This window comes from Pseudomonas sp. TH34, from assembly GCF_016650865.1.
Taxonomy (GTDB): domain Bacteria; phylum Pseudomonadota; class Gammaproteobacteria; order Pseudomonadales; family Pseudomonadaceae; genus Aquipseudomonas; species Aquipseudomonas yamanorum.
The window spans coordinates 230686-277932 of record NZ_JAEKFB010000032.1; the positions used below are offsets into that span (position 1 = coordinate 230686).

The following is a 47247-nucleotide window of genomic DNA, read 5'->3' on the forward strand; positions in this document are numbered from 1 at the left end:
AAATCCAGGCCGACCTGCCCCTGGGTGTGAACTTTGCCAAGGTCTCCGACCAAGCGAAAAACATCAGCCTGGCGGTCAACGAGTTCATGCTGAAGTTCTTCGTCGCCCTCGCCGTGGTGATGGTCATCAGCCTGCTGGCCCTGGGGTTCCGGGTTGGGCTGGTGGTGGCAGCTGCGGTGCCGCTGACCTTGTCGATCGTGTTTGTGATCATGCTGATGACCGGCCGCGAGTTCGACCGAGTGACCCTGGGCGCGCTGATCATTTCCCTCGGCCTGCTGGTGGACGACGCGATCATTGCGATTGAGATGATGGTGGTCAAACTCGAAGAGGGTTTTGACCGGATCCACGCGGCTACGTTTGCCTGGAGCTCCACCGCCGCGCCGATGCTCACGGGCACGCTGGTAACGATTATCGGCTTCCTGCCGGTGGGTTTCGCCCGCTCGGGCGCCGGGGAATATGCCGGGAATATTTTCTGGATCGTCGGCTTTGCGCTGATCGCTTCGTGGCTGGTGGCGGTGGTGTTCACGCCGTACCTGGGGGTCAAGCTGTTGCCGCACATCCAGCCGGTTGCCGGCGGCCACGATGCAATTTACGCCGGACGTTATTACCAGAAACTGCGCCGCCTGGTGGACGCTTGCGTGCGCAGACGCTGGCTGGTGACCGGGCTGGTGGTGGCGGCCTTTGTGCTGTGTGGCCTGGGCATGAGCGTGGTGAAGAAGCAGTTCTTCCCCAACTCTGACCGTTCCGAGCTGATTCTTGAGGTGTACATGCCGCCGGGCAGCGCCTTCAAAAGCACCGAAGCAGTGGCGGCGCAGGTGGAAAAGGCATTGATGGAGGAGCCGCAAACCGTGATGGTCGACACTTATGTCGGCGGCGGTGCACCACGGTTTTTCCTGTCGCTGAACCCCGAGTTGCCAGACCCGGCCTTTGCCAAGCTGATCGTACAGACCGCCGACGCCCACGCCCGGGACGCCCTGAAAAAACGCATGGCTGAACGCATCGCGGCAGGCGAATTTCCATCGGCGCGGGTGCGGGTCACCCAGTTGGTGTTCGGCCCGCCGGTACCGTTCCCGGTGGTGTTTCGCGTGTCCGGCCCCGACCTGAATGTACTGCGCAGCCTGGCTGAAGACGTACGCCAAGTGGTGGCTGCCAACACCCTCACCCGCGACAGCTTCCTCGACTGGGGCGAGCGCGCCAGCAGCTATCGCCTGGTGCTGGACCAGGACCGCCTGCGCCTGCTGGGCTTTACCCCCGACGGGGTGAAATCCCAACTCAATGCGTTGCTCAGCGGCAACCCGATCACCGAGGTACGCGAAGGCAATCGCACCGTCTCAGTGGTCGCCCGCTCCCAGGGCAGCCAGCGCGAAGACCTCGGCAACCTGGACAACATGACCCTGACCAACAGCGCCGGCGTGTCGGTGCCATTGGCCCAGGTCGGGCATTTCCGGGCGGTGATGGAAGAACCGATCCTCAAGCGCCGCAACCGTGCGCTGACCGTGGAAGTGCGCGCCGACATCGTCGACGGCACCCAGCCACCGGATGTGGAAATGGCGGTGTACAAGGACCTGCAACCCCTGATCGCCAAGCTGCCGGCCGGGTATCAGATCGTCATCGGCGGCCCGGTGGAAGAAAGCGCCAAGGCCAACGTCGCCCTGGCGGCGTTATTCCCGATCATGATCCTGCTGACGTTGACCGTGATCATGTTCCAGGTGCGTTCGTTCGGGGTGATGTTCATGGTGTTCGCCACCGCGCCGCTGGGGCTGATCGGTGCAGTGCCGACGTTGCTGCTGTTCAACCAGCCGTTCGGGTTCAACGCGATATTGGGGCTGATCGGGATTGGCGGGATCTTGATGCGCAACACGCTGATCTTCACCGACCAGATTCGGCAGAACCAGGACCAGGGCATGGTGATTCGTGAGGCGATCATCGAGGCCACGGTGCGCCGGGCACGGCCGGTGATCCTGACCGCGCTGGCGGCGGCGTTGGCGTTTATCCCGCTGACGTTGTCGGTGTTCTGGTCGTCGCTGGCGTATGTGCTGATTGGCGGGGTGCTGGTGGGAACGGTGTTGACGTTGCTGTTCCTGCCGGCGTTGTGCAGTTTGGTGTTGGGCCGGGAGAAGACCCGGGAAGTGGTGCCTGCAACCTGATCCAACACCACAAAACCCATGGGGGAGCGGGCTTGTGTGGGAGCGGGCTTGCTCGCGAAAGCGGTGTACCAGATAAGCAGATGTCGACTGATAGACCGCATTCGCGAGCAAGCCCGCTCCCACATTTAGAGGTGTGGCGTTTTTAAGTCAGCGCTTGGACAGCTCCATAATCATCCGGCTCAGCAGATAAATCCGCGGCGCCACACTCTCCACCTCGGCATATTCCTCCGGCGTGTGAATATTGCCCCCGACAATCCCGAACCCATCCAGAGTCGGCGTACCCACGCCAGCGGACAAGCTGGCATCCGCCGCCCCGCCGCTGCCTTCAATGGTCAACTTGCGTCCCAGCTCGCCATAAATCCCTTGGGCAATCGCCACCAGTTTGTCCGACTCCGGCGTCTGCGGCATTGGCGGCAGGCCACGGTGCAAGCTGGTGGTCACTTCAGTCTCAGGGATCAGCTTGTTGGCCGAAACCCGCGCCAGGTCCTTCTCGATCCGGTCAAACTCTTCCGGCAACGCCGCCCGCACGTCTGCCTTGGCGGTGGCCTGGTCCGGGATCACGTTGACCCGGTCGCCGGCGTTGATCACGGTGAAGTTGATGGTGGTCTTCTTCTCGGCATCCCCCAGCTTGCCCAGTTGCAAGATCTGGTGCGCCGCTTCCATCGCCGCATTGCGCCCCAGTTCCGGAGCCACGCCGGCGTGGGCGGCCTTGCCCTTGACCTCGACCACGGCGGTGGCGCTGCCTTTGCGCCACACCACCAGGCCATCCGCAGGGCGACCCGGTTCCAGATTGAGGGTCACGTCGTGGCCCTTGGCGGTGTTGCGGATCAGCTCGGACGCGCCGTCGGTGCCGGTTTCTTCGCTGGCGTCCAGCAGGAAGGTGATTTGCGCGTAGTCCTTGAAGCCCTGGTTTTTCAGGACTTTCAAGGCGTAGATGCCGGCGACGATGCCGCCCTTGTCATCCATCACGCCCGGGCCATAGGCGCGGCCGTCCTTGATGTGGAACGGTCGGGCAGCCGCCGAGCCTTCCTTGAACACGGTGTCCATGTGGGCCATCAGCAGGATCTTGGCCTTGCCGGTGCCTTTGAGGGTGGCGATGACATGGCTGTTATGGGCCGCGGCATCCGGCACCAGTTGGATGCTGAACCCCAGTTGCTTGAGCTCGTCGACGGCGATGTCACGCACTTGGGTCAGGCCCGGCTCGTAGCCGGAGCCCGAATCGATATTCACCAGGCGCTCCAGCAGTTTCAAGGCATCGGCCTTGTACTGCTCGGAATCGGCCCGGATCTGTTTGTGAGGTTCGGCACTGAAGGCCGGCATGGTGAACGACAGCGCCAGGGTGGCTGCCAGCAAGGTACGCGGGAAGTTGAAGAGCATGAACCGATCCTTGTTTTTGTTGGGAAGTAGCGCTCCACCCTACCTGACAAAAAACAATTTGTTGATCCTCAGATCGACCTCAGCCAACTTCCCTGCACCGAACTGACCCGGTTGCGCCCGCCGCTCTTGGCTTCGTACAGCGCCTGGTCGGCGTCGTTCAGCCAACTGGTGGCGTCGCCGTGGGCTGGTCGATACGGCGCCAGGCCGATACTCAGGCTGGCGCGCAAGGTCGGGTCTTGGGCGTAGGCCAGGGAGTTGAAGCGGTCACGCAGGGCATCCATCACTTCGGTCGCGCGGTTCAGGGGCATGTCCGGCAGGATCACGCAGAATTCATCGCCACCATAACGCCCGGCCAGGTCGGTGGCCCGCAGGTTCTGGCGCAGCACTTTGCTCAACTGGCGCAGCACGATATCGCCGGTGACATGGCCGTAGGTGTCGTTGATGGTCTTGAAGTGGTCGATGTCGATCAGTGCGATGGCGGCGCCCTGCTGGTCGCGGCGGCAGCGCTGGAACTCGATTTCCAGGTGGTCTTTCCAGGCGCCGTGGTTGAGCAGGCCGGAAAGGCTGTCGGTGCGGCTCAGGGCCAGCAGCTCGCGTTTGTGCCGGGCCAAGGTGATCGCTTGCCGGTAGCAGATCCAGCCCAGGGCCAAAGGATAGAGCATCAGGATCGGCAGGCACGCGTAAAGCTGCACTTCACTGGTCAGGACCGTCACTGCCGGGGTAAACACCAGCATCGAAGCACCGATCCCCAACGCCTGGGCCACCCAGCCGGCGAGCATGAAGCGCGGGCCGCCGATGGCGACGTTGTTCATGGTCATCATCGACAAGGTGGTCACGCTGGGCAGCGGGTTGAACTGCATGGCACCGACCCAGAACCCGCCGCAGAACGAGTCGAACAGCAGGTTGCGGTGTTCCGAACGCAGGGAGTTTTTCGAGTGCCGTGACCATTGATACGCCACATGTGGCCAGATAAAGGCATTGGCGATCATCACCACCCAGACCCAGGCGGGTTTATCCAGTGGGTAGATGGCGGCGGCCACGCAGATGAACCCGAGGGTTAATCCCAGGGCGCGCGACTTGTACAGGCGTGAAGCGAGCGAAAGTCCCTTTCCTCCTGCGGCTGGCATGATCTGGCTTGATCCTGGATGAATGCCCGAAGTCTATCAGGGCAACGGCAGATCGCCACTACCACTCATAAGCTGGCCTTCAGTTGGAAAAGCCCCGGGCTAGCATCAACGCGACTCCCAGCAACAGTACCGCCGTGGCCCGTTGCAACAGCACTCGGCGCTTGGGGTTCTCCAGGACGTGTTTGATTCGCTGGCCGAAGTAGCAATACAGGCAGCCGCTGGCGAATTGCAGCAACAGGAAAGTCAGGCCGAGGATGGCGATGTCAGCGGCAGCACTGCCCTGGCCGATGGCGGCGAACTGCGGGAATACCGCGCTGAACAGGATGATCGCCTTGGGATTCGACAGCCCGGTCAGTAGGCCTTTGCCGAACAGGCTACGGGCATTTTCCGGGGTTGCATCGGTGGTTTTGATCGTCACTCCGCTGCTGGTCCATTGCTTGTAGGCCAGGTAGAGAATGTAGGCCACGCCCACCACCTGGATGATCCGGGTGATCAGCGGGTAGTCCTTGATCAGTTCGGAAAAGCCCACGGCAAAGATCAGGATCGAGATCAGGTAGGACACACTCGCCCCGAACTGCGCCGGCAGGGAGCGGCGCAGGCCATCTTTCAAACCGAGGCTGAGCAACAACAAGGTCATGGGGCCGGGGCTGAACGCCAGGGTGGTGCACAACAGCAGGAAATACAAAAACGAAGACAGCGTCAGCGCGGTGGCCATGGCGTGGAATTTCACAGCAGGAAGTAAGGTTCGCAGTCTAGGGCGCACGTGGCGTCGGAGGCAGGTAAACTCTGCGGAAATAGGCGCAGACTTTACCGGTAAAGTTGGCGGCAAACTTAAGGACAGTGTGATGCCCATTCCTGCGATTCACTTTCATGACCGAGCGCCGAAGGTGCAGCAGATCGTCGATGCCCTGGCCCATGCAATTGAGCAAGGCGAGTTGGCAGCCGGCAGCAAACTGCCGTCGGTGCGGGAGTTGGGGGCCTTGTTGGGCGTCGGAAAATTCACCGTGAATGAAGCGCTGGATCGTCTGCGCGGGCGCCACCTGCTGACCTCCAGCCAGGGCCGCGGGCACTTTGTCGCCAGCAGCCTGGCGCAGCCGTCGTCCAGCACCTGGGTCGACTTGCTGCCCCAGGACCTGCTCAGCGTACTGCGCCGCCCCCTGGCCATGGCCCAGGGCGACCTGCGCCCCGGCGGCGGCCACCTGCCGGAAGACTGGCTGGATTCCGACGTGTTGCGCCAGGCCATGCGCAGCGCCGTGCGTGCCCCCACGTTGCGCATCGCCGGGCTGGGCACCCCGGCGGGCCTGCTGCCGTTGCGCCAGGCGTTGCAGCAGAAGCTCCATGGTGAAGGGTTGTCGGTGCCGGTAGAGCAGATCATTACCACACCCAACACCGTGCAAGGCCTGGACATGCTCATGCGCCTGCTGACGCGTACTGGGGACACGGTGCTGCTGGATTCGCCGTGTTATTTCAACTTCCACGCGAACCTGGCGTTGCATGGGGTCAAGGTGGTGACGATTGCGCGCCGGCCTGACGGGTTTGATTTTGTCGCGCTGGAGCAGTTGCTGGCGGAGCATCGTCCCAGTCTGTATCTGACCACCAGTGTGTTGCATAACCCGACCGGGCATTCGTTTAGTCCGAGCCAGGCGTTTCGGTTGTTGCAGCTGGCCCGGGAGTATCGCTGCCATATCGTCGAGGATGATCTTTACGGGGATTTGCACCCCAACCCGCCGCCGCGTTTGGCGACGTTGGCGGGGTTGGAGCAGGTGACGTATCTGTCGGGGTTTTCGAAGGTGCTGACGGCGAATGCGCGGGTCAGTTATGTGGTGGCGGCGCCGCAGTTGGCGGCGAATTTGACCAATATGAAGTTGATGAGCGGCGGGATTACGTCGGAGTTGTTTGAGCAGATTGTGTATCGGCTGTTGAGTGAGGGCGGGTATGCCAGGCATCGCAAGCGCATGGTTCAGCGGCTGCTGGAGGCCGGGGGGCGGGTTGAACAGTGGCTGCGGCGTTGTGGGTGTGAGTTGCCGATGGGGTTTGAGGGGGGATGTTTATCTGGGCGCGGTTGCCGGCGGGGGTTAATGGTGAGCGCTTGGCGGAAGCCGGGTTGAAACGCGGGATGGTATTGGCGCCGGGGGCGTTGTTTGGGTATGAGCCGGGGTTGCGGGATTTTATGCGGTTTAATGTGGCGCATTGTGATCAGGCGCGGGTTCAGGTTGAGTTTGAGGGGTTGTTGCTGTCGCAGGTGTAGGCTGGGTTGGGGTGTATATCCGTTATTTGGGTAACGGCGCCTAGGGTTCCGCTCTTACAGCGGCCAGCGTGGTTTAACAGGGCGCCTAAGATCAAAATCAAGATCAAAAGCGGGCACGGTCAAATGTGGGAGCAGGCTTGCCTGCGATAGCATCAACTGGGTGTACCTGATGCACCGAGGTGTCTGCATCGCAGGCAAGCCAGCTCCCACAGAAAAGCAGAGCCACCCCGCCCGTAGCAGCTGTCGAGCGCCAGCGAGGCTGCGTGCCTTTGATCTTGATCTGCGGGCCCCATCAACCACGATGGCCAGAGTGCGGGCATGCCGAGCCTAGGCGAGGCACCGAGTGGTGGGGCAAAGACCTTTTGGTTACTTTTGGCTGGGCCGGCATTCCGGGCGTTTGCCAAAAGTGACCCGCTGTAAGAGCGGAACCATAAGCGGCCGTTACCGAAGAAAACGGATATGTACACAGGAATCACAGTAATCCCCCCGCGAAGCCAAGCAATCCCCCCAATCCCAACTAAGCTCACCCCCCAACAAAAACAACACCGAGCGCCCCCCAATGACCCACCCCACCGAGGCCTTCCGCGCCGCCTACCGCACAAGCATCACCCCCCACTACAACCCATGGCTCCACGCCGGTTTCGTCCTCGGCTACGGCCTCCTCTGCATCACCCTGTTCTGGTCAACCACCCAACAAATCCAACCCCTGGAATGGCTGACCATCCCCTTCACCCTGATCGTCTTCAACCTGTGCATCTACCTCGTCCACCGCCACCTGGGCCACCACAAACACCCCTTCGCCCGCCTGTTCTACGCCCGCCACACCGGCGACCACCACAGCTTCTTCACCCCAGGCCACATGACCTACGACAGCCCGCAAGACTGGCGCGTCATCCTGTTCCCCGCCTGGCTCATCCTGCTCCACAGCCTGGCCGTTACCCTCCCCGCCTGGTGGCTGCTCAAACACCTCAACCCCAACGTCGCCGGCCTGTTCGCCGGCTGCATGATCCTCGGCTACCTGCTCTATGAATTCTTCCACGCCTGCGAACACCTGCCCCCCAACCACCCCGTGGCCCGCCTGCCGTGGATCCGCCAGATGCACCACCTGCACGCCCTGCATCACCGCCGCGAACTCATGCAGGGACGCAATTTCAATATCGTCCTGCCGCTGATGGACTACCTGTTCGGCACCCTGCATTGGGAACCACAAGCGCCCGAACCAAAAAAAGGCCAATAAAAAACGCCCCACCTAGGTGGGGCGTTTACATTTCAGAGGGCTCTTATACGCCGGTTATCGGCCAATGATGTCCTGGCTGCAGATATGCCCCAGGCTCACATAGGGAACGTTATCGCCACCGACGCCGACATTCGGCAGTTCCTTGAGGTCGATGCGCCAGCCGCCAACGTTGTACCAGGTGTCCCAGAGGTACTTCACGCCCGTGCTGCTGTCGTAGTACTGGGCACGATAATCACCCACACAACCGCCCAACTCCGCGCTTCCGGATGTTTTGCCGGCACTGTCGGTGACGTCCGAGAATACCGTCCAGTTAAAGTCCGGACCCGGAACAAACCGCTTGTCGACCTTGAGCTGTGAAGTGACCCCCACCAACGGTGCACCCGTGCTGTCTTTCCATTCGGTTCTCCAGGTCATGAGACGACCGGCCTGGGTCGCCAGAGGTGCGATGCCCACCGGGATTCGGGTCACCGTTCCGCCCCTCGCATCGGAGTCCGCCAGGCGCGGACTCGAACCGAACGTCAGCTTGTACTCGGACTTGGCATCCCACGCCTCAGCGGGGTTGGCCCGCACGCGCGCCTTATAGACAAAGCCTGGCGCCCGGCTTGGAAAGGTCGCCGTCGAGCCACCCGGAATGTTGACCCAGGCGCTGCCGTTGAAGTACTCGAAGATCCACTGATTGCGCACGCCCTTATCGTCATCACCGAGGAACAGGCTGACACCCTGTCCGCGTACGGCGGCGAAGTCGAAGTAGTCAACGTCATCCGGGCTGTCGAGGTTGCCCGTCAGGTAGTTCAAGCGGTCCGGCAAGGCGAACGCCGTTTCCGGTGTGTCGTTGGGCTCGTAGGCGTCAATCGCTGTGTTGACGATCGCGCCGAAGTCGAAGGCCGAACCGTCGGCAACCTTGGCCTCCAGGAACCAGTAGTAGTCCCCGGCTTCAAGCATGCCGCTGATGACTTCATCGCTGTTGCCCGGGTTATCAGAAGTGATCAGTGCCGTCAGGTTGTTCTGCCCGTCGTCCTGGAACAGCGTCAGGGCCATTTCGGTCCCCGGCTGCTGACCTGCGAGGTAGATCTGCACCTTGGCCTTGGCGGGCACATTAAAGTGGAAGCACTTTGATTCACCGCTCTGCAAGCCTTCATAGCTGTAACCAACGTTAATATCGAGGCTGTCGCACAGCGGTACAAACGCGGCCTGGGCAGCAGGCGCCTTGGCCGGTTTTACCAGCCGGCTCACCGGCGAAATCTGCACACTTTCAGAAGGCTTCGCGACGCTGGCAGCCTTCTTTTGCACACCGACGGTCTTGGTTTTTTGTGCAGCCTTGAGCTTGTCCAGCACCTGCGCCGAAGACGCGGAGGCCTGCACCTTGCCACCGGATTTCAGGGCACTCTTGACCGCTGCACTCAAGCTTTTTTCGCTCAGATGCACACTGCTCTGCGACGGGTATTGCTCGGCCAGGGCAAAGGCCGAAACGAAGCTGGCAGCCATCATGGCCGCGCCCAATACAAAGGCTTTTTTAGATTTCATTTTTTATCCATCCATAGTTAAAAAATTGAAGCTCAGGTAACCGGTGACATCCGGTCACCTGGGATGGAATCTAATTAATTACTGTATACATGTCCAGTATTTTGTAAGCCGATTCTTACAATTAATACCCCGTCATCTCCAGGTACCCCACCCCACCCTGAAATTTCACCGGCCCTTCCCAGTAAGGAATGCTCAGGTTCATCCAGGCTTTCGGGTTGACCGCTTCCGTGGTGATATCCAGATGTTTGCCCGGGATCTTCAATGACCACTGGGTGGGAATGCTGCGCCCATCAATGGCAGTCGTGCCCAGCGGCGTCAGTTGAATATCCTGGTTGTGCAGGGTCTGTGTGTGGCCCTCTTTGTCGATCCAGGTGCCGGTCAGGTAGGACGGTCCGTCTGTCTGCCGCACCCGAAACAGCATCAGCTGCTCGCCGCTGTCCAGGTGCAGGGAGAACCAGTCCCAGCCAGTCTGGCTGGCGGTCAGGGGCTGGCTGCTCCATTCGCGGTCGAGCCAGGCGGTGCCGGTGACTTGATAAGGTTTGCCGTCGATGGTCACGCGGCCATCCGCCTGAAAAAACGGCTGGCTGTAGTAGTACGATGCCTGGCCCTGGTCGGACTTGCGGCTGTAGCCGTTATCGCCCTGGAGCACCAATGGACGGCTGGAGGTCAGGTGCAGGTCGTAATTGAAATGCTCGCCGGCGGCCTTCAACTGCATGTCCGCCAAGGGGCTGGTTGCACCAGGGCGGGTGGCGAAATTCCAGTCATCGATCCAGGCATTGAACGGCACCGCCTGGGCCCCCGCCTGCCCCACGCCGCCACGGGCATAGCGTTCGGCAGCGTAGTGGTGAGTGGCCGAAGTGACGGCGGCGTGGCCGAGCCAGACCGTCGAGTCGTGCCAGCCCGGTTGCGTCGGCCCGGCCTTGAGGGCGTTGCGAAACAGCGTCCATTGCACGCCGTAGGCATTGCCCTCGGCGTCCTTGAGGTTAGCGGTGAGGTACCACCATTCAATGCGATAGCCGTCATGGGGGCCGTGGTCCTCGGGAAAGCTGAAGACTTTGCCGGGCACCACCTGGGCAAAGTCCGCCGCCTGGCTGCCCAGCCCGGCGAAGCTTTCTTCAGACGCTGGCGGTTTGTCGCAGGCGCCGAGCAGCAGGAAGGTTGCCCATAGCAGGTACTTAATCTTCATTGGCAAAGGTCCTCAGCAAATCCGCCGGGCGACTGCGGTACAACTGCCACAGCGGCCACGCCGAAGCCAGCAAGGTGGCCAACATCGCCAGGCCCAGCAGTTGCGCCAGTTGCCACGGGAATACCTGCAACGGCAGGCGCCAGCCAAAGGCCTGGACGTTGATCACCACATCCAGGCACCACGCCAGCAACAACCCCAAGGGCAACGCCAGCACCAGGGTCAGCACCGCCAGCAGCCAGGTTTGGCCGAGGTTGAGCAGCATCAATTGGCGGCGTGTGACGCCCAGCGCCCACAACGGCGCCAACTGGCCAAGCCGGCTTTGGCTCTGGGTCAGCAGGCTGATGAACAGCGCCACGCCGGCCACCCCCAGGGTCAGGCTGTTGAGGCCGGCGGTGGCGGCAAAAGTCCGTTCGAAGACCTGGCTCGACCAGCCCTTGAGCTGCTGCTGGTCGACGATGCGGCTGTCTTCCAGGGCGAACCGGTTCTGCACTTCACGCACCAGTGGCGGTACATTGCCAGGCAGTACTCGCAGGTTGAAACGTGCCGGTGATAATCCTGGCCAGTGCTGCAACAGGTGCCGCGCGTTCACCAGCAGATGGCCCTTGGGGTTGCCGTAATCGGCGTAAATCCCCACCACCTTGGGCGACCATGGACCTTGAGGGGTGGGAATGTTGATGACATCACCCAGCCGCACCTTGAGCCTGCGTGCCATTTGCTCGCTGAGCATCAGGGCGTCGTCCTGCAGCAACTGGCCCCATGGGTCCGTTGCCGCCTCCAGCAACGGCCAATGCTGGCGATAAGTCGGGTCGTCGACCACGCCGAACAGGTCCGCCGGCCAACCTTGCAGTTGCACCGCAACCTGCCAGGTGGGCAGTACCGCCTGCACCAGTGGCTGCTGCACCAGCCAGGTTTGCAGCGCGTCAGCCTGGGCCGGGTTTTGCGGGTTGAGGTACAGCTCGGCGGTCAGGCGCTGTTCCAGCCAGTTGTTGAAGGTCTGGCGAAAGCCCGAGGTCATCGAGCCCGCGCCGATATTGGCGGCCAACGCCAGCAGCAAGGCCATCAGCGCCAGGCTCAGGGCTGGCAACTGCTGGCGGCAATCGGCGAGAAACCATTGCCCCAACACCGAACGGCTGCGCCCCAGCACCGCTTTGAGCACGCCATTGAGCACCACCGGCAAGCCCAGCGCAGCGCCCAGCAACAAGGCCGCCATCAAGACAAAACCGCTGGCCAGGCTATCGCCAAACACCAGGGCCAGGATTGCGATCAGCAAGGCAGCACCCGCCACCCAGCCTTGGCTTCGCAGCCAGCGCCCATGGGCCTGATGCCAGGCCTGGGCATTGGCCAACGCCAACAATGGCAAACGCGATGCTCGCCACAAACTGCTGGCCCCGGCGAGCAACGCGCCAAGCAAACCCAGGCCCAATCCACTCAGCCACCACAGCGGGCTAAGGCTCAGTTGGCCAGGCACTTCGGCGCCGTACAAGCCGCGCAAACTGGCGGCCACGTCCGGCAGCAACAGGCTGGCCAACAAGTACCCGCTGGCCACGCCCACCAGCCCGCCAAGCACGGCCATGCCACCCAGTTCAACCGCCAGGCTGAGGATCAGCATTCGCGCGCTCACCCCGCACGCACGCAAGGTTCGCAGCAGGCCGCGCCGTTGTTCCAGGGCCAGGCCGATCGCGGCGTGCACGATAAACAGACCCACCACGAAGGACAAAAAGCCCAGCGCATCGAGGTTCAGGTGGAAGCTTTCAGTGAGGCGCGCGAGGTTGTTTTCCTCGGCCTGCTTGAGTTGCAGTTGCGCGCCCAGTGCCAGCGGCAAAGCGGGATGCGCGGCGGCAAAGGCCTTGTCCAGCAGCAACCGCGACAGGCGCTGGGGCATGTCCAGCAGCGGTTGGGCGAAGCCGATATCGGTCAGCAATACGCCGGGGGCCATGTCCGGTTGTACATGCAGCGGCGGCAGGGCCAGCCCGGCGGCCGTCAGCGGCTGGTCGCCCTCTTTCAGGCCCAGCGCCTGCAAGGTCTGCGGAGCGATCCAGGTGCGTCCCGGCGGGTTGAAGAAGGCGACCATCTGCGCCCGGTCCAGGGTCTGGCCGGCCACCGCACCACCGCCGGGCAACGACACCGGGTCGATGCCCATCACTTGCAAGCGCTGGTCTTCATGCCCCTTGAGCGTCACGCGGCCCTGCACCATCGGCGACACCGGCCAACCCGCGCGACGCAGCTCGGCAAACAGCGCCTGGGGGAAACTGGCACCGTCCGGCGCACTGAGGCTGGCCTGGGGTTCACCGCCGATCAGTTGGCTGGCCCGGGCATAGCTGTCCCGCGCCTGGCTATTGAGAGCTTGCACACCGGTCAACAGCGCAGTGGCCAGCCACAGGCCGGTGAGTACGCTGAAGAACTGCACGGGGTGGCGACGCCAATGGCTGAGCAGCGCGCGCAGTGTCCAATAGAAGACACGCATTTCAGCGGGCGTCCGCTGCGAGTACCTGGCCGCGGTGCAATACCACCTGCTGGTCCAGGCGCGCCGCGATGCGCGGACTGTGAGTCACCATCAACAAACTGGTGGGGCTGTCCCGCAGCAGGTCCAGCAGCAATTGCAGTACTTCATCGCTGGTGGCTTCATCGAGGTTGCCGGTGGGTTCGTCCGCCAGCAACAAGCCAGGCCGCGACGCCAGGGCTCGCCCCACCGCCACCCGTTGCTGCTGGCCGCCGGACAGTTGTTCGGGGTAACGCTTGAGCAAATCCCCGAGGCCCAGGCGTTCCACCAGCTGTGCTTGCCATGCCGGATCGAGGCGCCCGGCCAGGCGTGCCTGGAATGCCAGGTTGTCTTCGACTCGCAGGCTGCCGATCAGGTTGAACTGCTGGAACACCAGGCCGATCTCGGTACGCCGCCAGTGGGCCAACTGCGCTTCGCTCATCTGGTCCAGGCGCTGATCGCCGACCTGGATGCGGCCACGGTCGACCTGATCGAGCCCGGCCACCAGGTGGAGCAAGGTACTTTTTCCGCTCCCGGACTCGCCCATCAGCGCAAGACTGCTACGCTCTCCGAGGTACAGGTCGACACCCGCCAGCACGGCCAACGGCCCCTGCGGCGTGCCATAGCTTTTAAACACCCCTTGTACCTGCAGCATCACCCTTCCCCACCTGCCTCTGGACTGAGGCCGAGAATAACGGTTGTCACATTTTTATGTCACAACCGTGGGCAAAAGGAGCGCCCCATGACCGCCGCAAATTTTTCACATTGATTTCACTCGGCTGCCACCTGCCGCACTTTAAATTGCCGCCCATGAGCAGATAACAGGCCTGTTATTTTCAAACGCCCGTTAGTGCAAGTGAACAAATTTTTATATCGGTATGTTCAGCAAAAAGACAGCGCCCCTGTGACACGCTTTTGCACATTCCTGCATCAGCGCTACTCACTTGGCGCTTGCCTAACTTGCCGCTGCCAGTTACCGGATTACGCCTGGAAGTTACCAATGGTGAATAGTGTGGTTGACCTGTCTCTGAGTAAGCCCCGCTCACGCTGGGCATCTGTAAAACAGTTGAACAAACTATGGTTGGGTCTGGCCTGCGCTGTAGTGGTCAGCCTGGCAGTGGTCGCATTTATCTGGTGGCCACGATCGCCCTTGGACCTGGGCGTGGGCCATCGCCTGCTCACCTCTGGAACCGTAGAAGCCTGGCGCAACGGTGACCTGGTGGTGCTGGTGCGTCATGAAGAACGCTGCGACCGCTCCAACAACCCCTGCCTGGGCCCCGCTGACGGCTTGACCATCAGCGGTACGGTCACCGCCGCCGCCACCGGCAAGGCCTTTCAGACCCTGGGCATGGAAAACACCGACGTACTGAGCAGCCCCACCACGCGTACGGCGCAGACCTCGCTGTTCATGTTCGGAAAATCCGAATTGTCACCCGGCCCATTGGCTATCTGCGGCCCCGCCATCGCCGAGGAACTGCGTCCTCACAAGCTCGCAAATCGCAACTTGTTGCTGATCACCCACAGCGCCTGTATCAGCGACTTTGAAGAAGCGCTGGGCTTCGAACACGCCGCGCATGCCGAATACGGCAGTGCGTTGTTCGTCAAGCTTCTGCCCAATGGCAAGTTTAAGGCGCTGGGTATTATGAACACCAAAGACTGGGCCGCCGCTCTAAAGCAACTTTGAACACTTATTTACATTGAGCATTCAAGTTTGTTCAGCGAAAAGACAGCCAAGGCATGAGATCTTTCATGGTTTTAATTCGTATTTACTTGGGTGCTATTCATAGCTAACTAATCATTTAGACGTTAACTGCATGATCATGACTTTCGATGACTCATTGGACGACACACGTTTAACGAGCTTGACTGGGGCAGACGGACATTCAATTCCGCGCCCACTAACAGACTGTTTAAGGAATAACGTTCTGTGCCGCATTTTTACCCGACCAAGACCATCCTCCACCCCTCGCGCATGGCTGATCCAGCGCTCGCGCTGATCCACCGTCAATACTGCTTGAGAGTGTAATAGCCATGACCCGCCTTAAACCATTGCCCGTATTGCTACTGGCATTCGTGATGTTCTATCTGCTGCCACTGGGCCTGCATGGCCTATGGATTCCTGACGAAACCCGCTACGCCCAGATCAGCCAGGAAATGATCATGAGCGGCAACTGGGTGGCCCCGCACTTCATGGGCGTGCGCTATTTCGAAAAACCTGCCGCCGGCTACTGGCTGATCGCGCTGGGCCAGGCGATATTGGGTGAAAACCTGTTCGGTGTGCGCATCGCCTCCGCGCTGACCACGGGCCTGAGCGTCATGCTCGCCTACCTGATCGCCCGCCGGCTGTGGAACGACCCGCGCAAGAGTTTTGCCTGCGCACTGCTTTATATGAGCTTCGGCCTGGTGGCCGGGCAAGCCGGTTACTCCAACCTGGACCCGCAATTCACCTTCTGGGTCAACCTGAGCCTGGCAGCCCTGTGGTTCGCCCTCGACAGCGCCAACCCACGTGCCCGCCTCGCGAGCTGGGCATTGCTGGGTGTGGCCTGCGGCATGGGCTTCATGACCAAGGGTTTCCTGGCGTGGTTGCTGCCGGTGCTGATCGCCTTGCCGTACATGCTCTGGCAGCGTCGCTTGGGCGAACTGCTGCGCTACGGCCCGCTGGCGATTCTGGTGGCGGCAGTGGTATGCCTGCCGTGGGTACTGACGGTCCACCTGCAGGAGCCGGACTTCTGGCGCTTCTTTTTCTGGCACGAACACATCCGCCGGTTTGCCTCCGACAACGCCCAACATGCCCGGCCGTGGTGGTTCTACCTGCCGCTGATGGTGGTGTCATGCCTGCCGTGGGCGGCGCTGCTGCCAGCAACGCTGTGCAAGACCTGGAAGGACAAGGGCCAACCGGCCATCGTCTTCCTCGCGCTGTGGATACTGCTGCCCCTGGGCTTTTTCAGCCTGAGCAACGGCAAGTTGCCGACCTACATCATGCCGTGCCTGCTGCCGATGGCGCTGCTGATGGGCCATGCGTTGATCGACCTGCTGGCCAACGCCCGCACCCGCACGCTGCGCGTCAATGGCCTGCTCAACCTGGGCATCGGCCTCGCGGCAATGGTGACGCTGATCTACCTGCAAATCGACAGGCCGTTGTACGGCAACAGCCACAGCGAGATGTTCAACCTGTCCCTGACGTTCATCGTGCTGATGGGCTGGATGCTCGCCAACCTGCTGCAAGCGTTCCGCCCGCTGGCGCTGTGGGCGATGCCGGCCTTGGGCATTGGCCTGCTGGTGGCGCTGTTGCCCGCCGGCATGCCGGCGGTGGTCGAAGATAACCAGATGCCTGACCAGTTCGTGCTCCAGCACCTGGACGAGCTGCAACAGACCCATGCGCTGCTGAGCAACGAACTGGAGTCGGCGTCTGCCTTGGCATGGCGCCTGCGCCGGCCCGAAGTGACGCTCTACAACACCGAAGGCGAACTGCGCTACGGCCTGCAATACGCTGACTCGATGCACCGCAAGGTGGATCTGGACAGCGTTCAAGCCTGGCTCAAGCAGGCGCGCCAGCAAGGCCCGGTGGGCGTGATGATGCGGGTCAGGAGCACCAGCGAAATGCGCGAAGCCGGCCAGCTGCCGCTGGGGGGCAAGCGTTATTACAAGGGTGACCTGGAGATCATCATCTACCCGCCATTGCCGTAACACAGCCGCACTAATGTGGGGTGACCCATTAAACACTCATCCCACATCGGAACTGCTCCATGACCTTCTGGAAAACCGAACGCGGCGCCCTGTTGTTGCTCCTTGGCGTGTCCGCCGCGATCTTGCTGTTGGGCCTGGGCGCCCGCGACCTGTGGGGCCCGGAAACCCGCTGGGCGAACATCACCCTGCAGATGCTGCAAAGCGGCGACTACTTCGACCCGTACCTCAAAGGCACCCCCTACTACGACAAACCCCTGCCGTCGTACTGGCTGATCACCGGCTTTGCCAACCTGATGGGGGGGCTGGGGCCGTGGTCCTTGCGCCTGTCTTCGGTCATCTCAGCGTGGCTGAGCATCTGGCTGGTGTACCTGATCGGCGAGCGGCTATTTCGCAAAGGCACTGGCCTGATTGCCGGCTGGATGCTTGCGACCACCTTCTACTTCATCTTCTGGGCCCGGGTCGCCACGGCGGACGTGCTGACCGTGTGCGGCGTGCTGGCGGCGGTGTGGTGGTATTGGCGCGGGCCGGACGATACGCGTCTGGGGCGCTACACCGTGTTCTTCCTGTTGCTGGCCGCGACGTCGCTGTTCAAGGGGTTGATCGGCTTTGTACTGCCGGGCCTGGTGCTGTTGCCGCACTTGCTCAGCGAACAGCGCTACAAGCGTCATCTCAACCTGCGGCTGGTGTTGGCCGTGGTTATCGCCGGGGCGTTCTACTCGGTTCCGTTTGTACTGTCCCATCTCTACGGCGCACCGACCTACGGTGAAAGCGGCCTGGAACTGGTATTCCGGGAAAATGTGGTGCGCTTCTTCGACCCGTTTGACCATATGGGGCCGATCTACACCTACCTGATCTACCTCCCGGCCTACACCTTGCCCTGGGCCCCGTGCTGGATCCTCGGCCTGTGGCTCGCCGTGCGGCATTGGCGCGACACCCCGCCCAACACCCGCTGGCTGGTGTGGGGCTTGGGCCTGCTGTTTGTGTTCTTCACCGCCAGTGGCAGCCGACGCAGTTACTACGTGCTGCCGCTGGTGCCGTTCGCGCAGTTGCTGGCGGCGTGGTGGGTCAGTGAGCGTATCGCCGGCAAAGGCACGGTCGGCCGGGGTTGGTACCGTGGGTTCGGCATCGCCGCCGGCGTGATGCTGCTGGTCCTCGGGGTGGTGTATCCATGGACCAATGGCAACGGCGGCGTGACCCGTTTCGCCGATGACGTTCAAGCGCAGGCGGTGAAAAGCGCGCCATGGAACGAGTGGCAGATGGTGATGGTGGAAGTCGACAACAAGGTGCCAATGTACCTGCAAAACCACGGGACGCCGTTCTACTACGTCGCCGAAACCCAGGATTTTCCACGCCAGGGCGACAGTGCGGCGTTCATGGCCTGGCTGGAAAAAACCAGCGGCCGCACCTTTGATCCCAAGCGCACGATTATTGTCGCGCAGTACACCAAGGATGACCCGACGCCGCTGGCCTATCTGGGCAACGATCATCAGGTCATCACGACCCAACCGGACAATGGCGAACGGTTGTTCCACAAGCGTGACGGTGGCAGCGTGGCGTTTGTGCCCAACGCCACGCCCTAGCACTGGCGGCATGGGCCGGGCATTGCTAGTGTGGCGCGCTTAAGCCACCGCCCGAGCCCGGCCGCCCATGCCCTACTCTTTCCCCGCAGTTGCCGCCCTTAGCCTCCTGGTGCTCGCCGCGCCGGCAGCGGCAGACACGCCAATGCCAGCCAACATGGTTTACCTGCGAAGCCTCGATCCGAGCATCGCGCAGGACATTCGCTACGCCAGCCCCCATAACTTCACCGGTGCGCCACTGGACGGCTACAACGCTGCCGAATGCGTGCTGTCTGCCGACGCGGCAAAGGCCCTGGTGCGGGTCCAGGCCGAGTTGGCCAGGCAGGGTTACGGCTTGAAGGTATTCGACTGCTATCGCCCCAGCCGTGCCGTGGCGAACATGGGCCGCTTCGCCAGCCTGCCGGGCGACCCGGCCAAGGCCGAGTTCTATCCCCGAGTGAACAAGCAGGATTTCTGGCGCCTGGGCTATGTGGCCAAGGTTTCCAACCACTCCCGAGGCGCGGCAGTCGACGTGACCCTGACCGGCCCCGATGCACTGCCAGCCCAGGCCTGGAGCGCCGACACCGCGGCGGTGGATTGCACCGCCGGTTACGGTCGACGCCTGCCCGATGGAGGCCTGGACATGGGCACCGGTTTTGATTGCTTCGACGAAATGGCCCATACCGACAGCCCCCACATCAGCCAGGCGGCACGCCAGAATCGCCAACGGTTGAGCGCGGCAATGGCCAAGGAAGGCTTTATCGGTTACGCCGGCGAATGGTGGCACTTCACCTACAGCCGCAATCCGGTGCGGGCCGAGCCGATGGACTTCCCTATCGAGCCGCTGCGGTAACATCGCAACACAGCTTCAGCTTGATAAAGCCCGGGGCAAAAACTAGCGTTTGAGGTTTCCCTCTTTTCAAGGACTGAACGACGTTGAACACGCTCATCAAAACCTGCGCGGCGCTCCTGACGCTGCTTTCAAACGTGGCGCTCGCGCAAATCCCCGACGACAGCCGGCAACTGATCGTGGTCACCACCCCGGACTGGAACGCCCTCCAGGGCACCGCACAACGCTATGAGCGGCATGGGCAAGGCTTTCAGAAAGTCGGCGAACCCTTTGCCATCGTGGTCGGTAAAAACGGCATGGCGTGGGGTACCGGCCTTACGACGCCCACCCCCGACCAGCAGCCCCTCAAGCATGAAGGCGATGGCAAGGCCCCGGCCGGTATCTTCAAACTCGGCAGCGCCTTTGGCTACGCCCCCACCGCCGATACCCGGTTGCCCTATACCGCCAGTACAGCCACTCGCGAATGCGTAGATGACAGCCTGTCCAGCCACTACAACACCCTGGTGGACAGCTCGACGGTGAACAAGGACTGGACCAGCTCCGAGCAGATGCTGCGCAAGGATCAACTGTACCGTCAGGGGATTTTTGTCGAGCACAACACACCGGCTTCGGCCAATGGCGGTTCGTGTATTTTCCTGCATATCTGGCGCAGCGTCAGTGCGGGGACATTGGGCTGTACGGCGATGGAGCCGGTAAATATCCAAGCGTTGTTTGCCTGGCTGAACCCGCGAGAAAACCCGGTGCTGGTGCAACTGCCGGCGGCGCAGTACGACCTCTACCGGGAGCGCTGGAAACTACCCTTGCGTTGAGCCGGCGGCCCGGGCTTCTTCCAGCAAGGCCTGTATGACCTTCTCCTGATTGTCATAACGGCCTTCACCGAAATGGCTATAGCGGACTTTACCGGTGGCATCAAAGAAGTAATGGGCCGGCCAATACTGGTTATCGAAAGCACGCCAGATCCGGTAGTCGTTGTCGATGGCCACCGGGTAATGGATGTCCAGCTTCTTGACCTGGCTGCGCACGTTATCCAGGACTTTCTCGTAGGCGTTTTCCGGCGTGTGCACACCGATCACCACCAACCCGTCCCTGGCGTACTTCTTCGCCCACTGATTGACGTACGGCAGGCTGCGCTGGCAGTTGACGCAGTCGTAGGTCCAGAAATCCACCAGCACCACCTTGCCCTTCAGGCCCTCGGCCGTCAGCGGTGGCGAGTTGAGCCAGGCCACCGCGCCGTCGAGGGACGGCATGCGCTCATCGGACTGGCTGAAACTTTCGGCATCGACGTTATTGATCAGGTAGTTCACCGCCTTGGGCACGCCGACCAAGGCAACCACCAGTGCCAACAGCAGCAGGGTTTTTGAGCGGCGCAGGTATCGGATGAAGTTCATGGGTGTCACCTCGTGGCCGGGGGTGTTTCGTCGCGTTTGCGAGCCGCGCCGTTTTGCGCCAGCGGCGTATTCTGGAAGCAGGTTTCACTGCCGGTGAGTTTTTTCGCGGTGGCGGCATTCACATCCGCCGCCACACCCGCCATGGAAAACGCCAGGGCGCTGAGAAAGCTGTTGAGTGGGGTCATGGCCGGCCTCCTCAGCTGCCTTCAAGGCAATTGCTGGAAAATTTGCGGTAGTCGAGAACGTGGCGCTGGCCCTCGGAATCCAGGTAGGTCAGGTGCGAGTTGACGATGCCGCACAGGGCGCCACCGGACTCTTCGGAGATCGACACCACCTGGTGGATATCCGGCTGGCTGGCGGTGGTTTCGGCATGGGCGGCAACACTCAGGCCAGTGAGTAAGGCAAACAGGCAACTGGCATAGGTAGCTTTGATAGTCATGGGCGGTTCCTCGGGGTTTCAAGTGGGCCGAGGCGGATCACCTCGATGGGCTCATTTGAACCTTGCGAGGTATCCGGATTGTGTCGGCCAGGCCCGGTTTTTTGCGTCGATGTGTATCTCGTCACCGCCAGATACACTGCAATACAAAGGGCACAAGGCAAGCCCGCCGGCAGTGGCTAGACTGCGCATCAATGACTATTCAACGAGGAAGGCAGCATGGATCACGTCGATCACATTCTGATTGTCGATGACGATCGGGAGATCCGCGAACTGGTGGGCAACTACCTGAAAAAGAATGGCCTGCGCACCACCGTGGTGGCCGACGGTCGGCAGATGCGCAGCTTCCTCGACACCACGCCCGTGGACCTGATCGTGCTGGATATCATGATGCCGGGCGATGATGGTTTGCAGCTGTGCCGCGAACTGCGGGTGGGCAAACACAAGGCCACGCCGATCCTGATGCTCACCGCGCGCAACGATGAAACCGACCGCATCATCGGCCTGGAAATGGGCGCCGACGATTACCTGGTCAAGCCCTTCGCCGCCCGTGAACTGCTGGCCCGCATCAACGCCGTGCTGCGCCGCACCCGGATGCTGCCGCCGAACCTGGTGGTGACGGAAAGCGGCCGGCTGATCCGCTTTGGCCGCTGGCGCCTGGACACCACCGCCCGCCATCTGCTGGATGAAGACAACACCCTGGTGGCCCTGAGCGGCGCAGAATACCGCCTGTTACGCGTCTTCCTCGACCATCCGCAACGGGTGCTCAACCGTGACCAGTTGCTGAACCTGACCCAGGGCCGGGACGCGGACCTGTTCGACCGCTCCATCGACCTGCTGGTCAGCCGCCTGCGCCAGCGCCTTTTGGACGACGCCCGCGAACCGGCCTACATCAAGACCGTGCGCAGCGAAGGCTATGTGTTCTCCCTGGCCGTGGAAATCCTTGGGGACTCGGCATGACCCTCACGTTCCGCTGGCCGCGCACCCTGGCGGCGCAACTGTCGGTTATTTTCATCGTCAGTCTGCTGTGCGCCAACGCCCTGTCGTTCAGTGCGCAGTTCTATGAGCGCTACATGAGCGCCCGGAGCGTGATGCTGGGCAACCTGGAAAACGACGTGTCGACGTCGATCGCGATCCTCGACCGCCTGCCTGCCGCCGAGCGCGCCAGTTGGCTGCCGCGCCTCGACCGCAACGCCTACCGCTACCTGCTGAATGCCGGCGAACCCGGCGAGCCGATGGCCAGCGACGACGTGCCCATGGCCGCCACCTCGATTGCCGATGCCCTGGGCGAGCACTACCCGCTGACGTTTCGCAACATCCCCGGCCTGCAAAAACACTTCCAGGCGCACCTGACCCTGGCCGATGGCAGCCCGATCACCATTGATGTACACCCCAAGCCCATCCCGTTTGCGTTCTGGCTGCCGGTGGTGCTGGTGCTGCAGTTGCTGGTGTTGCTGGTGTGCACCTGGATCGCCGTGCGCATCGCCATCCGCCCGCTGACACGGCTGGCACGGGCGGTGGAAACCCTCGACCCGAATGCGCGCCCGACACCGCTGGACGAAACCGGCCCCACCGAGGTGGCGCATGCGGCGGCGGCGTTTAACGAAATGCAGAAACGGATTGCCGAGTACCTCAAGGAGCGCATGCAGATTCTGGCGGCGATTTCCCATGACTTGCAGACGCCGATTACCCGCATGAAATTGCGCGCCGAGTTTATGGAGGACTCGGTGGATCGGGAGAAGCTCTGGAGTGACCTGGGGGAAATGGAGCATCTGGTGCGCGAGGGTGTGGCGTATGCCCGCAGTGTGCATGGGTCCACCGAGGCCAGTTGCCGGATCGACCTGGATGCGTTTCTCGACAGCCTGGTGTTTGATTACCAGGACATGAACAAGCAAGTGAGTTTGACCGGTAAAAGCGCGGTGATTTTGGATACACGGCCCCATGCGTTGCGTCGGGTGCTGGTGAACCTGGTGGATAACGCGCTGAAGTTTGCCGGGGCGGCACAGTTGGAGGTGGGGTCGACGGCGGCGGGTGAGCTTTCGATCAAGGTGCTGGATCGGGGACCGGGGATTGCGGCGGATGAGTTGGTGCAGGTGATGCAGCCGTTTTATCGGGTGGAGAGTTCGCGTAATCGTGGCACTGGGGGGACTGGGTTGGGGTTGGCGATTGCCCAGCAGCTGGCGGTGGCGATTGGTGGGGAGTTGACCTTGAGCAATCGGGATGGTGGTGGGTTGTGTGCCGAGGTTCGGCTGGTGCTGTGACGGGCGGTGTGTATATCCATTATTTGGGTGATGGCTTATATCGGTTCCGCTCTTACAGCGGCTCACTTTTGAACAGCGCAAAAGTAAGCAAAACGCTCTTGCCCCACCACTCGGCACCTCGCCCAGGCTCGGTGTGCTCACTCCGGCTTTGGACCGTGGGCCGCCGCGATGGGCCATCCTTGGCCCAGCGCGGCTAACCCGGCGTCCTGCCGGGTTACCCACGCTCCAAAGCCTGCGTTCGGCCAGCGTGGTTTAACGGGGCGCCTAAGATCAAGATCAAAAGCAGATCAAGAGCACAGCGGCCTACCGGCCGGCTTGAGTGTTTAGAAGCCAAATCAAAAGCTAAAGCGGGCACGGTCAAATGTGGGAGCTGGCTTGCCTGCGATGGCATCACCTCGGTGTATCTGAAGAACCGAGGTGTCTGCATCGCAGGCAAGCCAGCTCCCACAGAAAAGCAGAGCTGCATCAGCTTCAGATTTGGCTTTCGCTCTGGATTTTGTCTTTGCTTTTAACACTCAAGCCGGCCGGGAGGCCGCTGTGCTCTTGCTTTTGATTTTGATCTGACTGCCCCAATAAGCCCGAGGCCGAACGCAGGTATTGCGGAGCGGGTAAACCGGCAGGACGCCGGTTTAGCCGCGCTGGGCCAAGGATGGCCCATCGCGGCGGCCCGCGGAGCAGTGCCGGAGTGAGGGAACGCCGAGCCCTAGCGAGGCGCCGACAGGCGGGGCAGAGCCCTTTGCTTACTTTGGGCTGGGCCGGCATTCCGGCTTTTCCAAAGTGAGTCGCTGTAAGAGCGAAACCATAAGCGGCCGTTACCTAAATAACGGATATGTACTCAACCAGATCACACCGACAAATACCGACTAATAGTCGCCTCATCCACCCGATCCCGAGTCTCCTCAATCACAAACCTCCCCTTCTCAATCACCAAAAACCGATCAGCAATCTCCAAGGTAAACGACAACACCTGCTCAGAAACAACAATCGTCAAATCCCGCAAATTACGAATCTCCTTAAGCGTACGAGCAATGTCCTTGATGATCGAAGGCTGAATCCCCTCAGTCGGCTCATCCAGCAACAGCACCTTGGGATTCGTCGCCAACGCCCGGGCAATCGCCAACTGCTGTTGCTGCCCCCCAGACAAATTCCCACCCTTGCGCGAACGCATGTCATACAACACCGGAAACAATGCATACAAATCCTCAGGCACCTTGCCCCGAGCTGACGCCGGCAACCCCGTCTGGATATTCTCCAACACACTCATGCTGGGAAAAATCATCCGCCCCTGCGGCACATAGGCAATCCCCCGCTCCACCCGCTCATGGGTTTCAAGCGCAGACACATCATGCCCATCCACACTCACCTGCCCCTGCCACTGCGGCAGAATCCCCATCAGGCTCTTGAACAGCGTGGTCTTACCCATCCCGTTGCGCCCCATCACCGCAACGATCTCACGCTTGGCCACGTTCAGCTCCAAGTCATGAAGAATCTGGCTCTGCCCGTACCCGCACGACAGTTTGTCGATCTTGAACATGCCCGACTCCTCAATGGCCCAAATACACTTCAATGACTTTCGGATTGCTCTGCACCGACTCCATGCTGCCCTCGGCCAGCACCTTGCCCTGATGCAAAACCGTGACCTTGTGAGCGATGCTCTTGACGAACTCCATGTCATGCTCGATCACCAACACCGAGCGCCCCTGGCTAATGCGCTTGAGCAACTCGGCCGTTTGCGCACGCTCGTTGACGCTCATCCCGGCCACCGGCTCATCGAGCATCAACAATTCAGGGTCTTGCATCAGCAGCATGCCAATCTCCAGCCACTGCTTCTGCCCGTGGGACAGCAGGTCCGCCTGCTGCTGCAATAAATCACCGAGGAAGATCTCCCGGGCCACTTCCTCGACCCGCGCAATCACCTGGGCATTGCGCTTGAAAAACAGCGCCCCCCACACCTTGCGTCCGGCCGGATACGACATCTCGAGATTTTCAAACACCGTGAGGTTTTCGTAGATCGACGGGTTCTGGAACTTGCGCCCTACCCCGGCGCGCACGATGTTGTATTCGCGCATTTTGGTCAGTTCCTGGCCGTCGAACTGAATGCTGCCGCTGGTGGCGCGGGTCTTGCCGCAGATCAGGTCCAGCACCGTGGTTTTGCCGGCGCCGTTGGGGCCGATCACCACCCGGACTTCGTTGCGGTCGATGTACAGGTTGAGGTTGTCGACAGCCTTGAAGCCATCGAACGACACGGTCAGCCCTTCAATGGCCAACACGGGCTTTTTCATTTCAAAACCGACGGCGGTCATGGCTGTGTCTCCAGGATCTTGGCTTCAGCCTTGGGCTTGATCTTCGCGGGCTCGGCCTTGACCACCGGCTTGCGCCGCAACAGTCGGGCCAGGGCCTGGCGACCATGGCTGTCCCACAACCCCGCCAGGCCGTTGGGGAAGTACATGACCACGGCGATAAACAGCCCGCCCATCAGGTACAGCCACAGCTCGGGGAAGGATTCGGAAAAGTAGGTCTTGCCGTAGTTCACCAGCAACGCGCCATACACCGCGCCCAGCAGTGACATGCGCCCGCCGACCGCGGCAAAGATCACCATCTCGATGGACGGCACGATGCCCACGAACGACGGCGACATAAAGCCCACCTGCAAGGCAAACATCGCCCCGCCAATCGCCGAGAACGCCGCTGCCACGCAGAACACGAAAATCTTGAAGCTGGCCACGTCATACCCGGAAAACCGTACCCGCTCTTCCTTGTCGCGCATGGCCATCAACAGCCGGCCCAGCTTCGAGGCGAGGATGAAACGGCCGATGAAGATGCAGCCAAACAGCAGCCCGGCGTTGATGAAATACAGGATCATCTTCGCGCCGTCACCGCGCAGGTCCCAGCCCAGCAGGGTCTTGAGGTCGGTGATGCCGTTGACGCCACCGGTCAGGCCTTGCTGGCCGACGATCAGCACCGTGAGGATCAGCGCAATCGCCTGGGTGACGATGGAGAAATACACATCGCCCACCCGCCGTTTGAACAGCGCCATGCCGATGATGAACGCCAGCAACACCGGCACCGCAATCACCGCGAACAGGGTGAAGGTGAAGCTGTGGAACGGCTGCCACAGCCACGGCAGTTCGGTGATCTGGTTCCAGTCCATGAAGTCCGGAATGCCCGGCGTCGACTGGATCTTGGTGCTCTCGGGATCGGACGCTTCCAGCTTCAGGAACATCGCCATGCAGTAGCCGCCGACGCCGAAAAACACGCCCTGCCCGAGGCTGAGAATCCCGCCATAGCCCCAGCACAGCACCAGGCCCACGGCGACGAACGCGTAGGTCAGGTACTTGCCAACCATGTTCAGGCGAAACGCATCCAGGGTCAGCGGGAACACCACGAGGATCAACAGCGCCAGCAGCACGATGCCGATAAGGTTTTGCTGGCCGCCCAGCAGTTTGTCTAGAGCCTTCATCGGTTCGCCTCTACTTGCGCACTTTGATGGAGAACAACCCTTGCGGGCGCAGCATCAGGATCAAGATCACCGACGACAGCGTCAGCACCTTGGCCATCGAGCCACTGAGGAAAAACTCCGACAGCGATTGGGTCTGGGCAATCACGAACGCCGAGGCAATGGTGCCGAACAGGCTTTGCGCGCCGCCGAATACGACGACCAGGAAGGTGTCGACGATGTACTGCGAACCGGCGGTCGGCCCGGTGGAGCCGATGGTGGTGAAGGCCGCACCGGCCACGCCCGCCACGCCGCAACCGAGGGCGAAGGTCATGCGGTCGACCTTGCGTGTATTGATGCCCACGGCGCGGCTCATCAAGCGGTTTTGCACAGTAGCCCGCACCTGCAGGCCCCAACGCGAACGGTAGAGCATGACAAAAATCGCCCCGGTCAGCAGCAGGGTCAGGCCCATCATGAACAGGCCGTTGCGCGGGATTTCGATGGCGTCGGTGAGGTTCACCGACCCCATCAGCCAGGCAGGCGGTTCGGCACTCACTTCACGGGCGCCGAACACCGAGCGGAAGGTTTGCTGCATCACCAGGGACAGCCCCCAGGTGGCGAGCAAGGTGTCCAGGGGCCGCTTGTACAAACGGCTGATCATTGCCCACTCCACCAGCCAGCCGACGGCGCCGGCGACGAGGAATGACAGGGCAATGGCAATGAAAAAGTAGTACGGCTGAAAGCTTGGCGCGAAATGCGCGGTGAGGCTGGAACAGACGTAGGTGGTGTAGGCGCCAATGGTCAGGAACTCACCGTGGGCCATGTTGATCACGCCCATCTGGCCGAAGATGATTGCCAGTCCCAATGCCATCAGCAACAGCACGCAGAACACGGACAAGCCGTTGAACCCCTGCATCGCCGCGATGGCTCCAAATTCCGATAGCCATTCCATGATGATGGTCTCCTGAGCGGGAGGTTGAAATGCAATCTGCTTCTGCTTTATGTGGGAGCGGGCTTGCCTGCGATGGAATCACCTCGGTGTCACTGAAAGACCGAGTCGCCTGCATCGCGGGCAAGCCCAGCTCCCACAGAAGCCGGGTTTACACGTCAAAGGTTATTGATAGCCTTTCGGAAACGGATTCGGCTCGATCAGATCCGACTCGTAGATCACCTTGAACTGCCCGTTTGGCTGCACTTCACCGATGCGCGACTTGCTCCACAGGTGATGGTTTTCGTGGATCTTCACGTAGCCTTCCGGCGCGTTTTTCAGCTCGATGCCAGGCGATGCGGCGACGACTTTATCCACGTCGAAACTGCCGGCTTTCTCCACCGCCGCTTTCCACAACCATGGGCCGAGGTAGGCCGCCTGGGTCACGTCACCGATCACTGCGTCCTTGCCGTACTTGGCCTTGAACGCTTCCACGAAGGCTTTGTTGTTCGGGTTGTCGAGGCTCTGGAAGTACTTCATCGAGGCATAGAAGCCGGCCATGTTTTCGCCGCCGATGCCCAGCAGTTCGTCTTCGGTCACCGACAGGGTCAGCAGGGTTTGCTTGGATGAATTCACACCCGCCGCGTTGAGTTGTTTGTAGAAGGCCACGTTGGAGCCGCCCACCACGGCGGCGAACACCACGTCAGGCTTTTTCAGCTTGACCTTGTTGATCAGCGAACCGAACTGGGTGTTGCCCAGCGGGTAGTAGTCTTCGCCGACCACGGTGCCGTGCAGGACGTTTTCAATGTGCTTGCGCGCGATCTTCATCGAGGTGCGCGGCCAGATGTAGTCCGAGCCCACCAGGTAGAAGGTTTTGGCGCCCTTGGTCTTGGCGATCCAGTCGAGGCTGGCGAGGATTTGCTGGGTCGCTTCCTGGCCGGTGTAGATCACGTTTTTCGACTGTTCCAGGCCTTCGTAGAAGGTCGGGTAGTAGAGCAGGCCGTTTTCTTTTTCGAAGATCGGCAATACGGCTTTGCGTGAGGCCGAGGTCCAGCAGCCGAACACTGCGGCCACCTTGTCGTTGACCAGCAGTTTCTTGGCCTTTTCGGCGAAGGTCGGCCAGTCGGACGCGCCGTCTTCCTGGATCACCTTGATCTGCCGCCCGAGGATCCCGCCCGAGGCATTGATCTGCTCGATGGCCAGGCGTTCGGCCTGGATCGAACCGGTTTCGGAAATCGCCATGGTGCCGGTAGCCGAGTGCAGCTGGCCGACGGTGACTTCCGTCGGCGTCACCGCCAGGCCTTCGTTGTCGGCCATGACGCCATGGCTGAACAGACTCGCCGCCAGCAGTGATAAGGCCAACAACGGTTTGGAGCGGATCAATCGTGATTCCATGGGGCGACTCCTCTGCAATGAGGGGTTCAGCATGGCGGCAGGTGGCCACGGCGGGTATACGCAGCCTGACGTAACGGCATACGTCATTTGACGTATGCCGTTGCGCACCATTTTCGAGCAGGATCCCGCCCGCCCAAACACCACCGATCAATGTGGGAGCTGGCTTGCCTGCGATAGCGGTGTGTCAGTCGAAGCCCCTGTGCCTGACCCAGCGCTATCGCAGGCAAGCCAGCTCCCACATTTTGAATCAGGGCATGGAACTTGCTCATCCTCCTAGCCCACTTCCCGGAGCCACCCACCGTGCAACCCCTCCCCGGCACCCAGCGCATCGTCAAGATTCGCCGCGACTACAACTCCTGGGTCGCCGACGAGACCATGGAAGACTACGCCCTGCGCTACACCCCAAAGTCCTTCCGCAAATGGTCGGAACTGCGCATCGCCAACACCGCCCTCGGCGCGGTTTCGTTTCTGGCGCTGGAGGCCATCGGCGGCGTATTGGCCTTGAGCTACGGCTTTACCAACACCTTCTGGGCGATCCTCGCCATCAGCCTGGTCATCTTCCTCACCGGCCTGCCCATCAGCTACTACGCCGCCCGCTACGGCGTGGACATGGACCTGCTGACCCGCGGCGCAGGCTTCGGTTACATCGGCTCCACCATCACCTCGCTGATCTACGCCAGCTTCACCTTCCTGTTCTTCGCCCTGGAAGCGGCGATCATGGCCCTGGCCCTGGAGTTGTATTTCCATATCCCGCTGGCCATCGCCTATGTCATTTGTTCAGTGTTGGTGATCCCACTGGTGGCCTACGGCGTAACGCTGATCAGCCGCCTGCAACTGTGGACGCAACCCCTGTGGCTGGTGCTGCTGGTGCTGCCCTATGGCTTCGTGTTGTGGAAAAACCCCGAGGCCTTCAGCGACTGGACCAGCTTCGTCGGCCGCAGCAGCGACGGTGGTGACTTCAACCTGCTGTCGTTCTGCGCCGCCTGCACCGTGGCGCTGTCGTTGGTCACGCAAATCGGCGAACAGGTGGACTACCTGCGCTTCCTTCCGGAAAAAACCAGCGCCAACCGCAAGCGCTGGTGGGCCGCGCTGTTGTGCGCCGGCCCGGGCTGGATCGTGCCGGGGGCGTTGAAGATGTTCGCCGGGGCGTTCCTGGCCTTCCTTGCCCTGCAACATGAAATCCCCATGGAGCGCGCCGCCGAGCCGACCCAGATGTACCTGGTCGCGTTCGGCTATGTGTTCTCCTCTCCCGAATGGGCGCTGGGGGCGATGGTGCTGTTCGTGTTCATCTCGCAGATGAAGATCAACCTGACCAACGCCTACGCCGGCTCCCTGGCCTGGTCGAACTTCTTCGCCCGCGTGACCCACAGCCACCCCGGCCGCGTGGTGTGGCTGGTGTTCAACGTCGCCATTGCGCTGATGCTGATGGAGCTCGGCGTGTTCGATGTGATCGAGCAGGTGCTGGGGCTCTACGCGAATATCGCAATTGCCTGGATCGGCACCCTGGTGGCCGACCTGGTGATCAACAAGCCCCTGGGCCTGTCGCCCAAGCACATCGAGTTCAAGCGTGCGCACCTCTACGACATCAACCCGGTGGGCGTCGGCTCGATGCTGATTGCCTCGCTGCTGTCGATCCTCGCCCACTTCGGCCTGTTCGGCGCCCTGGCCCAGGCCGCGCCGCCCTTCGTCGCGCTGGGCACCGCACTGGTCATGGCGCCGCTGCTGGCATGGCTGACCAAGGGCCGCTACTACATTGCCCGCAGCAGCGAAGCGCAGTTGATTCATCCGCAACCCGGCAGCGGGCTGGTGATCTGCGGGCTGTGCAGCAACCCGTTCGAAACCGCCGACATGGCGTTCTGCCCGGCCTACAGCACGCCGATCTGCTCGCTCTGCTGCTCACTGGACGCGCGCTGTGGCGACCGCTGCAAACCCCATGCGCGGCTGGCCAGCCAGTTCGAAGGCGTGTTGCGCTGGTTGCTGCCGACGACGTTGGTACCGCGCCTGCATACCCGACTGGCGCACTACCTCGGATTGTTGATGGCGCTGGTGCTGATGCTCGCCGGGGCGCTGGCGCTGATCTACATGCAGGCCGCCCAGGGTTTGCCCCACTCGCAGACCTTGTACCAGGCGTTCTTCAAGGCCTTCCTGACGCTCTCGGTATTGGCCGCCGTGCTCGCCTGGTGGGTGGTACTCACCCGCGAAAGCCGGCGGGTCGCCCAGGAAGAATCCGACCGGCAAACCTCGCTGCTGATGCAGGAGATCGCCGCCCACAGCCTCACCGACCAGGCCCTGCAACAGGCCAAGGAAGCCTCGGAAGCAGCGAACGCGGCCAAGAGTCGCTACGTCACCGGGCTGTCCCACGAGCTGCGCACGCCGCTCAATAGCATCCTTGGCTTCACCCAGATCCTGCAGCGCGACAGTGCCATGCCCGAACAGCATCAGGACGCCCTGGCGACCATCCTGCGCAGCGGCTCGCACCTGCTGTCGCTGATCGACGGCCTGCTGGACGTGGCCAAGATCGAGGCCGGCAAGCTGCGCCTGGAACTCACTGAAATCCCCTTCCCGGAACTGATCCACGACCTGGAGCAAATGTTCACCCCCCAGGCCGAAGACAAGGGCCTGCGCTTTCGCCTGGACTGCGTGGGCAAGATCCCCGCCGTAGTGCGCGGCGATGAAAAACGCGTGCGGCAGATCCTGATCAACCTGCTGGGCAACGCGATCAACTTTACCGACAGCGGCGAGGTGCGCCTGCGGGTCAGCTACATGCGCGAGACCGCCAACTTCGAGATCATCGACACCGGCATCGGCATTGACCCCGAACAGATCGAGCGGATTTTCCAGCCGTTCGAACGCGGCGACCTGATGCGCCAGGACAAGGGCGTAGGCCTCGGCCTGACCATCACGCGCATGCTGACCTCGTTGATGGGCGGCGAATTGCGGGTGGTCAGCGAACTGGACAAGGGCACCTGCTTCCAGGTGCGGCTGTTCCTGTCCCAGGTCCGGGTGCCGCAGGCGGTGGTGCATGTTGAACACGACATCATCGGCTACCACGGCGAGCGGCGGCGCATTCTGGTGGTGGACGACCATGTGGACCATCGCAAAGTGCTCAGCGGCATGCTCACGCCCTTGGGCTTCGAGGTGTCCCAGGCCAGCAACGGCCAGGAGGCGATTCGCCAGGTGGCCCTGCTGTCGCCGGACCTGATCCTGATGGACCTGTCGATGCCGACCATGGACGGCTGGGCCACCAGCCGGATGATCCGGCGTAATGCGCTGTCTGCCGCGCCGATTATCATCATCTCCGCCAACGCCTTCACCGACGACCGCGAACGCAGCATCGCCGGTGCCTGCAACGACTACCTGGCCAAGCCGGTGCGCACTCCGGAATTGCTTGGGCGCGTGCAACTGCACCTGGATTTGCAGTGGCTGCGCCGCCGGACGCCGATCGTCGCACCGGTCATCACACCGGGCGTGCTGCCCAGTGCTGAAGAACTCGCGGTGCTCGCCGAACTGAGCGCCATTGGCTATGTGCGTGGTTTGCATGAAAAGCTCGACGCCATCGTGCTGGAAAGCCCAGGCACCGCACCGTTCATCAACAAGCTCCGGGCGCTGCTGAAAAGCTTTCGCCTGGAAGAACTCAACCGAATCCTGAAGGAGGCCGAAGATGAATGCCTTGACCCACAGCGCTGAGCCCGGCGTGGTGCTGATTGTCGACGACACCCCGGACAACCTGGCCATGCTCTCCGACGCCCTGGACGACGCCGGCTACATGGTGCTGGTGGCGCTGGACGGCCTCAGCGCGCTGAACCGCGTGCAACGCCGGCGCCCGGACTTGATCCTGCTGGACGCGGTGATGCCCGGCCTGGACGGCTTTGAAACCTGCCGCCGGCTCAAGGCACAACAGGCCAGCGCGGACATTCCGGTGGTGTTCATGACCGGGCTGACCGACAGCAAGCATGTGGTGCAGGGGTTTGAGGTGGGCGGCAGTGACTACGTGACCAAGCCGATCCAGACGGATGAAGTGCTGGCGCGGGTGGCAGCGCATTTGCGGACGTCGCGGATATTGTTGTCGGCGCGGGCGGCGACGCAGCCGAGCGTGATTACTCTGGAGGATGAGCCGGCGCATAAGTTGTTGTCGGCGCGGTTTCAGCTGACGGAGCGGGAAGTCGAGGTGTTGCGCTGGGTGGCGTGTGGCAAGACCAATCGGGACATTGGCGACATTCTTGGGCTGAGCCCGAGGACGGTGAACAAGCATCTGGAGCATGTGTATGTGAAGTTGGGGGTGGAGACCAGGACGGCGGCGACTTCGGTGGCGATGGCGGCGATGAGTCCGGTGCGCGCTCAAACGATGGCGACTATCTAATGTGGGAGATTCTATGGTTGGGGGGAAGCCCCCAAAACCGCTTTCGACTGGTATTCGCTTAGGTTTTTCATGAGGGAGAACGCGATACGCGCCAGCTTGCGAGCGATGATAACCAAGGCCTGAGTCGTTTTCAGGCCTCTGCCCAGATAGCCTTCATAGAGCGGTTTCCAAGCGTTTGACTTGATACCTGCTGACGCCGCGTTATGCAGCAATCGACGGATCTCCGAGTCTCCTTTTTTGCTCAGTGAGCGACGTCCGCTCATTTGCCCCGAGTCAGATACTCTCAAGTCCATTCCCAGGAACGCGATATAGGCATCGGCACTTTCAAACTCGCCTCGTTGAAACGCCATCGTGAGCGCCACCGCAGTGAGAAAACCAATCCCCTCAACAGCTTGGCAGCGTTTGATCTGATGCAAGAGGCCCGCCTCAGTGACGGCATCTAATATCCGTTTTTCAATAAGCCGTTCATGTCTCGCAAGGCAGGCTGAGACATTTTTTGATGAGGCCTTAAGGAGTGGCTCACCTGCCCAGCTTTGGCTAAGGCCAACCCGCATTTTCACCAACGCTGCCCGTCGGCGAAGCAAGCTTTGAAGCTTGGTATAGATCTTCGGCGGCGGGTTCCAGGCACGTAAATCAGCCTGTTCATTTTTCAAATAACGGGCCAGTAAACGCGCATCGCTGGCGTCTGTTTTCGCCCGCCCACCCGTGCTTTTGCGGTAGTGATTAAGGCGGTAGCCATCAATCACATAAACCTTATGGCCCATCCCGTGAGCCAAATTGACCGTATCCAGGTGATAGATATTGGTCGCCTCAATCGCGATGGCACTGTCCACGGGTAGAGATTTGAGCCACGCCCTCAGCTCGGTTTTGTTGTTGGGCACAATCTTCAATTCGTCTGTTTCAATGTGACAGACCACGACTTCAGCCTTAGCAACATCCACGCCGATGATTGATTGCAAGACAGTCATTGCCATGAAAAACGCTCCGGGTTAGGGTTTATGGGCTTGTTGGGGCTTCACCGTTGCGCTGGCTTGCTTCTATCGTCGGTCATGGCCGATGCATTCCTTATCGGCGCTTTGGTGAAGGGGTGGGGCGAAGTCTCCCACGGTCTGTACTGGCTAGAGTCAGATGCTGGCTTTTAGTCCCACCACCCCTACAAGTCTAACCATACAAGCTGGCTTGCCTGCGATGGCGGTCTATCAGTGACAACAATGCTGGCTGACCCACCGCTATCGCAGGCAAGCCAGCTCCCACATTTGATCTCTGTTGTGGCTGACAACTGCTAACCACCGAAGATCTGCGAAGGCCGGCGCAACGTCGGATCAAACGGATTGATCTTCGGCCCGATCGCCGCCGCTTCCCGTTTGAGCAACTCCACCACCGTCGGCAGTCGCCCCGGCCCCAGGCGGTCACTGATGGTTGCCACACTCAACGCTGCCACCGCATGCCCATTGCGATCCAGGATCGGCACCGCCAACCCGGCCATGCCTTCCAGCACTCCGGTATTGCGCGCCGCATACCCCAACCGCCGCACACTCTCCACCTCCGAGCGCAAAAACACCTCGTCGTACAGGTGAAAATCCTTGAGCCGTGGCAAGTTGTAGCGGATCACCGTCTCGCGCTCTTCCTCCGGCAAAAACGCCAGGATCGCCAAACTGCCCTGCCCTACGCCCAGCGCTACGCGCCCGCCGATGTCACCGGTGAAGGTACGGATCGGGTACGGCCCTTCACTGCGGTCCAGGCAGATCGCATCAAACCCGCTGCGCGCCAGCAGGAACAATGAATCCCCCAGCGAAGCACTCAGGCGCAACATGCTCGGCCGCACCAGGTCCCGCAGGTTGCCGGTATTGCCTGCATTTGCCGCCAGGGCGAAGAACTCCAGGCTCAGCCGATAGCGCTTGGTGCGCGCATCCTGCTCCACCATGCCCTCGTCCATCAGGCTGCGCAGCAGTCGGTGGGTGGTGGGTTGCGACAGCCCGACCTGCTGCGCCAGTTGCGTCACCCGTTCACCACCGTCCGGCGCCGCGCCGAGGATGCGCAGTAATGCAAACAACCGGGAGACGCCACCGGCGCCGACTTCCTTGACACTTTCATTCCGCTCAGTGGAATCCATAAGCCGATATCTCACACTAAATTCTGATCAGTGAATGAAACTGAAAAAAGTACTCTATCCAGTGAAATTCCATCTTCCGCCATCCTAGTCTTTCGCCCTAATCTGCGTCCACAGGGGCGAAATGAACAACTAACGGCAGCCGACTCAAGATCGAGCGCCAACGCACCCGCAACACCCTTTTCGCATCTGCCCAAAACAAAAAAGCGCGTTTCGACGCGACTCAAAAAGGTGGAACGCAGACATGGCTTTTCTCCAACTCAACGCCTTGAGCAAACGCTACGGCGCCGTCGACGCGGTGGTCGCCACTGATCTTGCGGTGGAAAAAGGCGAATTCGTGTCCCTGCTCGGCCCCTCGGGCTGCGGCAAGACCACCACCTTGCAAATGATCGCCGGCTTCGTCGACGTCACCGGTGGGCAGATCGTCCTCGATGGTCGCGACATCACCCACGCCAAACCCGCCAGCCGTGGCCTGGGCGTGGTGTTCCAGAGCTACGCGCTGTTCCCCCACATGAGCGTGCGCGACAACGTTGCCTTCGGCCTGAAGATGCGCAAGGTGCCCGCCGGCGAGATCGCAAGCAGAGTCAAGACCGTGCTGGAACTGGTGCGCCTGGCCCCTCACGCCGAGCGCTACCCGCGGGAACTGTCCGGCGGCCAGCGCCAGCGCGTGGCCCTGGCCCGCGCCCTGGTGATCGAGCCGCCGGTGTTGCTGCTGGACGAGCCCCTCTCCAACCTCGACGCCAACCTGCGGGAAGAGATGCAGTTCGAAATCCGCCGCATCCAGTGTGAAGTCGGGATCACCACCCTGATGGTCACCCACGACCAGGCCGAAGCGCTGTCCATCAGCGACCGCGTGGTGGTGATGCAGGCCGGGCGCGTCACCCAGATCGACGCGCCGTACAAACTCTATGAACACCCGCGCACGCGCTTTATCTCGGACTTTGTCGGCAAGGCCAACCTGCTGGCGGGCGACTTCGATCAACTCGGCGCCCCGCAAGTGCGCTTCGAGCCGGGCAACGGCGAGCTGACCCTGAGCCTGCGCCCGGAAAAGATCGACCTGGTGGCCGCCGGCTCAGGGCGCCTGCAAGGCAAGATCCTCGACAGCTATTTCTTCGGCAGCCAATGGCTGTACCGCATCAAGACCCGGATCGGCGAGCTGACCGTGGTCCGCCGCAACGACGGCAGCGCTCCCTTGGGTTGCGGCGCGGCGGTAGGGCTGGACTGGGAGTCGAGCCTGCTGCGGGTACTGGCCGCCGATGAGGTGCACGCATGAGCCGTGGCTACCTGTTGTCGTTGCCGGCGCTGGTGTTGTTTTTCGGGCTGCTGATCCTGCCCCTGGGCCTGACGCTGGTGCTGTCGTTCAACGTGTTCGATTACCAGGTGGGGGTGAAGGCCGATGAGTGGACTTTCGCCCACTACCTGTCGCTGTTCAGCGATTCTTACTTCTACGAGATCTTCTGGCGCACCTTCTGGATCAGTGCCCTGGTGACCTTGCTGTGTGTGGTGATCGGGGTGCCCGAGGCCTACATCCTCAGCCGCATGGGCACGCCGTGGCGCTCGATCTTCCTGATCCTGATCCTTACGCCGTTGCTGATTTCGGTGGTGGTACGGGCCTTTGGCTGGAGCCTGTTGCTGGGTGCCGATGGCCTGGTGAACCAGGTGATCCAGGCCCTCGGCGGCAAACCGGTGAAGCTGCTGTACACCTCGTTCGCGGTGATCATCGCACTGGTGCACGTGATGCTGCCGTTCATGATTATCCCGGTGTGGACCTCCCTGCAAAAACTCGACCCGTCGGCGGAACAGGCGGCGCTGTCCCTGGGTGCCAGCCAGGCCACGGTGATGCGCAAGATCGTGTTGCCGCAGGTAATGCCCGGCGTGCTCTCCGGCACCCTGATCGTGTTCGGCCTGGCCGCCAGCTCCTTCGCGATCCCCGGCCTGTTGGGCGGACGCCGGCTGAAGATGGTCGCCACGGTGGTCTACGACCAATACCTCTCGGAACTCAACTGGCCCATGGGCGCGACCATCGCGGTGGTGCTGCTGTTGGTCAACTTGCTGATCATGCTGAGCTGGAACCGCATGGTCGAAGGCCGCTACAAAAAGTCCCTGGGAGTATAAGACGATGTCCAGAAACGGTCCTTTGGCCCTGGGCTTTCACGGCCTGGTGGTGCTGTTCATGCTGGCGCCGCTGGTGGTGGTGTGCCTGGTGGCCTTCACCCCGGAAAACACCTTGAGCCTGCCGACGTCGGGCTTCTCCCTGCGCTGGTTTCATGCGGTGTTCGAACGTGCCGACTTTATCCAGGCGTTCTATAACAGCCTGGTCCTGGCGTTCGTGGCCGCCAGCTTGGCGACCTTGATCGCGGTACCGGCGGCCCTGGCAATCAGTCGCTACCAGTTCCCCGGCCGTAACTTCTTCAGTGCCCTGTTCCTCTCGCCGATCATCATTCCGCACCTGGTACTGGGGGTAGCGATGCTGCGGCTGTTCGCAATGATGGGCGTCAACGGCAGCTTCACCTGGTTGATGCTGGCCCATGTGGTGATCATCACGCCTTACGTGTTGCGCCTGGTATTGGCCGCCGCCATCGGCATCGATCGCAGCGCCGAACAGGCTGCCGAATCCCTGGGGGCCAGCCGCTTCACCCTGTTTCGCCAGATCACCTTGCCGATGATTTTGCCCGGCGTGGCCGGCGGCTGGTTGCTGGCGTTCATCAACAGTTTCGATGAAGTCACTTTGTCGATTTTTGTCAGCTCGCCGGCCACCCAGACCTTGCCGGTGCGCATGTACGTGTACGCCACCGAATCCATCGACCCGATGATGGCGGCCGTGTCGGCGCTGGTGATCGGCTTGACGGCGGCGGCCATGATTCTGCTGGACCGGGTCTACGGCCTGGACCGCGTGTTGGTAGGGAAACATTGATGGCACTGTTCAAACGACTGGCCGAGACCCAGCGGCCCACCCTCGCCTTCACCCTCGACGGGCAGCCTGCCACAGGCTTGCTCGGCGACACCTTGCTGACCGCCGTACTGACCTGCGCCGAGCACCTGCGGGGCAGTGATTTCAGCGCCGAACGCCGCGCCGGTTTCTGCCTGATGGGCGCCTGCCAGGATTGCTGGGTGCGGCTTGAGGACGGTCGCCGAGTGCGCGCCTGTTCGACCTTGCTGGAAGACGGCCAGGCGATTCGCCGTGATCCGGGGCGCCAGGCATGAAGACAGTGGTGATAGTGGGCGCAGGCCCGGCGGGTATTACCGCCGCCCGGACCTTGCTCGAGCATGGCGTAACCCCGGTGTTGGTGGACGAGAGCCTGCGCGGCGGCGGCCAGATTTATCGGCGCCAACCGGCGAACTTCCAGCGCTCGGCGAAGCAGTTGTATGGCTTTGAAGCGGGCAAGGCGACGGCGCTGCATCGCACCATGGATGAGCTGGCAACCCGGATCGACTACCGGCCGGAAACCCTGGTGTGGAATGCCGAGAACGGTCGCCTGGACATGCTCAACAACGGCCACGCCGAAAGCATCGAATACGCGCAGATCATCGTCGCTACGGGCGCCACTGACCGCATCCTGCCGGTACCGGGCTGGACGCTGCCCGGCGTGTACAGCCTTGGCGCGGCGCAAATCGCACTGAAGTATCAAGGCTGCGCCATCGGCGAGCGCGTGGCGTTTTGCGGCAGCGGACCGTTGCTGTACCTGGTGGCGTATCAGTACGCCAAGGCCGGGGCCAAGGTAGTGGCGGTGCTCGACAGCGCGCCGTTCAGCGCCCAGTGCCGCGCCTTGCCGGCATTGCTCGGCCAGCCGGCGACCCTGGCAAAAGGTTTGTACTACCGCGCCTGGCTCACGGCCCACGGCATCCCGGTGCATCAAGGTGCAACGCTGTCGCACATCGACGGCGAACAACGAGTGACGGGCATCCACTGGGACCAGCAGGAAATCGCCTGTGATGCCGTGGCCTTCGCCCATGCCCTGCGCAGCGAGACCCAATTGGCGGATTTGCTTGGGTGTGAATTTTCCTGGAATGCATTGAACCGCGCCTGGTTGCCCCAGCGAGATGCGGCTGGGCGTAGCAGTGTCACGGGTGTTTATTTAGCGGGTGATGGTGCCGGAATCATGGGCGCCGATGCGGCGCAAATGGCGGGCGAGCGGGCGGCGTTGGCGTTGCTGGAAGACACCGGTATTGCCATCGCCCCTCGCCGGCCGGCGGTGCTGGAGCAGCAATTGGCGAGCATCCAACGCTTTCGTCATGGCCTGGAAACCGCCTTCCCCTTCCCGGAAAACTGGGCCGCCGAAGCCCCGGATGAACTGATCTTGTGCCGCTGTGAAGAAGTCAGCGTCGGCGAAGTACGCGCGGTGGTGGACGAAGGCCACTGGGAAGTGAACCGGGTCAAGGCCCATTGCCGGGTTGGCATGGGCCGTTGCCAGGGCCGGATGTGTGGGCTCGCAGCGGCAGAAATCATTGCCGAACGCAGTGGGCGCGAGATTCAAAACGTTGGCCGCCTGCGGGGCCAGGCACCGATCAAACCCTTGCCGTTTGGCGTGGAGGTGCAGCCATGATCGACAGCGAAGTGATCGTGTTGGGCGGCGGGATTGTCGGCGCGTCAGCCGCCTTGATGCTGGCGCAGAAAGGTCGGCGCGTGGTGCTGCTGGAGCGGGACTTTTGTGGTTCGCATTCAAGCGGCGTGAATTATGGCGGCGTGCGGCGCCAGGGTCGTCCATTGCATCAGTTGCCGTTATCGCAACGTGCCCATGAGCTGTGGTCCGACTTGCCGGGGCTGATTGGGATCGATGGCGAATACGTGCGCTCCGGGCATTTGAAACTGGCCCGCAGTCACGAAGACCTGGCCGCCTTGCAGGCTTACGCCGACGCCACTCGGGGCTTTGGCCTGGGCCTGCAAATGCTGGATCACGCTCAACTGCGTGCGCGGTTTCCGTGGGTGGGTGATGTGGCGGTCGGCGCCTCGTTATGCCCCGAAGACGGCCACGCCAATCCGCGCCTGGTCTCTCCCGCCTTTGCCCGCGCCGCCCAACGCCACGGTGCGAGGGTGATGGAGCAAACCGAAGTCACCCAGGTTGAACATGACGGCCAGCTGTTTCAGGTGCGCTGTGCCAATGGTGTGCAGCTGCAAGCCCGCTGGCTGTTGAACTGCGCCGGCGCCTGGGCCAGTACCGTGGCCGCGCAATTTGGCGAACCGGTGCCGATGACCTCGGCGCACCCGGCGATGCTGGTGACCGAGCCGTTGCCGGTGGTGATGGACGTGAGTACCGGCGTCGAAGGCGGCGGAATCTATGCGCGGCAGGTTGCCCGGGGCAATTGCATCCTCGGTGGTGGTCGCGGCTTTGCCCTGAGCCCGCAACAGGCCCGCCCGGGACAAGCGGCGGTGCTGGAAATTCTGCGCAACGCCGGCGAGTTGTACCCGTTCCTCAAAGGTGCCCAGGCGATCCGTACCTGGAGTGGCACCGAAGGTTATCTACCCGACCACGAACCGGTGATCGGCGACAGCAGCACCCAACCCGGCCTGCTTCACGGTTTCGGCTTTGCCGGCGCCGGGTTCCAGCTCGGCCCTGCGGTCGGTGAAGCCCTGGCAGAAATCGTCTGCACGGGGGCCAGCCGGCAGCCCATCGAAGCATTTTCCATCCGTCGTTTCCAAGCCTGAGAGGAAGATTCATGCACATGATCAAACGTACTGCGCTGTCTTGCCTGTCCCTCGCCCTGTTGAGCACGGCGGCCCATGCTGCACCGACGCTGTACCTGGGCATGAACGGCGGCACCATGGAGCGGGTCTACGCCGACAAGGTGCTGCCTGCGTTCGAGAAGGCCAACAACGTCAAGGTAGTGATCGTGCCGGGCACCTCGTCGGACATCCTGGCCAAGGTGCAGGCCAACAAGGACAACCCGCAGATGCACGTGATGTTCCTCGACGACGGCATCATGTACCGCGCGATCTCCATGGGGTTGTGCGAGAAGCTCACGCCTAACCCGACCCTGGATCAGATTCCGGCCAAGGCCAAAATCAAGGAAGAGGCAGTTGCGGTGACGCTCGGGGTGACCGGGTTGGGTTACAACGCCAAGATGTTCAAGGAAAAGGGCTGGGCGCCGCCGACATCGTGGATGGACCTGGCGGATCCACGGTTCAAGGACAAGGTGGTGTTTCAGTCCCTGGCCTCCTCCACATTTGGGTTGCATGGTTTCCTGATGTTCAACCGGATTCAGGGGGGGAGCGAGACCAACGTGGAGCCGGGGTTCAAGGCCTGGCCGAAAACCGTCGGGCCCAACGTGCTGGAATACATCGCCAGCTCGGCGAAGATTTCCGAGATGGTGCAGACGGATGAGGCGGCGATCTTTCCGCTGACGCCGACGCAGGTGACCACGCAGCAGTTGTTGGGTGTGCCGATGGAGTATGCGCAGCCGAAGGAAGGCGCGGTGGTATTGAACGTGGCGGAGTGTGTGATTGCGCGGAATGACCAGCCGGAGTTGGCGCAGAAACTGGCGCAATTTTTGTTGACCGCTGAGGCGCAGGCGCCGGCTTTAGAGTTGGGGGATCAGATTCCTTCGAATCCTACTACGCCGACCACGGATAAGACTCGGGCTCGGGTGGAGGCAATGAACAGTTATTTGCAGACGGCGATTTCGATTGACTGGGATCAGGTGAACCAGGCGCGGCCGGAGTGGAATGCGCGGTGGAGTCGGTCGATTGAGCGGTAGGCTTTGGGGGTGAATATCCGTTATTTGGGTGATGGCTTAAATTGGTTCCGCTCTTACAGCGGGTCACTTTTGAAAGGAGCCCAAAAGTAACCAAAAGGCTCTTGCCCCACCACTCGGCACCTCGCTTAGGCTCGGTGTGCCCTCACTCCGGCTTTGGACCGTGGGCCGCCGTCATGGGCCATCCCTGGCCCAGGACGGCTAACCCGGCGTCCTGCCGGGTTACCCACGCTCCAAAGCCTGCGTTCGGCCAGCGTGGTTTAACGGGGCGCCTAAGATCAAGATCAAAAGCAGATCAAGAGCACAGCGGCCTCCCGGCCGGCTTGAGTGTTAAAAACCAGATCAAAAGCCAGAGCGAAAGCCAAATCTGAAGCTGATGCAGCTCTGCTTTTCTGTGGGAGCTGACTTGCCTGCGATGCAGACACCTCGGTCTTCCAGATGCACCCAGTTGATGCCATCGCAGGCAAGCCAGCTCCCACATTTGACCGTGCCCACTTTTGATTTGGCTTTTGTTTTTGCTCTTCAACACTCAAGCCGGCCGGGAGGCCGCTGTGCTCTTGATCTGCTTTTGATCTTGATCTGACTGCCCCAATAAGCCCGAGGCCGAACGCAGGCAGTGCGGAGCGGGTAAACCGGCAGGACGCCGGTTTAGCCGCGCCGGGCCATGGATGGCCCGTCGCGGCGGCCCGCGGAGCAATGCCGGAGTGAGGGAACGCCGAGCCCCAGCGAGGCGCCGACAGGCGGGGCAGAGCCCTTTGCTTACTTTGGGCTGGGCCGGCATTCCGGCTTTTCCAAAGTGAGCCGCTGTAAGAGCCATCCCTTTCAAGGTCTGCGTTTAAAAGTCCGTTTAAGGCCATGTTTAAGTACGTTTATCCGACTTGGCCGCCTTAAGCACCCTAGCTGTTGAGACATGCGCCCGTGCTGCCTTACCTTCCAGCCACTCCTTGGGCTTGGCTACTTTGGGGCCACGAGGGCTTTTTGCTACGGACTTAGGTTTGATCATCCTTGCCAGGGCCAGCAATCGCTCTGCCAGCCCTTGCGGAGTCTTTTCAAGAGGGAAATTTTCCGCAGGCAATGCGATCTGCAAGCCTTGATAATCACTGCGAACATGCACCGCCAAATGGAAAATCGAAACCTGCCAACCCTCTGGCTGCGTTTCGCGGTGCGCCTGCTCAACGCTACGCTTGAGAACCGACAAAACGTTGTAAGCCAGGACCGCCGAGGCAAAGCCCAATAGCGCGGCTTTCGGGCTGCCAAGGCCTGTAATTTCACTGTCCAGTACCGACTCAAGGCGCTGAAACATTCCTTCGATACTCCAGCGATGACGGTATAAATCGGCTATCTGCCGGGCACCGATGGTGTCGGGCAAATTGCTCCAGAACCACATCACCAAATCACCTGAGTCATTCGCCGTTTGCAGGCTCAACTCAACACGTCGCCAGCGGCGGCCACCCTTCACTTCGATGATTTGTTCGCGAACGGTTCCGCTATCGACCGTCCCTGAGTCTTGCCACTCACTTTCCTGGACCAGGCGTGGATGCTTGCTGGGTTGGCGAACGATGAACGAAGCCCCCGTGTCCTCGCAGGCTTGCAGGATGGGCAGCGTGCAATAGAGCCGGTCAGCCATCCACAACTGGCCCGCGCATGCGCGGGCCAGCAGCGGTAAAACACTGACTCGCTCACTGGCGTAGGCATCTTCCCACGGCTGAAGATCAACGACTAAATCCAGATCCGGATCGTAGGCAACTACTGAAAATCCTGGGCGCGCTGCGCCGCGCTCATTGCGCAGAGCGCCTAGACGTTTTTCAGTGGCCGGCAAGTGGTTGCCATCCACAATACGCAACTGCCAGCCGGGCAGGATCGATGAATGGCCGAGCGTTTCGACGGTTGGTATCAAACGCTCGGCACTGCCCGAAATGAGGGCGCGAAGCAGCTCGGGTTCGGTTCGCTTGATCTTGTCATAGAGTGCCGAAACACTGACCGAAAGGCCCTCCATCTTGCGCGCCGCCGCGTGCAACGACGGCCTCAAGCCCAATGAAACAAGGGACATCAGCTCAACAACGGTTGAAAACAAAAGCTCACGTGAGTACTGCCGTTGGCGGTGATCATCGAACACCTTGTCAACCCAAGCGGCATCTACTGCCTGCTCTAATATCAACTTGGTCATGACGCTGGCCGGAGCCTGTTTTTCAAACCGTTCTAAAACCTTTTCCCACATAGTTTCGTCGTCCTGACTGGATTGGTTAGGGGATTTTAAACCAAGACCTTGAAAGGGATGGCTGTAAGAGCGGAACCATAGGCGGCCGTTACCGAAGAAACGGATATGTACTCAACCAATCACCCCACCATCTCCCGCACCCGATACCACAACATCCCCAACGCCAGCAGCGGCGAACGCAACACCTTCCCCCCAGGAAAAGTCATATGCGGCACCTGGCTGAAAATATCCAACCCTTTACTCTGCCCTGCATGAATTCCTTCCGCCAATAACCGCGCGCACCAATGCGTCACGTTAAGGCCATGCCCCGAATACCCTTGGGCATAAAACACATTCGGGTGCTGCTTCAACCGCCCCACCTGCGGAAACCGGTTAGCCGTAATCCCAATCTTCCCCCCCCACTGAAACTCAATTGCCGTATCCACCAACTGCGGAAAAACCTTGAGCATCTTCGGCCGCATATACCCCGCGATATCCACCGGATCACGCCCCGAATAATGACAAGCCCCCCCAAACAACAACCGCCGATCCGCCGAAAGCCGGTAATAATCCAACCCCACTTTCTGATCACACAACGCCAGGTTCTGCGGAATCAACTGATCAGCCACCTCAACCGACAGCGGCTCGGTCGCAATGATATAGCTCCCCGCTGGCAGCACCTTGCCGCTCAACTTCGGCTCCAATTCCTCCAGATGCGCATTGCACGCCAGCACCAGGTTACCGGCGCGCACGGTGCCGGACGCGCAACGCACCTGAACCGTATCGCCATGAATCAACTCCAGCACCGGGCTGTTTTCAAAGATCCGCACACCAAGGGACTCGGCCACCGCCGCCTCCCCCAACACCAGGTTCAGCGGATGCAAATGCCCGGACCCCATGTCCACCAAACCACCCGCATACAAGCCTGAGCCCACCACCTGCGCCATATGCTGTGATGCCACCAACCGCGTTTCAGGCGCATACCCCAAGGCAGCCAGGCTCTCCAGCTCCCCCTGAAACGCCGCAAACTGCGCCGGCGTATTCGCTAACTCGCAAAACCCCCAGCGCAAATCACAGTCAATCCCGTACTCGCGAATCCGCTCGCCCACCAGCGCCACCGAATCGATCCCGGCCTGCTGCAGGTAACGCACGCCCTCCTCGCCCACGTACTTGGCGAAGCCCGATACGTCATGCCCAATCCCGCGTATCAACTGCCCGCCATTGCGCCCACTGGCGCCCCAGCCAATCCGCCGGGCCTCCAGCAAAATCACCGATAGCCCACGCTGGGCCAATTCGATGGCGGTATTGACCCCGGTGAACCCACCGCCGATCACACACACATCGGCCGTCAGGTCAGCCCCCAGCGTTGGGCGCCGGGGCATGGCGTTGGCCGAAGCCAGGTAATAGGAACGGGCGTGGTCGGACGAGGAACGGTTCATTTGTTGGTCTTCACTTTGCTCCAGGACCGCGTCATCAAGCGCATGACGGCAGGCGTCGGGGTGGTGGAAATGTAGAGTTTGTCGAGCACTTCCTGGGACGGGTAGATCTCAGGATTGTTCACCAGCTCCGGCGCCATGAAGGCCTTGGCCGCCGGGTTCGGGTTGGCGTAGCCGACGCTGGCACTGACATTCGCGATCACTTCTGGGTCCAGCAAGTAGTTGATAAAAGCGTGGGCCGCTTTCGGGTTTGCGGCGTCTGCCGGGATGGCCAGCAGGTCGAACCACAGATTGCTGCCTTCCTTGGGAATCGAGTAGGCAATGTTCACGCCGTTCTTGGCTTCCTTGGCGCGGTTGGCGGCCTGGAACACGTCGCCGGAATAACCGAAGGCGACGCAGATGTCGCCGTTGGCCAGGTCCGAGATGTACTTGGAGGAATGGAAATAAGTGATGTACGGCCGCAGGGTCAGCAGCTTGGCTTCGGCTTGTTTGTAGTCTTCGGGATTCTCGCTGCGCGGGTCCTTGCCCAAGTAGTTGAGGATCGCCGGGAACAGTTCATCGGCCGAGTCGAGGAACGCTACGCCGCACTCGTGCAGCTTCTTGATGTTCTCCGGTTCGAACAACACGGCCCAGGAATCGATATGGTCGATGCCCAGCACCTGCTTGACCTTGTCCACGTTGTAGCCGATGCCGTTGGTGCCCCACAGGTACGGCACCGAGTGCTCGTTGCCCGGGTCGTTTTTCTCCAGCAGCTTGAGCAGCTTGGGGTCGAGGTTCTTGAAGTTGGGCAACTGCGAGCGGTCCAGCTTGAGGAACGCGCCGGCCTTTACCTGGCGGGCCAGGAAGTGGTTGGACGGCACCACCACGTCATAGCCGGTGCGACCGGCGAGCAGCTTGCCTTCCAGGGTTTCGTTGGAGTCGAACACGTCGTAGATCACCTTGATTCCGGTCTTGGCCTGGAAGTCGGCCAAGGTGGTCTCACCGATGTAGTCGGTCCAGTTGTACACACTGACCGTCTGCGCGGCGTGGCCCGCGCTGCTGAACAACGCCGCCAAGGCCAGCGGTAGAAGCTTTTTCACCAGACGCATATCGACACCCCTTTGGTTTTTTTAGTGTGGTTTCTCAGACGCTCAGCAGCAGGAATTCACGTTCCCAGGAGCTGATCACCCGCTTGAAGTTCTCGTGTTCGGCG

The 47247-nt window shown here is 61.4% G+C and carries 38 protein-coding genes and 2 pseudogenes (1 of these 40 only partly in view); 19 read left to right on the plus strand and 21 right to left on the minus strand.

Annotation, left to right across the window (positions count from 1 at the left end; all coding sequences use genetic code 11):
* Positions 1–2147: the 3' portion of an efflux RND transporter permease subunit gene (locus tag JFU58_RS25270; RefSeq protein WP_201142665.1), read on the plus strand. Its footprint begins 925 nt before the window's first position; the window shows 2147 of its 3072 coding nt (coding positions 926–3072); the start codon falls outside the window, past its left edge; its stop codon occupies positions 2145–2147.
* A gap of 147 nt (positions 2148–2294) precedes the next feature.
* Here JFU58_RS25270 and JFU58_RS25275 read toward each other — a convergent pair whose 3' ends face one another.
* The 3 genes from JFU58_RS25275 to JFU58_RS25285 form a co-directional block, all read right to left on the minus strand.
* Entirely contained in the window at positions 2295–3524 is a 1230-nt protein-coding gene (locus tag JFU58_RS25275) for a M20/M25/M40 family metallo-hydrolase (protein WP_201142666.1), read from the minus strand.
* A gap of 68 nt (positions 3525–3592) precedes the next feature.
* Positions 3593–4651 (minus strand): diguanylate cyclase, encoded by a 1059-nt coding sequence (locus JFU58_RS25280; protein ID WP_177070920.1) that lies wholly within the window; start codon positions 4649–4651, stop codon positions 3593–3595.
* Between the two features lie 79 nt (positions 4652–4730).
* On the minus strand, positions 4731–5366 hold the full coding sequence (locus JFU58_RS25285; RefSeq protein ID WP_017475211.1) for a LysE family translocator: 636 nt from the start codon (positions 5364–5366) through the stop codon (positions 4731–4733).
* Between the two features lie 130 nt (positions 5367–5496).
* On the opposite strand from JFU58_RS25285, the pseudogene JFU58_RS25290 reads away from it, so the two are divergent.
* A pseudogene (locus JFU58_RS25290) lies at positions 5497–6899 on the plus strand (aminotransferase-like domain-containing protein).
* A gap of 559 nt (positions 6900–7458) precedes the next feature.
* On the plus strand, positions 7459–8136 hold the full coding sequence (locus JFU58_RS25295) for a sterol desaturase family protein (RefSeq protein ID WP_201142667.1): 678 nt from the start codon (positions 7459–7461) through the stop codon (positions 8134–8136).
* Positions 8137–8190: 54 nt separating this feature from the next.
* Here JFU58_RS25295 and JFU58_RS25300 read toward each other — a convergent pair whose 3' ends face one another.
* The 4 genes from JFU58_RS25300 to JFU58_RS25315 form a co-directional block, all read right to left on the minus strand.
* Entirely contained in the window at positions 8191–9660 is a 1470-nt protein-coding gene (locus tag JFU58_RS25300; protein WP_201142668.1) for a PPC domain-containing protein, read from the minus strand.
* Positions 9661–9781: 121 nt separating this feature from the next.
* Entirely contained in the window at positions 9782–10846 is a 1065-nt protein-coding gene (locus JFU58_RS25305; protein ID WP_093208341.1) for a lipocalin-like domain-containing protein, read from the minus strand.
* Positions 10836–13310: an ABC transporter permease gene (locus JFU58_RS25310; protein WP_201142669.1), complete on the minus strand. Its 2475-nt coding sequence runs from the start codon at positions 13308–13310 to the stop codon at positions 10836–10838. The genes JFU58_RS25305 and JFU58_RS25310 overlap by 11 nt, the downstream gene beginning before the upstream one ends.
* A 1-nt stretch (position 13311) precedes the next feature.
* A complete protein-coding gene (locus JFU58_RS25315; RefSeq protein WP_177071273.1) occupies positions 13312–13980 on the minus strand; it encodes an ABC transporter ATP-binding protein in 669 nt (222 codons plus the stop codon).
* Between the two features lie 345 nt (positions 13981–14325).
* On the opposite strand from JFU58_RS25315, the gene pmrG reads away from it, so the two are divergent.
* The 5 genes from pmrG (at position 14326) to JFU58_RS25340 (ending at position 20227) form a co-directional block, all read left to right on the plus strand.
* On the plus strand, positions 14326–15009 hold the full coding sequence (gene pmrG / locus JFU58_RS25320) for a lipopolysaccharide core heptose(II)-phosphate phosphatase PmrG (protein WP_063028881.1): 684 nt from the start codon (positions 14326–14328) through the stop codon (positions 15007–15009).
* Positions 15010–15356: 347 nt separating this feature from the next.
* Entirely contained in the window at positions 15357–17012 is a 1656-nt protein-coding gene (arnT, locus tag JFU58_RS25325) for a lipid IV(A) 4-amino-4-deoxy-L-arabinosyltransferase (protein WP_177071274.1), read from the plus strand.
* A 59-nt stretch (positions 17013–17071) separates the two neighbouring features.
* Positions 17072–18592 (plus strand): ArnT family glycosyltransferase, encoded by a 1521-nt coding sequence (locus JFU58_RS25330; protein WP_201142670.1) that lies wholly within the window; start codon positions 17072–17074, stop codon positions 18590–18592.
* Between the two features lie 67 nt (positions 18593–18659).
* Positions 18660–19421, plus strand: a complete 762-nt coding sequence (locus JFU58_RS25335; protein ID WP_201142671.1) for a M15 family metallopeptidase — start codon at positions 18660–18662, stop codon at positions 19419–19421.
* Positions 19422–19504: 83 nt separating this feature from the next.
* Complete coding sequence (locus tag JFU58_RS25340) at positions 19505–20227, plus strand: L,D-transpeptidase family protein (protein ID WP_177071276.1); 723 nt, start codon at positions 19505–19507, stop codon at positions 20225–20227.
* Here the strand turns inward: JFU58_RS25340 and JFU58_RS25345 are convergent.
* From JFU58_RS25345 to JFU58_RS25355, 3 genes and pseudogenes are all read right to left on the minus strand, one after another.
* Positions 20213–20734, minus strand: a pseudogene (locus JFU58_RS25345) (thioredoxin family protein); the annotation flags it as partial. The gene JFU58_RS25340 and the pseudogene JFU58_RS25345 overlap by 15 nt on opposite strands.
* Before the next feature lie 77 nt (positions 20735–20811).
* Entirely contained in the window at positions 20812–20991 is a 180-nt protein-coding gene (locus JFU58_RS25350; RefSeq protein WP_063028870.1) for a hypothetical protein, read from the minus strand.
* 11 nt (positions 20992–21002) lie between these two features.
* On the minus strand, positions 21003–21245 hold the full coding sequence (locus tag JFU58_RS25355) for a DUF2790 domain-containing protein (protein WP_201142672.1): 243 nt from the start codon (positions 21243–21245) through the stop codon (positions 21003–21005).
* 216 nt (positions 21246–21461) lie between these two features.
* Here JFU58_RS25355 and JFU58_RS25360 point away from each other — a divergent pair, with 216 nt between their 5' ends.
* Positions 21462–22202, plus strand: a complete 741-nt coding sequence (locus tag JFU58_RS25360; protein ID WP_063028866.1) for a response regulator — start codon at positions 21462–21464, stop codon at positions 22200–22202.
* On the plus strand, positions 22199–23503 hold the full coding sequence (locus JFU58_RS25365; protein WP_177025300.1) for an ATP-binding protein: 1305 nt from the start codon (positions 22199–22201) through the stop codon (positions 23501–23503). The genes JFU58_RS25360 and JFU58_RS25365 overlap by 4 nt, the downstream gene beginning before the upstream one ends.
* A gap of 844 nt (positions 23504–24347) precedes the next feature.
* Here the strand turns inward: JFU58_RS25365 and urtE are convergent.
* From urtE to urtA, 5 genes are all read right to left on the minus strand, one after another.
* On the minus strand, positions 24348–25037 hold the full coding sequence (gene urtE / locus JFU58_RS25370) for an urea ABC transporter ATP-binding subunit UrtE (protein ID WP_093208296.1): 690 nt from the start codon (positions 25035–25037) through the stop codon (positions 24348–24350).
* A gap of 10 nt (positions 25038–25047) precedes the next feature.
* Positions 25048–25806, minus strand: a complete 759-nt coding sequence (gene urtD, locus JFU58_RS25375; protein WP_003218258.1) for an urea ABC transporter ATP-binding protein UrtD — start codon at positions 25804–25806, stop codon at positions 25048–25050.
* Entirely contained in the window at positions 25803–26963 is a 1161-nt protein-coding gene (gene urtC / locus JFU58_RS25380; protein ID WP_177071218.1) for an urea ABC transporter permease subunit UrtC, read from the minus strand. Before urtC ends, urtD begins: the two co-directional genes overlap by 4 nt.
* Positions 26964–26973: 10 nt before the next feature.
* Positions 26974–27891 (minus strand): urea ABC transporter permease subunit UrtB, encoded by a 918-nt coding sequence (urtB, locus tag JFU58_RS25385; protein ID WP_063028859.1) that lies wholly within the window; start codon positions 27889–27891, stop codon positions 26974–26976.
* A 162-nt stretch (positions 27892–28053) separates the two neighbouring features.
* Positions 28054–29262, minus strand: a complete 1209-nt coding sequence (gene urtA / locus JFU58_RS25390) for an urea ABC transporter substrate-binding protein (protein ID WP_017475234.1) — start codon at positions 29260–29262, stop codon at positions 28054–28056.
* A 300-nt stretch (positions 29263–29562) separates the two neighbouring features.
* On the opposite strand from urtA, the gene JFU58_RS25395 reads away from it, so the two are divergent.
* Positions 29563–32949, plus strand: coding sequence for an ATP-binding protein (locus tag JFU58_RS25395; protein ID WP_201142673.1), 3387 nt, complete (start codon positions 29563–29565; stop codon positions 32947–32949).
* Positions 32924–33622 carry a response regulator gene (locus JFU58_RS25400; RefSeq protein WP_201142674.1) on the plus strand — a complete coding sequence of 233 codons (699 nt, stop codon included), beginning with the start codon at positions 32924–32926 and terminating at the stop codon, positions 33620–33622. The genes JFU58_RS25395 and JFU58_RS25400 overlap by 26 nt, the downstream gene beginning before the upstream one ends.
* 11 nt (positions 33623–33633) lie before the next feature.
* Here JFU58_RS25400 and JFU58_RS25405 read toward each other — a convergent pair whose 3' ends face one another.
* Positions 33634–34596, minus strand: coding sequence for an IS110 family transposase (locus tag JFU58_RS25405; RefSeq protein ID WP_201139700.1), 963 nt, complete (start codon positions 34594–34596; stop codon positions 33634–33636).
* Between the two features lie 308 nt (positions 34597–34904).
* Positions 34905–35735, minus strand: a complete 831-nt coding sequence (locus JFU58_RS25410) for an IclR family transcriptional regulator (protein ID WP_063028853.1) — start codon at positions 35733–35735, stop codon at positions 34905–34907.
* A 241-nt stretch (positions 35736–35976) separates the two neighbouring features.
* Between JFU58_RS25410 and JFU58_RS25415 the strand changes: the two genes are divergently transcribed.
* The 7 genes from JFU58_RS25415 to JFU58_RS25445 are packed head-to-tail and all read left to right on the plus strand — an operon-like array spanning position 35977 to position 42425.
* A complete protein-coding gene (locus tag JFU58_RS25415) occupies positions 35977–37005 on the plus strand; it encodes an ABC transporter ATP-binding protein (RefSeq protein WP_201142675.1) in 1029 nt (342 codons plus the stop codon).
* On the plus strand, positions 37002–37847 hold the full coding sequence (locus JFU58_RS25420; protein WP_003218273.1) for an ABC transporter permease: 846 nt from the start codon (positions 37002–37004) through the stop codon (positions 37845–37847). Before JFU58_RS25415 ends, JFU58_RS25420 begins: the two co-directional genes overlap by 4 nt.
* 4 nt (positions 37848–37851) lie before the next feature.
* The gene (locus JFU58_RS25425) at positions 37852–38646 is read left to right on the plus strand and encodes an ABC transporter permease (protein WP_201142676.1); all 795 of its coding nucleotides are present in this window, start codon (positions 37852–37854) and stop codon (positions 38644–38646) included.
* Positions 38646–38936 (plus strand): (2Fe-2S)-binding protein, encoded by a 291-nt coding sequence (locus JFU58_RS25430; protein WP_063028847.1) that lies wholly within the window; start codon positions 38646–38648, stop codon positions 38934–38936. Before JFU58_RS25425 ends, JFU58_RS25430 begins: the two co-directional genes overlap by 1 nt.
* Complete coding sequence (locus JFU58_RS25435; protein WP_201142677.1) at positions 38933–40276, plus strand: FAD/NAD(P)-dependent oxidoreductase; 1344 nt, start codon at positions 38933–38935, stop codon at positions 40274–40276. Before JFU58_RS25430 ends, JFU58_RS25435 begins: the two co-directional genes overlap by 4 nt.
* Complete coding sequence (locus JFU58_RS25440) at positions 40273–41376, plus strand: NAD(P)/FAD-dependent oxidoreductase (RefSeq protein ID WP_201142678.1); 1104 nt, start codon at positions 40273–40275, stop codon at positions 41374–41376. The genes JFU58_RS25435 and JFU58_RS25440 overlap by 4 nt, the downstream gene beginning before the upstream one ends.
* Positions 41377–41393: 17 nt before the next feature.
* Positions 41394–42425, plus strand: coding sequence for an ABC transporter substrate-binding protein (locus JFU58_RS25445; RefSeq protein ID WP_003218283.1), 1032 nt, complete (start codon positions 41394–41396; stop codon positions 42423–42425).
* Positions 42426–43281: 856 nt separating this feature from the next.
* On the opposite strand, the gene JFU58_RS25450 is transcribed toward JFU58_RS25445, so the two are convergent.
* The 4 genes from JFU58_RS25450 to JFU58_RS32680 form a co-directional block, all read right to left on the minus strand.
* Positions 43282–44589, minus strand: a complete 1308-nt coding sequence (locus JFU58_RS25450; protein WP_081253266.1) for an IS4 family transposase — start codon at positions 44587–44589, stop codon at positions 43282–43284.
* A 170-nt stretch (positions 44590–44759) separates the two neighbouring features.
* Positions 44760–46058 carry an NAD(P)/FAD-dependent oxidoreductase gene (locus tag JFU58_RS25455; protein WP_201142679.1) on the minus strand — a complete coding sequence of 433 codons (1299 nt, stop codon included), beginning with the start codon at positions 46056–46058 and terminating at the stop codon, positions 44760–44762.
* A complete protein-coding gene (locus JFU58_RS25460) occupies positions 46055–47143 on the minus strand; it encodes a polyamine ABC transporter substrate-binding protein (protein WP_201142680.1) in 1089 nt (362 codons plus the stop codon). Before JFU58_RS25460 ends, JFU58_RS25455 begins: the two co-directional genes overlap by 4 nt.
* Positions 47144–47177: 34 nt before the next feature.
* Positions 47178–47247: hypothetical protein (locus JFU58_RS32680; protein ID WP_446739991.1), on the minus strand; the 70-nt coding region annotated here is incomplete at its 5' end.

Bases quoted from the DNA above. Each gene is read 5' to 3' on its own strand.
- JFU58_RS25275 (WP_201142666.1), bottom strand. From the start codon at position 3,524: ATGCTCTTCAACTTCCCGCGTACCTTGCTGGCAGCCACCCTGGCGCTG.
- JFU58_RS25280 (WP_177070920.1), bottom strand. From the start codon at position 4,651: ATGCCAGCCGCAGGAGGAAAGGGACTTTCGCTCGCTTCACGCCTGTAC.
- JFU58_RS25285 (WP_017475211.1), bottom strand. From the start codon at position 5,366: ATGGCCACCGCGCTGACGCTGTCTTCGTTTTTGTATTTCCTGCTGTTG.
- JFU58_RS25295 (WP_201142667.1), top strand. From the start codon at position 7,459: ATGACCCACCCCACCGAGGCCTTCCGCGCCGCCTACCGCACAAGCATC.
- JFU58_RS25300 (WP_201142668.1), bottom strand. From the start codon at position 9,660: ATGAAATCTAAAAAAGCCTTTGTATTGGGCGCGGCCATGATGGCTGCC.
- JFU58_RS25305 (WP_093208341.1), bottom strand. From the start codon at position 10,846: ATGAAGATTAAGTACCTGCTATGGGCAACCTTCCTGCTGCTCGGCGCC.
- JFU58_RS25310 (WP_201142669.1), bottom strand. From the start codon at position 13,310: ATGCGTGTCTTCTATTGGACACTGCGCGCGCTGCTCAGCCATTGGCGT.
- JFU58_RS25315 (WP_177071273.1), bottom strand. From the start codon at position 13,980: ATGCTGCAGGTACAAGGGGTGTTTAAAAGCTATGGCACGCCGCAGGGG.
- pmrG (WP_063028881.1), top strand. From the start codon at position 14,326: ATGGTGAATAGTGTGGTTGACCTGTCTCTGAGTAAGCCCCGCTCACGC.
- arnT (WP_177071274.1), top strand. From the start codon at position 15,357: ATGACCCGCCTTAAACCATTGCCCGTATTGCTACTGGCATTCGTGATG.
- JFU58_RS25330 (WP_201142670.1), top strand. From the start codon at position 17,072: ATGACCTTCTGGAAAACCGAACGCGGCGCCCTGTTGTTGCTCCTTGGC.
- JFU58_RS25335 (WP_201142671.1), top strand. From the start codon at position 18,660: ATGCCCTACTCTTTCCCCGCAGTTGCCGCCCTTAGCCTCCTGGTGCTC.
- JFU58_RS25350 (WP_063028870.1), bottom strand. From the start codon at position 20,991: ATGACCCCACTCAACAGCTTTCTCAGCGCCCTGGCGTTTTCCATGGCG.
- JFU58_RS25355 (WP_201142672.1), bottom strand. From the start codon at position 21,245: ATGACTATCAAAGCTACCTATGCCAGTTGCCTGTTTGCCTTACTCACT.
- JFU58_RS25360 (WP_063028866.1), top strand. From the start codon at position 21,462: ATGGATCACGTCGATCACATTCTGATTGTCGATGACGATCGGGAGATC.
- JFU58_RS25365 (WP_177025300.1), top strand. From the start codon at position 22,199: ATGACCCTCACGTTCCGCTGGCCGCGCACCCTGGCGGCGCAACTGTCG.
- urtE (WP_093208296.1), bottom strand. From the start codon at position 25,037: ATGTTCAAGATCGACAAACTGTCGTGCGGGTACGGGCAGAGCCAGATT.
- urtD (WP_003218258.1), bottom strand. From the start codon at position 25,806: ATGACCGCCGTCGGTTTTGAAATGAAAAAGCCCGTGTTGGCCATTGAA.
- urtC (WP_177071218.1), bottom strand. From the start codon at position 26,963: ATGAAGGCTCTAGACAAACTGCTGGGCGGCCAGCAAAACCTTATCGGC.
- urtB (WP_063028859.1), bottom strand. From the start codon at position 27,891: ATGGAATGGCTATCGGAATTTGGAGCCATCGCGGCGATGCAGGGGTTC.
- urtA (WP_017475234.1), bottom strand. From the start codon at position 29,262: ATGGAATCACGATTGATCCGCTCCAAACCGTTGTTGGCCTTATCACTG.
- JFU58_RS25400 (WP_201142674.1), top strand. From the start codon at position 32,924: ATGAATGCCTTGACCCACAGCGCTGAGCCCGGCGTGGTGCTGATTGTC.
- JFU58_RS25405 (WP_201139700.1), bottom strand. From the start codon at position 34,596: ATGGCAATGACTGTCTTGCAATCAATCATCGGCGTGGATGTTGCTAAG.
- JFU58_RS25410 (WP_063028853.1), bottom strand. From the start codon at position 35,735: ATGGATTCCACTGAGCGGAATGAAAGTGTCAAGGAAGTCGGCGCCGGT.
- JFU58_RS25415 (WP_201142675.1), top strand. From the start codon at position 35,977: ATGGCTTTTCTCCAACTCAACGCCTTGAGCAAACGCTACGGCGCCGTC.
- JFU58_RS25420 (WP_003218273.1), top strand. From the start codon at position 37,002: ATGAGCCGTGGCTACCTGTTGTCGTTGCCGGCGCTGGTGTTGTTTTTC.
- JFU58_RS25425 (WP_201142676.1), top strand. From the start codon at position 37,852: ATGTCCAGAAACGGTCCTTTGGCCCTGGGCTTTCACGGCCTGGTGGTG.
- JFU58_RS25430 (WP_063028847.1), top strand. From the start codon at position 38,646: ATGGCACTGTTCAAACGACTGGCCGAGACCCAGCGGCCCACCCTCGCC.
- JFU58_RS25435 (WP_201142677.1), top strand. From the start codon at position 38,933: ATGAAGACAGTGGTGATAGTGGGCGCAGGCCCGGCGGGTATTACCGCC.
- JFU58_RS25440 (WP_201142678.1), top strand. From the start codon at position 40,273: ATGATCGACAGCGAAGTGATCGTGTTGGGCGGCGGGATTGTCGGCGCG.
- JFU58_RS25445 (WP_003218283.1), top strand. From the start codon at position 41,394: ATGATCAAACGTACTGCGCTGTCTTGCCTGTCCCTCGCCCTGTTGAGC.
- JFU58_RS25450 (WP_081253266.1), bottom strand. From the start codon at position 44,589: ATGACCAAGTTGATATTAGAGCAGGCAGTAGATGCCGCTTGGGTTGAC.
- JFU58_RS25455 (WP_201142679.1), bottom strand. From the start codon at position 46,058: ATGAACCGTTCCTCGTCCGACCACGCCCGTTCCTATTACCTGGCTTCG.
- JFU58_RS25460 (WP_201142680.1), bottom strand. From the start codon at position 47,143: ATGCGTCTGGTGAAAAAGCTTCTACCGCTGGCCTTGGCGGCGTTGTTC.